The organism is Nocardiopsis sp. L17-MgMaSL7 (genome assembly GCF_003182025.1).
GTDB lineage: Bacteria > Actinomycetota > Actinomycetes > Streptosporangiales > Streptosporangiaceae > Nocardiopsis > Nocardiopsis prasina.
Genome location: NZ_QGTF01000002.1, coordinates 573921 through 615587, shown reverse-complemented (window position 1 = coordinate 615587; position 41667 = coordinate 573921). Strand labels below are relative to the sequence as shown.

At 71.3% G+C, this 41667-nt stretch carries 42 protein-coding genes and 1 pseudogene (1 of these 43 cut by a window edge); 24 read left to right on the top strand and 19 right to left on the bottom strand.

What is annotated here, in order from left to right; all coding sequences use genetic code 11:
• Positions 1-90 precede the first annotated feature (90 nt).
• Positions 91-1086 carry an ABC transporter substrate-binding protein gene (locus BDW27_RS05340; protein WP_110048429.1) on the bottom strand — a complete coding sequence of 332 codons (996 nt, stop codon included), beginning with the start codon at positions 1084-1086 and terminating at the stop codon, positions 91-93.
• A gap of 371 nt (positions 1087-1457) precedes the next feature.
• Here BDW27_RS05340 and BDW27_RS05335 point away from each other — a divergent pair, with 371 nt between their 5' ends.
• The gene (locus BDW27_RS05335) at positions 1458-2396 is read left to right on the top strand and encodes a TauD/TfdA family dioxygenase (protein WP_017547018.1); all 939 of its coding nucleotides are present in this window, start codon (positions 1458-1460) and stop codon (positions 2394-2396) included.
• Between the two features lie 72 nt (positions 2397-2468).
• Here the strand turns inward: BDW27_RS05335 and BDW27_RS27705 are convergent, their stop codons facing one another.
• The 4 genes and pseudogenes from BDW27_RS27705 to BDW27_RS05320 form a co-directional block, all read right to left on the bottom strand.
• On the bottom strand, positions 2469-2852 hold the full coding sequence (locus tag BDW27_RS27705; RefSeq protein ID WP_233515651.1) for a hypothetical protein: 384 nt from the start codon (positions 2850-2852) through the stop codon (positions 2469-2471).
• Positions 2853-2922: 70 nt separating this feature from the next.
• Positions 2923-3813 (bottom strand): annotated as a pseudogene (locus BDW27_RS27700) (MFS transporter); the annotation flags it as partial.
• A gap of 101 nt (positions 3814-3914) precedes the next feature.
• Positions 3915-4856 (bottom strand): NADP-dependent oxidoreductase, encoded by a 942-nt coding sequence (locus tag BDW27_RS05325; RefSeq protein WP_233515649.1) that lies wholly within the window; start codon positions 4854-4856, stop codon positions 3915-3917.
• Positions 4853-5485 carry a DsbA family protein gene (locus BDW27_RS05320; protein WP_110048428.1) on the bottom strand — a complete coding sequence of 211 codons (633 nt, stop codon included), beginning with the start codon at positions 5483-5485 and terminating at the stop codon, positions 4853-4855. The genes BDW27_RS05325 and BDW27_RS05320 overlap by 4 nt, the downstream gene beginning before the upstream one ends.
• Positions 5486-5576: 91 nt before the next feature.
• Between BDW27_RS05320 and soxR the strand changes: the two genes are divergently transcribed.
• From soxR to BDW27_RS05305, 3 genes are all read left to right on the top strand, one after another.
• Entirely contained in the window at positions 5577-6026 is a 450-nt protein-coding gene (gene soxR, locus BDW27_RS05315) for a redox-sensitive transcriptional activator SoxR (RefSeq protein WP_017547014.1), read from the top strand.
• A gap of 109 nt (positions 6027-6135) precedes the next feature.
• Positions 6136-6528 (top strand): RidA family protein, encoded by a 393-nt coding sequence (locus BDW27_RS05310; protein ID WP_110048427.1) that lies wholly within the window; start codon positions 6136-6138, stop codon positions 6526-6528.
• A gap of 113 nt (positions 6529-6641) precedes the next feature.
• On the top strand, positions 6642-7721 hold the full coding sequence (locus tag BDW27_RS05305; protein ID WP_110048426.1) for an RNA ligase (ATP): 1080 nt from the start codon (positions 6642-6644) through the stop codon (positions 7719-7721).
• Positions 7722-7776: 55 nt separating this feature from the next.
• On the opposite strand, the gene BDW27_RS05300 is transcribed toward BDW27_RS05305, so the two are convergent.
• The 4 genes from BDW27_RS05300 to BDW27_RS05285 all read right to left on the bottom strand — a co-directional run bounded on the left by BDW27_RS05300 (position 7777) and on the right by BDW27_RS05285 (position 11494).
• On the bottom strand, positions 7777-8403 hold the full coding sequence (locus BDW27_RS05300) for a TetR/AcrR family transcriptional regulator (protein ID WP_110048425.1): 627 nt from the start codon (positions 8401-8403) through the stop codon (positions 7777-7779).
• 27 nt (positions 8404-8430) lie between these two features.
• On the bottom strand, positions 8431-9939 hold the full coding sequence (locus BDW27_RS05295) for a sodium:solute symporter (protein ID WP_110048424.1): 1509 nt from the start codon (positions 9937-9939) through the stop codon (positions 8431-8433).
• A 44-nt stretch (positions 9940-9983) separates the two neighbouring features.
• A complete protein-coding gene (locus tag BDW27_RS05290; RefSeq protein ID WP_110048423.1) occupies positions 9984-11186 on the bottom strand; it encodes an anhydro-N-acetylmuramic acid kinase in 1203 nt (400 codons plus the stop codon).
• 137 nt (positions 11187-11323) lie between these two features.
• The gene (locus BDW27_RS05285) at positions 11324-11494 is read right to left on the bottom strand and encodes a hypothetical protein (RefSeq protein ID WP_110048422.1); all 171 of its coding nucleotides are present in this window, start codon (positions 11492-11494) and stop codon (positions 11324-11326) included.
• Between the two features lie 145 nt (positions 11495-11639).
• Here BDW27_RS05285 and argG point away from each other — a divergent pair, with 145 nt between their 5' ends.
• The 4 genes from argG (at position 11640) to katG (ending at position 16602) form a co-directional block, all read left to right on the top strand.
• Positions 11640-13088, top strand: a complete 1449-nt coding sequence (gene argG, locus BDW27_RS05280) for an argininosuccinate synthase (protein WP_049578610.1) — start codon at positions 11640-11642, stop codon at positions 13086-13088.
• 202 nt (positions 13089-13290) lie between these two features.
• The gene (locus BDW27_RS05275; protein ID WP_233515648.1) at positions 13291-13797 is read left to right on the top strand and encodes an HIT family protein; all 507 of its coding nucleotides are present in this window, start codon (positions 13291-13293) and stop codon (positions 13795-13797) included.
• A gap of 118 nt (positions 13798-13915) precedes the next feature.
• Positions 13916-14347: a Fur family transcriptional regulator gene (locus tag BDW27_RS05270; protein WP_049578606.1), complete on the top strand. Its 432-nt coding sequence runs from the start codon at positions 13916-13918 to the stop codon at positions 14345-14347.
• Between the two features lie 32 nt (positions 14348-14379).
• Positions 14380-16602 (top strand): catalase/peroxidase HPI, encoded by a 2223-nt coding sequence (katG, locus tag BDW27_RS05265; protein ID WP_110048420.1) that lies wholly within the window; start codon positions 14380-14382, stop codon positions 16600-16602.
• A gap of 93 nt (positions 16603-16695) precedes the next feature.
• Here the strand turns inward: katG and BDW27_RS05260 are convergent, their stop codons facing one another.
• The 3 genes from BDW27_RS05260 to BDW27_RS05250 form a co-directional block, all read right to left on the bottom strand.
• Positions 16696-16995: a hypothetical protein gene (locus BDW27_RS05260; protein ID WP_199560539.1), complete on the bottom strand. Its 300-nt coding sequence runs from the start codon at positions 16993-16995 to the stop codon at positions 16696-16698.
• Positions 16996-17111: 116 nt separating this feature from the next.
• A complete protein-coding gene (locus tag BDW27_RS05255; RefSeq protein ID WP_110048419.1) occupies positions 17112-17714 on the bottom strand; it encodes a DNA-binding response regulator in 603 nt (200 codons plus the stop codon).
• The gene (locus BDW27_RS05250; protein WP_110048418.1) at positions 17711-18835 is read right to left on the bottom strand and encodes a sensor histidine kinase; all 1125 of its coding nucleotides are present in this window, start codon (positions 18833-18835) and stop codon (positions 17711-17713) included. The genes BDW27_RS05255 and BDW27_RS05250 overlap by 4 nt, the downstream gene beginning before the upstream one ends.
• Positions 18836-18997: 162 nt before the next feature.
• On the opposite strand from BDW27_RS05250, the gene BDW27_RS05245 reads away from it, so the two are divergent.
• The 3 genes from BDW27_RS05245 to BDW27_RS05235 are packed head-to-tail and all read left to right on the top strand — an operon-like array spanning position 18998 to position 21478.
• Positions 18998-19891 (top strand): ABC transporter ATP-binding protein, encoded by an 894-nt coding sequence (locus BDW27_RS05245; protein ID WP_110048417.1) that lies wholly within the window; start codon positions 18998-19000, stop codon positions 19889-19891.
• Positions 19892-19940: 49 nt separating this feature from the next.
• Positions 19941-20660, top strand: a complete 720-nt coding sequence (locus tag BDW27_RS05240; RefSeq protein ID WP_110048416.1) for an ABC transporter permease — start codon at positions 19941-19943, stop codon at positions 20658-20660.
• Positions 20657-21478 (top strand): CPBP family intramembrane glutamic endopeptidase, encoded by an 822-nt coding sequence (locus BDW27_RS05235; RefSeq protein WP_110048415.1) that lies wholly within the window; start codon positions 20657-20659, stop codon positions 21476-21478. The genes BDW27_RS05240 and BDW27_RS05235 overlap by 4 nt, the downstream gene beginning before the upstream one ends.
• A 12-nt stretch (positions 21479-21490) precedes the next feature.
• Here BDW27_RS05235 and BDW27_RS05230 read toward each other — a convergent pair whose 3' ends face one another.
• Positions 21491-22384, bottom strand: coding sequence for an SDR family NAD(P)-dependent oxidoreductase (locus tag BDW27_RS05230; RefSeq protein ID WP_110048414.1), 894 nt, complete (start codon positions 22382-22384; stop codon positions 21491-21493).
• A gap of 72 nt (positions 22385-22456) precedes the next feature.
• On the opposite strand from BDW27_RS05230, the gene BDW27_RS05225 reads away from it, so the two are divergent.
• The 4 genes from BDW27_RS05225 (at position 22457) to BDW27_RS05210 (ending at position 25357) form a co-directional block, all read left to right on the top strand.
• Positions 22457-22855, top strand: a complete 399-nt coding sequence (locus BDW27_RS05225; protein WP_110048413.1) for a helix-turn-helix domain-containing protein — start codon at positions 22457-22459, stop codon at positions 22853-22855.
• 164 nt (positions 22856-23019) lie between these two features.
• Positions 23020-23454: a ChaB family protein gene (locus BDW27_RS05220; protein ID WP_017546996.1), complete on the top strand. Its 435-nt coding sequence runs from the start codon at positions 23020-23022 to the stop codon at positions 23452-23454.
• A 261-nt stretch (positions 23455-23715) separates the two neighbouring features.
• Positions 23716-24687 carry a TIGR03557 family F420-dependent LLM class oxidoreductase gene (locus BDW27_RS05215; RefSeq protein WP_110048451.1) on the top strand — a complete coding sequence of 324 codons (972 nt, stop codon included), beginning with the start codon at positions 23716-23718 and terminating at the stop codon, positions 24685-24687.
• Between the two features lie 88 nt (positions 24688-24775).
• Positions 24776-25357: an NADPH-dependent FMN reductase gene (locus tag BDW27_RS05210; RefSeq protein WP_017546994.1), complete on the top strand. Its 582-nt coding sequence runs from the start codon at positions 24776-24778 to the stop codon at positions 25355-25357.
• A 123-nt stretch (positions 25358-25480) separates the two neighbouring features.
• On the opposite strand, the gene BDW27_RS05205 is transcribed toward BDW27_RS05210, so the two are convergent.
• Positions 25481-26095, bottom strand: a complete 615-nt coding sequence (locus tag BDW27_RS05205) for a stage II sporulation protein M (protein ID WP_017546993.1) — start codon at positions 26093-26095, stop codon at positions 25481-25483.
• 190 nt (positions 26096-26285) lie between these two features.
• On the opposite strand from BDW27_RS05205, the gene BDW27_RS05200 reads away from it, so the two are divergent.
• A complete protein-coding gene (locus BDW27_RS05200; protein ID WP_110048412.1) occupies positions 26286-27005 on the top strand; it encodes a MerR family transcriptional regulator in 720 nt (239 codons plus the stop codon).
• Positions 27006-27341: 336 nt separating this feature from the next.
• Here BDW27_RS05200 and BDW27_RS05195 read toward each other — a convergent pair whose 3' ends face one another.
• The gene (locus BDW27_RS05195; RefSeq protein WP_026129682.1) at positions 27342-28229 is read right to left on the bottom strand and encodes a dihydrodipicolinate synthase family protein; all 888 of its coding nucleotides are present in this window, start codon (positions 28227-28229) and stop codon (positions 27342-27344) included.
• Positions 28230-28649: 420 nt separating this feature from the next.
• Between BDW27_RS05195 and BDW27_RS05190 the strand changes: the two genes are divergently transcribed.
• Genes BDW27_RS05190 through BDW27_RS05160 form a run of 7 tightly spaced genes read left to right on the top strand, consistent with a single transcriptional unit; the run spans position 28650 to position 37076 of the window.
• A complete protein-coding gene (locus BDW27_RS05190; protein ID WP_110048411.1) occupies positions 28650-29600 on the top strand; it encodes a MaoC/PaaZ C-terminal domain-containing protein in 951 nt (316 codons plus the stop codon).
• A gap of 47 nt (positions 29601-29647) precedes the next feature.
• Complete coding sequence (locus BDW27_RS05185) at positions 29648-31006, top strand: MFS transporter (protein ID WP_110048410.1); 1359 nt, start codon at positions 29648-29650, stop codon at positions 31004-31006.
• Positions 31003-31998, top strand: coding sequence for a MaoC/PaaZ C-terminal domain-containing protein (locus BDW27_RS05180; RefSeq protein ID WP_110048409.1), 996 nt, complete (start codon positions 31003-31005; stop codon positions 31996-31998). Before BDW27_RS05185 ends, BDW27_RS05180 begins: the two co-directional genes overlap by 4 nt.
• A gap of 17 nt (positions 31999-32015) precedes the next feature.
• Entirely contained in the window at positions 32016-33704 is a 1689-nt protein-coding gene (locus BDW27_RS05175; RefSeq protein WP_017546986.1) for a thiamine pyrophosphate-binding protein, read from the top strand.
• A 26-nt stretch (positions 33705-33730) separates the two neighbouring features.
• A complete protein-coding gene (locus BDW27_RS05170; protein ID WP_110048408.1) occupies positions 33731-34939 on the top strand; it encodes a CaiB/BaiF CoA-transferase family protein in 1209 nt (402 codons plus the stop codon).
• Positions 34939-35655 (top strand): GntR family transcriptional regulator, encoded by a 717-nt coding sequence (locus BDW27_RS05165; protein ID WP_017546984.1) that lies wholly within the window; start codon positions 34939-34941, stop codon positions 35653-35655. Before BDW27_RS05170 ends, BDW27_RS05165 begins: the two co-directional genes overlap by 1 nt.
• Positions 35652-37076, top strand: coding sequence for an FGGY-family carbohydrate kinase (locus tag BDW27_RS05160; protein ID WP_110048407.1), 1425 nt, complete (start codon positions 35652-35654; stop codon positions 37074-37076). Before BDW27_RS05165 ends, BDW27_RS05160 begins: the two co-directional genes overlap by 4 nt.
• 88 nt (positions 37077-37164) lie before the next feature.
• Here BDW27_RS05160 and BDW27_RS05155 read toward each other — a convergent pair whose 3' ends face one another.
• The 3 genes from BDW27_RS05155 to BDW27_RS05145 all read right to left on the bottom strand — a co-directional run bounded on the left by BDW27_RS05155 (position 37165) and on the right by BDW27_RS05145 (position 39679).
• The gene (locus BDW27_RS05155) at positions 37165-37350 is read right to left on the bottom strand and encodes a TetR family transcriptional regulator (RefSeq protein WP_110048406.1); all 186 of its coding nucleotides are present in this window, start codon (positions 37348-37350) and stop codon (positions 37165-37167) included.
• Positions 37351-37445: 95 nt separating this feature from the next.
• A complete protein-coding gene (locus tag BDW27_RS05150; protein ID WP_110048405.1) occupies positions 37446-38432 on the bottom strand; it encodes an LLM class flavin-dependent oxidoreductase in 987 nt (328 codons plus the stop codon).
• Positions 38429-39679 carry an MFS transporter gene (locus tag BDW27_RS05145; RefSeq protein WP_110048404.1) on the bottom strand — a complete coding sequence of 417 codons (1251 nt, stop codon included), beginning with the start codon at positions 39677-39679 and terminating at the stop codon, positions 38429-38431. The genes BDW27_RS05150 and BDW27_RS05145 overlap by 4 nt, the downstream gene beginning before the upstream one ends.
• A 159-nt stretch (positions 39680-39838) precedes the next feature.
• Here BDW27_RS05145 and BDW27_RS05140 point away from each other — a divergent pair, with 159 nt between their 5' ends.
• Positions 39839-41005 carry a TetR family transcriptional regulator gene (locus tag BDW27_RS05140; protein ID WP_233515646.1) on the top strand — a complete coding sequence of 389 codons (1167 nt, stop codon included), beginning with the start codon at positions 39839-39841 and terminating at the stop codon, positions 41003-41005.
• A 287-nt stretch (positions 41006-41292) separates the two neighbouring features.
• Here BDW27_RS05140 and BDW27_RS05135 read toward each other — a convergent pair whose 3' ends face one another.
• A protein-coding gene (locus BDW27_RS05135) for a YafY family protein (RefSeq protein WP_110048449.1) crosses the window boundary here: on the bottom strand, positions 41293-41667 show its final stretch. 612 nt of this gene lie beyond the right edge of the window; the window shows 375 of its 987 coding nt (coding positions 613-987); its start codon lies off the right edge, out of view — the gene reads right to left on this strand; it ends in the stop codon at positions 41293-41295.

Genomic DNA, 41667 nt, shown 5'->3' with positions numbered 1-41667 from the left:
GATCTGGCACAACTGGATGATCGGTGCCCCGGTCAAGCGGTCGTTGATCGCTTACGACCACTGACCAGGGCACATTTTCCCATCAACGATCTAGGAGACGGCCTCGCCGATGCGCGGTGCCAGGTGCTCCAGCGCGTAGGGAACGGACAGCACGGAGTTGTAGGTGACCGCGCCGCGCTCGTCCAGAGAGGTGGTGACGACGGCGTCCTCGCGCACCACGTCGAGCGACTCGAACACGCTGGCGCCCTCGGTGATGTCGAAGTCCGCGTCGTCGCTCATCACCAGCAGCAGGTCGCCGTCGAGCAGGTCGACCCGTTCGGTGGACAGCTCCACGAAGAAGTCGTCCCCGCTGTCCCGCTCGCTGATCGGCTCGGGGATGGTGAACCCGAGCGACATGAGGAACCGGCCGCGGGCGTCACCGGGCAGATAGACACCGTACTTGCCGTCGTAGGGCAGGACGGCGGTCCCGTCGAGGCCCTCGAACCCGGGGTACTCGGCGCGCGCCTGCTCGAAGAGCTCGTCAGTGGCGGCGTTGAGGGCGGCGCCCTCCTCGGGGCGCCCGAGGGCGGTGGCGATGATCTGCGTGGCCTCGTCCCGGGGCACGGTGTAGGCGGCCACGCCCTCCGGCCGGGCGACCACGGGTGCGATCTGGGACAGGGTCTCGTAGGTGGCCTCGTCGAACCCCGCGGAGACGCCGACGATGAGGTCGGGGGCGAGGTTGGCGATCTGCTCGACGTTGGGCTCGGAGTCGGAGTCGATCCGGGTCAGCTCCGCGTCGCCGACCAGTTCGTCGGTCCACGGGCCGAGACCGGACTCGTAGAACGAGTAGCCGGTGTTGCCGACGGGCACGAGGTCCAGGGCCAGGACCGCGTCGGCGTCCGTGACACCCAGGGTGACCACCCGGGCGGGTTCCTCCTCGATGGTGGTGCTGCCGAACTCGTGCTCCACGGTCACGGGGAACGCGCCCTCGGCGGACAGGGAAGCGGCCCCGTTCTCGGAGGGGTCGTCAGCGGTCCCGCACGCGGTGAGGGGAACGAGAAGGACCAGGGCACACGCGAGTGCACGCGGGGCGAGACCGGGGGACATGGGACTCCGTTCAGCAAGGGTGCGGCGGGGGCTACTTTATCCCTGCTGGTCACGTGTGTAGGGGGTCGGGGTGGTTGACAGGGCGGCCCCCGGTGCCTCACCCTCGCTCCTATGGGAACCCCCTTGCAGAGCCGCCCGACCGCCCGCCGGTCCGCGCGGGCCCGCCGCGGAACGCCGGGCCTGATCCTGCGCCGTGGCCGCCTGGGTTCCCCTCCCCGCCGTTGACCCTCCGGGCCGCTGGCCCGTGACGTCCGGTGCGTCGATCCCCCTCCCTCCGGGTAGGGGTTGACCAGCGCTTTCCGTGATCACCCACCATGCTCCACAGCCGACGATCCGCTTTGTCGTTATTTCCGACCAGAAAGGCAGGAAAAATGACCCTGACCGCCGACTCCACCGCCACCCGGACCCTCCGGGAGAGCTCCGCAGTGGACACCGCCCTCGTCGAGGGCCCCCGCACGCTGAGCCGCCTCCCCGAGGGCGCCGTCTCCCGCCCCTACGAACTGTTCGAGGTCCGGCCGCTCGGGGCGCTCATCGGAGCGGAGATCCACGGGATCGACCTCCGGGACGAGATCGGTGAGGAGCTGCGCGACGAGCTCAACCGCGCGCTCCTGGAGTTCAAGGTGATCTTCTTCCGCGACCAGCCCATCGACTCCGCCCGCCAACAGGAGATCGCCCGCCTGTGGGGGGAGCTGGAGACCAACCCGTTCATCGAGCAGGGCGACGACGCGCACATCGCCCGGTTCGCCAAGGGCGAGGCCCCGCCCAGCTACGAGAACGTCTGGCACACCGACGTCACCTGGCGCGAGGCGCCCGCCCTCGGCGCCATCCTGCGCCTGGTGGAGGTCCCGCCGGTCGGCGGCGACACCATGTGGGCGGACATGGCCGCCGCATACGACAACCTGCCCCAGGAGGTCAAGGAGCGCATCGAGGGGCGCACCGCGGTGCACGACGTGATCCCCGGCTTCGTCCGGTTCCTGGACGAGGACCGCCTGCTGGAGTGGCAGGACCGCTTCCCGCCCGTCGAGCACCCCGTGGTCCGCGTGCACCCCGAGACCGGGCGACGCACCCTCTTCGTCAACGTCTCCTTCACCACCCGGATCGTCGGAATGGAGAAGGCGGAGAGCGACGAGCTGCTGCGCTACCTCTTCCAGCAGGCGCACACTCCCGAGTTCCAGGTGCGCTTCCGGTGGGAGCGCGACTCGGTCGCCTTCTGGGACAACCGCGCCACCCAGCACTACGCGGTGAACGACTACCACCCGCACCCGCGCGTGGCCGAGCGCGTCGCGATCGTGGGCGACCGCCCCTTCTGATCCCGCACGGCCTCCTGACCCAGCACGGGCCCCGGATGACCCGGGGCCCGTCGCCGTCCCTCGGGCGGGAGCTCACCGGGAGCCCCCGACGCGGCCCCCGTCCCCATGGTGCGGCGCTCCGCCCTCCTCCCCGCTCGGCCCGTCCACGGTGCCGCGAACGGGGCGCAGGGTGAGGGTGACGCCGAGGGCGGCCAGCGCCACGGCCCCGACCAGCGCGTAGACGGGGAGGTACCCGCCGAGCGACGAGGCGGTCAGGACGGCCCCGGCGACGGCGATCAGAGCGGAGGCCACGACGGACTCCGCGATCTGGAGGGCCGACCCGTTGCGGCCCTGGAGCTTCACCGGGGAGAGGGTCATCACCGTCGAACTGACGCGCGGCATGGCGATCCCCATGCCGACCCCCATCACGACGCAGCAGGCGGCGGCCGCCGCGACGGGCAGCAGCCCGCCCACCACCAGGGCCCGCCCCCAGCGGGCCGCACACCACGAGCGCGGCCGCGAGGTACAGCGGTTCGGGGCGGTGCGGGTCCCCCGCGGACCGTCCCTGCCACCAGGCGCCGCCCGCCCAACCCAGCGCCCCCACCGCCACCACGAGACCGGAGACGGCGGGCGCGTAGCCGAGTTCGTACTGGAGGTAGGGCGGCAGATAGATGTCGGTGGCCGACACCGCCCCACCCATCAGGGCACGGAGCAGCACCAGCCGGGGGATCCCGGCCCGGGCGCGCAGGGTGCCCGGTGGCAGGAGCCGCACGGCCGCCGCCGCCAGAACGGCGGTACTGGCCACCGTCCCCGCCACCAGGGCGGACACGGCCTGCTGGCCCGACAGGTGCAGCCCCAGCAGTGCGGCCGCCGCGACCCCCGCCCAGACCAGGCGCGGGTCGAACGGCGAACCACCGCCGTGCCCCTTCCCGGCCCGGCGCGCCACCCCCACCAGCATCACCAGTGACACCGCTGACCCGACCAGGACCAGCGCGAACACCACCCGCCAGTGCACCGCCTGTACCAGGAGCCCGGAGACCAGCGGCCCCACGACCGACGGCAGCAACCACGCCAGGGTCAGCGATCCGAACATGCGCGGCCGCAGTTCCTCGCGCACGGACCGCGCGATGACCACGTACAGGACCACGGAGTCGATCCCGCCGCCGATCCCCTGGAGCAGTCGTCCGGCCACGAAGACCCCCATCGTGGGCGCGGCCACGCACAGCGCGAGCCCCAGGAGGAACGCCGCGCCGCCGAACACCAGCGGCTGCAGTGGTCCGCTCCGGTCCGCCCACGTACCTCCGAGGGTCATGCCCACGAGCCCGGTGATCATCGTCGCCGCGAAGGCCAGCGAGTACCACCGCTCGGCGCCCAGGTCACGGGCGACCACGGGCAGGGCGGTGGTGACGGCGAAGACCTCGAAGGCGACGAAGGTCATCAGCCCGAACACCCCGACCACCAGGAGCCGGGAACCGGGGGCCCAGAGCCGGTCGGGTGCGGCGGGGGCACGAGCCGAGGGCACCCGGCCTGGTCCGGAGGTCACGGGGTCCCGCCCCCGCTCCCGACGAGTAGAGCGACCTTGCCCCGACCGTGGCCGGTTTCCACGTCCAGGTGGGCGCGCCACGCCTCGTCCAGCGGCAGGGCCCGCCGGACCGTCACGGTCAGTTCCCCGCTCGCGCACAGGTCGAGCAGCTCGCGCAGCCGAGCCGCCGACCGGTCACTGGTGATCCACCGGCAGCCCAGTGCTCCGGCCAGACCGGCGTCGACGATCGTGCCGATTCGGCTCCGGTCCCCGACCAGTTCCACCGAGGTCAGCAGGTTGTCGTGCCCGGCCGCGTCGAGGGCCGCGTCCACCCCCCGGGGTGCGGCCGCGCGGACACGCCCGAGCTGTCCCGCACCGTACTCCACGGGCACCGCGCCCAGGGAGCGCACGTACTCGTGGTTGGCCGCGCTCGCCGTGCCCACCACCCGGGCTCCGCGAGCCACGGCCAACTGCACCGCCACCGTGCCCACTCCGCCCGCCGCGCCGTGCACCAGCAGGGTCTGGCCCCCGCGCACGTCCAGCCGCTCCAGGGCGGTGTGCGCGGTCTGCCCCGACGCGGACAGGGTCCCGGCGGTCAGCCACGACACCCCCGGCGGCACGTGCGCGACCTGATCGGCGGGCACGTTCACGTACTCGGCGTAGCAGCCGAGCACCCGGAACCCGGCCACCCCGTCACCCACGGAGAACCCCCGTGCGCCGGGGCCGACGGCGCTCACGGTCCCGGCGAACTCGTTGCCGAGGACCTGCGGGAAATCGATGCTCGCGCCCGGTGGGGTCCAGCCGCCCCGGATCGCGGCGTCCGTCAGCTGGACACCCGCGACCCTCACCCGGACCACCACCTCACCCGGGCCCGCCACGGGCCGTGGAACCTCCCGCACGGTCAGGTTCTCGGCGGGCCCGAAGGAGTCGATGGCGGCCGCCCGCATCGCGGCGCTCATCGCACGGCCTCCGCGCCGTTCAGGAGGTCCACCAGTTCGTCGATGCTCCGGGCCCCGCTCAGCAAGCGCTCCTCGTACAGGAAGGCCGGGACCGCGCCGACCCCCAGTGCCACGGCGGCCCCGTGGTCGTCCTCGACCTCGTCCGCGTACCGGTCGGAGCCCAGCAGGGAGTCCACCTCCGAACCGTCGAGCCCGAGCTCGGTCCCGATCCCGCGCAGCGTCGCGGGGTCCGCCAGGTCCTCGTGGCGTTCCAGGTGCCCGGAGAAGGCGCGGTCCCACGCGCGGTCCGGGGTGATCCCCCGAGCGACCGCGAGCTTGACCAGCCGGTGGGCGGGCCGGGAGTCGATGCTCAGAACCCCGTCCATGTCGATGGCCAGCCCGTCGGCGCGGCCCGCGTCGGCCACCCGGAGCCGGGTGGCCTCCCACTGCTCGGCGCTCACACCCCACGAGTTCAGCGCCGCCGCGCGCACCGTTCGGTCCCGGGACTGAGGCCCCTCCGGCTCCAGCAGGAAACTCCGGTGCACCACTGTCACCTCACGTTCCACCCGTTCCAGCGCGGCGGCCAGCCGTCGCCGCCCCATCCAGCACCAGGGGCACCTGATGTCGCCCCACACCGTGATCGCGGACATGTGCACGCTCCGATTTCCTCGCCCGAGTCGGTCGCGTAGAGTCCACTTCATCAAGTTCACTTGATGTCAACCCGCCTGGTGGAGGAGCCCGATGCCGAAGCTGGACCCCAAGGTCACCTGGTTGAAGCCCGGGCAGGTGGCCAGCAGGGCGGGGGTGGCGGTGTCCGCCCTGCACTACTACGAGAGCCTCGGCCTGATCAGCAGTCGCCGGACCGCGGGCAACCGGCGCGAGTACCGCAGGGACACCCTCCGGACCATCGCGTTCATCCGCACGGCCCAGCGCCTCGGCCTGTCCCTGGAACGGATCAAGGAGGCCATCGACCAGCTTCCGGAGGACGGTCTGCCGACCAAGCGCGACTGGGCGCGGATCTCACGTCAGTGGCACGACGACCTGACCCGGCGGATCGAGGAGCTGACCGCCCTGCGGGACCGGTTCTCCAACTGCATCGGATGCGGATGCCTGTCCCTGGTGGCCTGTCCCTACTCCAACCCGGAGGACGTCCTGGGACTGGAGGGCCCTGGGCCCCGGCGCTTCCCCTGACCACCTCCAGCGACCCGTCCTGGGGTCGGGCTCGGAGCGGCGGTTGACCTCAACTCCGGTTGGGGTCCTAGCGTTGCGCCCGTCACCAACCTGACGGAAGGGCCCCGCCATGCGACGCACCACGATCAATCCCTGGACCTACCCGGAGGGCATGGACCAGGGGGTCCTCATCGAGGGACACCAGCGCCTGCTCTTCGTCAGCGGACAGTGCTCCGTCTCCGCCACGGGGGAGTCGTTGCACCCCGGCGACATGTCCGCCCAGACGGCGACGGCCCTCGACAACGTCGCGACGGTGCTGCGCGGGGCGGGGATGAGCCTGGCCGACGTGGTCCGTATGAACACCTACGTCACCGACATCGACGCCTTCTTCGCCGAGGCGGGAGAGATGATGGCGGAGCGCCTCGGTGTCTTCGACGTCCGACCGCCCGGGGTCTGCGCCGAGGTCACCCGCCTGGGTCGCCCCGAACTCCTCGTGGAGCTGGAGGCCTTCGCCGCCAGCTGACCGGTCGAACGCGGAAGGCCCCCGTGAAAAGGCGTTGTGGCTTCCGAGGGCCTCGGACACACTGACTCGGACATCGGGCACTCACGCCCGCACCCCCCACTACAGGGAGCGACATGTCCACCCTCCGGGTCACCGCCGAGCGGCTCACGATCCTCCCGCACCCCGACGCCGACGCACTGGAGCTGGCTCGGGTGGGGCTGTTCCACGCGGTCGTCCCCAAGGGTGCCTACCGCACCGGCGACTGGGCGGTCTACGTCCCGGAGAACGCGCTCCTGCCCGAGGAACTCGTCGCCGAGCTGGGGCTGACCGGCAGGCTCGCGGGGGCCGGGAGGAACCGGGTGCGGCCGATCCGGCTGCGGGGCGAGATCTCCCAGGGCATCGTCTGCCGTCCCTCCCTGCTCGCCGACCGCGACCTGCCCGCCGAGCACGAGGCGGGGACCGACTTCGCGGCCGAGCTGGGCGTCACCAAGTGGGTGCCGGAGGTCCCGCTGCACATGAGCGGCGACATGGAGCCCGCTCCCGACCTGCTGCGGTGGATCGAGGTCGAGAACATCAAGCGCCACCCGGACGTGTTCGAACCGGGCGAGCCCGTCGTCGCCACAGAGAAGATCCACGGATCTGCCTGCCTCTACACCCTGGTCGCCGAATCCGGGGAGGAGTTCGTCTCCTCCAAGGGCCAGGGGGCGAAGAGCCTGGCGCTGGTGCGCTCGGAGGCCAACCTCTACTGGAGGGCCGTGATCACGCACGAGGTGGGCAAGGCCGCCCGCGCCCTCGCGGAGCGCTTGGGAGCCACCCGGGTGGGCGTGTTCGGAGAGGTGTTCGGCGCGGGTGTGCAGGACCTCGCCTACGGCGAGACCGGTCGCGGTGAGCGACCCGGCTACGCGGTGTTCGACGTCCGGCTGGACGTGGACGGCGTCCGTCGGTGGATCGACGCCGCCGACCTGCCCGCCCTGCTCGCCGAGGTGGACCTGCCCTCGGCGCCGGTGCTGTACGAGGGCCCCTACGACGAGTCCGCGCTGTTCGCCGCCGCCGACGGCGCGGAGACCTGGAGCGGGTCCGACCTCCACCTGCGTGAGGGCCTGGTCGTGCGGCCCTCGAGGGACCGCTACTCGCGGGTCCTGGGCGGCCGGGCGATCGCCAAGTTCGTCTCCGACGCCTACCTCACCCGTGGGGGCGGCACCGAGTTCGAGTAGCCGTGACCGGGTCAGGCGTCTTCGGGGCCCCGGTCTCCGGAGCGGGGCCCCGGGTTCACCGGTCGTCCCCGCTTATGGCGTGGTGGACGAAGTCGAGCAGGGTCACCAGCTGACTCGTGAGGTCCACGCCCTCGTCCATGACCCACGAGCTGATCAGCCCGTCGGTACTGCGCAGGATGATGTTGGCGGTGCTCCGGGGGTCGAACTCCCGGAACTCGCCCTCGCGCTGTCCCCGCCGGAGGATCCCCGCCAGCTCCTCGACCTCCTCTTCGAGGGGGCCGCTGAAGGGGCTGGTGCCGTCCGGTGAGCGGTGGTTCACGATGATGTCGCTCATGGCGAGGAACCCGGTCCGGTGCGCGGCGTAGTACTCGACCTGGCTGCTGATCCACGCGCTGACCTGGCCGGACGCGGTGGTCTGCGCTCCAACCCCGGCGGTGAGGCGCTCCGTGGCCGCCTCGATGAACCGCTCCGCGACCAGGACCATGAGTTCGTCCTTGCCCTCGAAGTGGTACGAGATCACGCTCTTGCTGATCCCCGCCTGCTCGGCGATCCGCGCCAGGGAGGTGTGGGCGTAACCGAACCGCGCGACGGTCTCGGTGGCCGCCTCCACGACCTGTTCGCGTCGCGCCCGCTCGATGAACGACGCACGCTTCCGCCCGACCGGACCGTTCTCCGTCTGCATGGTCCTATTCTAGGCCGGTCGGCCTGGTCACCGGGGTGTGTCCACGGCTTCTCCGGGGGTGTCCGGCGCGCCGGCGTCCGCCGAGGGGGAGTCGTCCGGGTGGCGGCGCGACAGCAGGTAGCCGAGCCCCAGCACGATGCCCGTACCGATCGCCGTGTACCAGGTGAACCCGATCAGCCCGGGTTGGAAGAGGAACAGCCAGGACATGGTCGCCACCGCCACGGAGAAGGCGAGGATCGCGTCCCTCTGGCGGGCCCGGCGCACCCACAGCCCCAGGAAGAACGCGCCCAGCAGCCCGCCGTAGGTCAGGCTGGCCACGGAGAGCCCCAGTTCGACGACCGGGTTGTCGGTACCGGTGAAGAACGCCGCGACCCCGACGAACACCAGCCCCCAGCCCAGGGTGAACAGCCGGCTCAGCCGCAGCGCCTGGGCGTCGGGCAGCGTGCGTCGGGAGAACTGCTGGTAGAGGTCGGCCATGGTCGAGGAGGACAGCGCCGACAGCGACGAGGAGAGCGTGCTCATCGCCGCCGCCATGATTCCGGCCAGCAGCAGTCCCGCCAACCCGGGTGGCAGTCCCTCGACGATGAACACCGGGAAGAGCTCGTCGGAGGAGTTGAGTCCGAGCCCCGCCACCGACGCGGCCTCGAAGTACGAGTACAGCGCCAGCCCCACGGTGAGAAACAGTGCGAACTGGACGAAGACCACCACCCCGCTGACGATCACCGCCTTCTGCGCGTCCCGCAGGCTTCGGCAGCCGAGCAGCCGCTGCACGATGATCTGGTCGGCGCCGTGCGAGGCCGTGGACAGCAGGGCCCCGCCCACCAGGGCCGTGATCGTGGCGTAGGGCGCCGAGACCGGGTTCGAGGTGAAGTCCAGGAACTGGGTCTTCCCGGCGTCGGCCGCCACCGCGAGGAAGTTCACGTCCAGGCTGGTGGCGATGACGACGAGGGAGACCACGCCGCCCACCACGTACACACCCATCTGGAGCACGTCGACCCAGACCACGGCCCTGATCCCGCCGACGAGGGTGTAGAGGATCGTCACCACGCCCAGGACCGCCACGATCACGAAGTACGAGGTGTCCAGCCCGAGGGAGTCCAGGATGATCTTCATGGGGATGGCCGCCGCGAACAGCCGCACCCCGTCGGCGAGCAGCCGGGTGAACAGGAACGTGACCGCGGCGGTGCCCTGCATGCCCCTCCCGAACCGGAGCCCCAGATAGGCGTAGGCGGTGGTCATCTCGCCCCGGTAGTAGCGGGGGAGCAGGAGGAAGGCGACGACCACCCGCCCGATCAGGTATCCGACCGCCACCTGGAGGAACGTGACGTTGCCGAGGTAGGCCACCCCGGGGACGCTGATCACGGTCAGGGCGCTGGTCTCGGTGGCCACCACCGACAGGCACACCGCCCACCAGGGCAGCTGCCGGTTGCCGATGAAGTAGTCCCTGACGTCGCGCTGGCGCCCGGACAGTCGCAGTCCCAGCCAGGCCGAGGCCAGCAGGTACACCGCGATGACGACGAGGTCGATGGTCTGCACTGCGTCCTCCGGGGGGTCTCCAGCGGGGCTTCGGCCACGGGGGCTCAGCCGCCCGACGCCTCCACGTACAGGCGGCGCGGGGCGGTGGCCGCGGGTTCGGGCAGGCGCAACGGCCGGGTGCCCGGGGTGATCCGCCCGGCCACCGGGGCCCGGAGGGCGCCGGTGCAGTCCGGGACCGATCCGGCCAGTCCGTGCCAGCTCAGGAACCCGATCAGCGCGAACAGGTACGCCTCCTTGGCGTCGCCGTCCAGGCCGACCCGCTCTGAGGAGTCCAGCCGCGCGGGGGACAGGCGCGCGGCCAGCCGCTCCATCAGCACGGGGTTGCGGGTGCCGCCGCCGGAGGCGAGCACCTCGGTCACTCCGAACGGTTCCAGGGCGTCGGCGACCGTGACCGCGGTGAGCTCCACCAGGGTGGCGAGCAGATCGCCGTCGGAGAGGCGGCCCCCGTCCGAGGCGCGGCCGACGTGCCCGAGCGCCGCCTCCAGGTAGCCGGGACCGAACAGCTCCAGCCCGGTGGTCTTGGGCGCGGGCAACCGGTAGTAGGGCTCGGCCAGCAGGCGTTCCAGCAGTTCGGGGTCGGGGCGGCCGGTCCGGGCCAGGGCGCCGTCCGCGTCGAGGTCGGCCCGCCCGTCCGTGACCAGGCGCATGGCGGCGTCGACCAGCGCGTTGGCGGGCCCGGTGTCGAACGCCCGGGGCGGCAGTCCGTCACGGACCACCGTCACGTTGGCGATGCCGCCGAGGTTGAGCGCGGCGGTCGGCTCCGCGCGGCCGCCGAGCAGCAGCAGGTCCAGGGTGCTCGCCAGCGGTGCGCCCTGGCCTCCGGCGGCCACGTCCGCCACCCGCAGGTCCGACACCACGGGCAGCCCGGTGGCCTCGGCGATCCAGGCGGGCTGGCCGAGCTGGAGGGTGCCGAGCACGGAGTTGCCGTCCGCCCAGTGGAAGAGGGTCTGGCCGTGCGAGGCGACCAGGTCGGCGCGGCCGCCCGCGAACTCCTCGATCCCGTTCCGTACCGCCGCCGCGAACTCCTGGCCGATCCGGGTGTCCAGCTGGCAGACGGCCTCCATCGTGGTGGCTGCGGGCGGCAGCGCGCCCCGGACCGCCTCACGGAGGGAGTCGGAGTAGGGGGTGGTGCCGAACCCCAGGGGGGCCAGCCGGACCAGGCGGCCGTCGTCCTCCAGTTCGAGGCGGGCGGCGGCGACGTCGATCCCGTCCGCCGAGGTCCCGGAGGACACACCGATGACGATCATGCGGCTCCTGAGGCAGGGGGCAGGGGTGGGCGGGGAGCCCGTCCGAGGAAGGTACCCCGCGCGCCCCGTCCCGTCACCCGGTCGGGGCCCTCCGTTTCACCCGGACGGAGAACGGCGTCCGGCCCGGCCCCGGTGGCTCACCGGCGCCGGCGGGGGGAGCCGCCTCCGAACCCGGCGAGGTGGAGGGCGAGGAGGAGCAGTCCGGTCAGGGCGAGGGTGTCGGTCGTCACGATCCCCTCGATGTTCAGCCCGAGGATCTCGAAGAGGACGGCGATGCCGAACAGCACCGCGGCGACGGTGGCGAACACCGTGCCTCCAGGGGGTTGGCGGGCACTGACCGGGTGGGGGTGGTACCCGTGAACCGGCGCGTGAACCGGCGAGAACCCGCCCTGATCGCGGGCGTGGTCAGAGCACCAGTTTGCATGTTCATACATTTAGGCGCATACTTTTTGCATGTCCAAGGTGCTCACTTCCCTGCCTGTCGGTGAACGTGTCGGAATCGCCTTCTCCGGAGGCCTCGACACGTCCGTAGCGGTCGCGTGGATGCGCGAGAAGGGCGCTGTCCCCTGCGCCTACACCGCCGACATCGGCCAGTACGACGAACCCGACATCGCCTCGGTGCCGGGTCGTGCCACTGACTACGGCGCGGAGATCGGGCGCCTGGTCGACTGCCGCGAGGCCCTCGTGGAGGAGGGGCTCGCCGCCCTCGCCTGCGGTGCCTTCCACATCCGCTCCGCCGGTCGCGTCTACTTCAACACCACCCCCATCGGCCGCGCCGTCACCGGCACCCTCCTGGTCCGCGCCATGCTCGAGGACGGCGTCCAGATCTGGGGCGACGGCTCGACCTACAAGGGCAACGACATCGAGCGGTTCTACCGCTACGGTCTGCTCGCCAACCCCTCCCTGCGGATCTACAAGCCGTGGCTCGACGCCGACTTCGTCACCGAGCTCGGCGGCCGCAAGGAGATGTCCGAGTGGTTGCAGGAGCGGGACCTGCCCTACCGCGACAGCACCGAGAAGGCCTACTCCACCGACGCCAACATCTGGGGCGCCACCCACGAGGCCAAGGCCCTGGAGCACCTCGACACCGGCATCGAGATCGTCGACCCCATCATGGGTGTCCGGTTCTGGGACCCCGAGGTCGAGGTCCCCACCGAGGACGTGACGATCGGCTTCGAGAAGGGCCGCCCCGTCACCATCAACGGCCGGACCTTCGCCAACTCCGTCGAGCTGGTCCTGGAGGCCAACGCCATCGGCGGCCGCCACGGCATGGGGATGTCCGACCAGATCGAGAACCGGGTGATCGAGGCCAAGAGCCGGGGCATCTACGAGGCCCCGGGCATGGCGCTGCTGTTCGCCGCCTACGAGCGGCTGGTCAACGCCATCCACAACGAGGACACCCTCGCCACCTACCACAACGAGGGCCGTCGCCTCGGCCGCCTCATGTACGAGGGCCGCTGGCTGGAGCCCCAGGCCCTCATGCAGCGTGAGGCCCTCCAGCGCTGGGTGGGCACCGCCGTCACCGGCGAGGTCACCCTGCGCCTGCGTCGCGGTGACGACTACTCGATCATGGACACCACCGGCGCGGCGTTCAGCTACCACCCGGACAAGCTGTCCATGGAGCGCACCGAGGACTCCGCGTTCGGTCCCAGCGACCGCATCGGCCAGCTGACCATGCGCAACCTGGACATCGCCGACTCCCGCGCCAAGCTGGAGGAGTACGCGGCCCTGGGCATGGTCGGCGACAGCTCGCACCCGACCTCGATCGGTGCCGCGCAGGCGGCCTCCACCGGTCTGATCGGCGCGATGCCCGAGGGCGGCGCCGAGACCATCGCCTCCCGTGGCCAGGGCTCCGAGGACGACCTGCTCGACTACGCGGCCATGGAGGCCGGTACCGACTAGGCGTCCTTCCGGATCGTTCCGCGCTCGCGCGTCGCCCTCCAAGCGACGTCGAGACCGCACCGCCGCGCCCCGTCCGGACCTCCGGGCGGGGCGCGCCTGTGCTCGGGGCCAGCCCGCAGTGGCACCGGACCAGCGGATCTGGCGGGGGAGCACGTCGTCGCTTAGCCTGTGCCCCCCAGTCCCCAGCGGAAGGAGGGTTCGCGTGGAGCGTCGTCCCATGGACATCGAGGCCTACACCGAGCGCACCCGGAACGGCCCGTGCTTCGTCTGCTCCATCGTGTCCGGCGCACCGGGCTTCGAACACGAGGTGCTCTTCGAGGACGACGACCACATCGCCTTCTTCGGCCGCCACCCCACGCTGCCCGGCCACACCCTGGTGGCCCCGAAGGCGCACGTGGAACACGTCGTGCGGGACCTCGACGAGGCCGCCTACACCCGCACCATGCTGGTGGTGCGGGAGGTGACGCTCGCCGTCGAGGACGTGTTCGAGTCCGAGCGCACCTACCTGCTCTCCCTCGGCAGCCAGCAGGGCAACCGCCACCTCCACTGGCACATCGCCGCCCTGCCGCCCGGCGTCCCGTACGAGGAACAGCAGTACCACGCCCTCATGACGGAGAACGGCGTCCTGGTCATCGATCCCGTCGAGTACGCGGCGAGGGCCGAGCGGGTCCGCACCGCCCTCCGGGCCCGGGGCCGACTGAGCTCCTGACCGTCCCGAGCTGGCCCCTCTCCGCCGGAGAGGGGCCCTTTCGTCGTGTCACCCGCCAGCTACAGCGGATCAACTCCATCATTTGACTAATTCCAGAAAAGACGGCAGACTCCGGACCATGCCCACCTCTCCGGATTTCGAGCGAATGCTGCGCGAGTCCGCTCTGAGGGTGACGAGCCCGCGGTTAGCTGTCCTCTCCGTCGTGCACGAGCACCCACACGCGGACACGGAGTCGATCATCGACCACGTGCGTGCGGAACTCGGCGCGGTGTCCGTCCAGGCCGTCTACGACGTGCTCAAGGCACTGACCGGCGCTGGCCTGGTGAGACGTATCCAGCCACAGGGCTCCGTGGCCCGCTACGAGACGCGGGTGGGGGACAACCACCACCACGTCGTGTGCAGGTCCTGCGGCGCCATCGCGGACGTGGACTGTGCGGTCGGCCACGCGCCGTGCCTGACCGCGTCCGCTGACCACGGCTTCTCGATCGACGAGGCCGAGGTCGTCTACTGGGGCCAGTGCGCCGAGTGCTACGGCGCGCGGAGCTCCTGATCCACATTTCACCTCTTCCCGTAAGGAAGTCGATGTCTGAAAACAACGAGGTCGTTGCCCCCACCCCGCCGCAGACCGGTGGATGCCCCGTCGCGCACGGTGACGGGCTCACGCACCCCACCCAGGGTGACGGCAACCGTGAGTGGTGGCCCAACCAGCTCAACCTGAGGATCCTCGCCAAGAACACCCCGGTGTCGAACCCGCTCGGTGAGGGCTTCGACTACGCGAAGGCCTTCGAGGCCCTCGACCTGGACGCCGTGAAGGCCGACATCGCGGCCCTGCTCACGGACTCGCAGGACTGGTGGCCCGCCGACTTCGGTCACTACGGCCCGCTCATGATCCGCATGGCCTGGCACAGCGCCGGCACCTACCGTTCGCACGACGGCCGCGGCGGCGGCAGCGCCGGTCAGCAGCGCTTCGCCCCCCTCAACAGCTGGCCCGACAACGGCAACCTGGACAAGGCCCGCCGTCTGCTCTGGCCCGTGAAGAAGAAGTACGGCCAGAACATCTCCTGGGCCGACCTCTTCATCCTCACCGGCAACGTCGCGCTGGAGTCCATGGGCTTCAAGACCTTCGGCTTCGCCGGTGGCCGCGAGGACGTGTGGGAGCCGGAGGCCGACGTCTACTGGGGCCCCGAGACCACCTGGCTCGACGACCAGCGCTACTCCGGCGACCGCGACCTGGAGAAGCCCCTCGCCGCCGTGCAGATGGGCCTCATCTACGTCAACCCCGAGGGTCCCAACGGCAACCCGGACCCGCTGGCCGCCGCCCGCGACATCCGTGAGACCTTCGGCCGCATGGGCATGAACGACGAGGAGACCGTCGCCCTCATCGCCGGTGGCCACACCTTCGGCAAGACGCACGGCGCCGCCCCGGACAGCAACCTGGAGGCCGAGCCCGAGCGCGCCGGCCTGGAGATGCAGGGTCTGGGCTGGAAGAACAACCACGGCACCGGCAAGGGCGCCGACTCCATCACCTCGGGCCTGGAGGTCACCTGGACCACCACCCCCGCGCAGTGGAGCGAGGGCTTCTTCAAGAACCTCTTCGAGTTCGAGTACGAGCTCACCCAGAGCCCGGCCGGCGCCAACCAGTGGATCGCCAAGGACGCCGAGGAGATCATCCCCGACGCTCACATCCCCGGCAAGAAGCACAAGCCGACCATGCTCACCACCGACCTGTCGCTGCGCGTCGACCCGGTCTACGAGCAGATCTCGCGTCGCTTCTACGAGGACCACGAGGCCTTCAAGGACGCCTTCGCCCGCGCCTGGTTCAAGCTGACCCACCGCGACATGGGCCCCAAGGCCCGCTACCTCGGCTCCGAGGTCCCCTCCGAGGACCTCGTCTGGCAGGACCCGCTGCCCGCCCAGGAGGGCGAGGTCATCGGTGACGCGGAGATCGCCGCCCTGAAGGCGAGGATCGCGGAGTCCGGCCTGTCCGTCGCCGACCTGGTGTCCACCGCGTGGGCCTCCGCCTCGACCTACCGCGACAGCGACAAGCGCGGCGGCGCCAACGGTGCCCGCATCCGCCTCGAGCCGCAGATCGACTGGGAGGTCAACAACCCGGCCGAGCTGCGCCGGGTGCTCGCCGAGCTCCAGGGCATCGTCGACGAGTTCAACGCCTCCTCCACCAAGAAGGTGTCCGTCGCCGACGTGATCGTCCTCGCCGGTGGTGTGGGTGTCGAGCAGGCCGCCAAGGCCGCTGGTCAGGACGTCACCGTCCCGTTCACCCCGGGCCGCGTGGACGCCACCGACGAGCACACCGACGCGGAGTCCTTCTCCTACCTGGAGCCGGTCGCCGACGGTTTCCGCAACTACTACGGCAAGGGCAACCGCCTTCCCGCCGAGTACCTGCTGCTGGACCGCGCCAACCTGATCGGCCTCAGCGCGCCGGAGACCACCGTCCTGGTGGGTGGCCTGCGCGTGCTCGGCAGCAACTTCGACAACTCGGACCTGGGGGTCTTCACGGACCACCCGGGCGCGCTGACGAACGACTTCTTCGTCAACCTGCTCGACCTCAACACCAACTGGTTCGCGACCGGTGACGACTCCGCCACCTCGGAGACCTTCGTCGCCAAGGACGCCTCCGGTGCGGTGAAGTGGACCGGCAGCCGCGTGGACCTGGTGTTCGGCTCCAACTCCGAGCTGCGCGCCGTGGCCGAGGTGTACGCCTCGGACGACGCCAAGGAGAAGTTCGTCCAGGACTTCGTCGCCGCGTGGAACAAGGTCATGAACGCCGACCGGTTCGACCTGGTCTAGTTCGCCCCCTGGCGCGTCCCGAGGGGTGGTCCCGGGCTCCCGGAGCCTCCGCGGACCCACCCCTCGGACACCGCCTCGCTACCGGCCCGACCCTCACCGGTCGGGCCGGTTTCGTGTGTGCGGCCCCCTCACGGGCCACCTCACGCACTCCACGCGCTCCGGCCCGGTGAGCCGCTCCCGTAACCGCTCGGCGGCCTCGCCGCTCAGGTTGACCAGGTACGCCACTCGCGCGAGGTCCAGCATCGCCGCGTCGGAGGGGCTGTCCCCGTAGGCGGCCGAGATCTCTCCCCCCCGCACCCCGGCCTCGGCGACCATCCGCGCCTTGCTCGAACCGTGGCAGTGGCGCTCCGCGACCAGGCCGCCCCAACGCCGCCGCAGCGTGGAGGAGACCACGCGGACACGTCCTCGGGACGCAAGGGGGTGCATGGGGCCGTTTCGGGGGGTTCGGGGTTCGCCCGGGAGCCTACCGGACGGCCCTCACAGGGGCCGACGCCCCGAGGCCTCCTGGGTCAGAGCCAGTCGTGCTCCCGCGCGTACCGCGCCGCCTCGTGCCGGGTCCGCGTCTGCGTCTTGCCCATCGCGTTCGAGAGGTAGTTGCGCACCGTGCCCTCCGCCAGGTGCAGCCGGGCGGCGATGTCGGCGGCCGAGTAACCGTCGCTGGTGGCCCGCAGCACGTCGATCTCCCGTTCGGTGAGCGGGCAGTCGTCGATCACGGCGAGCGCGGACACGTCCGGGTCCACCCACCGTTTGCCCTCGTGCAGGGCGCCGATCACCGACGTGATGTGGGCGGGTTCGGCCGACTTGCTCACGAACCCCTGAACACCCAGCTTGAGCGCCCGGCGCAGCACGCCCGGGCGGGCGTGCCGGGTCAGCATCAGGATCACCTGCTCCGGCAGCTCCCGGCGGATACGCGCCACGGCCCCGAGCCCGTCCACCCCGGGCATCTCCAGGTCGATGACGAGTACGTCGGGGCGGTGCTCCAGGGTCGCCGCCACCGCCGACTCCCCGTCATGGGCCTCGGCGAGCACGGTGATCTCGCCCTCCAGGGGCAGGAGCGCGCCCAACGCCTTGCGCAGCAGGGCCTCGTCGTCGGCGAGTACCACGTTGATCATCGGTCGTCCCTCCGCCCGGAGAACGCGGCGGCGGTCGTGAACCGCCCGTCCCGCTGCTCCACTGTCAGTGTGCCCCCGTCGCGCTCCACCCGGTCGCGCAGGGCCGCCAGCCCTCCGAGCTCGGGAGTCGCCTCCCCGTGCACCCCGTCGTTCACGATGCTGATGCCGGACCCGGTGAGCGTGATCCGTACCTGCCGCGCCTCCGCGTGCCGCAGGATGTTGGTGGTCGTCTCCCGCAGGACCTGGCCGAGCATCTCCGCCGCCCTGGTCCCCGGTTCGCCCTCGCCCCGGCGCTCCACGCGCGCCTCGATCCCGGCCGCCTCGAAGAGGTTCTTGGCGTTCTCCAGCTCGGCGGACAGGTTGAGCCGCCGCTGCGCGTGGGCCAGCTCCTTGGTCTCGGCGATGGTCTCGCCCACCAGGGAGTAGACCTCGTCCAGCTCCCGAACCACCTGGTCGGTGTCGGCGTGCACCAGCTTCCGGGCCAGCGCGACCTTCAGCTTCACCACGTGCAGGGTGTGCCCCTGGATGTCGTGCAGGTCACCGGCGAAGCGCACGCGCTCCCGGGCCACGGCCAGCTCGGCGTCGCGTTCGCGCGCCCTCTCCAGTTCCGTGACCAGCCTCGCCACCAGGTGGTTGAGGAACGCGAAGACCACCCCCACCAGGGCGATACTGGCCGAACCCACGGCGTACTCAAACAGGAGGGCGCCCGTGCCTCCGGGGGCCGCCACCACCTTCAGCGCGATGACGCCGACCACCAGGGCCAGCAGTCCCAGGGCGACCGGGCGCCGGTACCGGCTCGGCAACCGGAACACGACGACCGTGCCCACCACCGAGATACCGAAGGCCGCGGACGCGCTGTCCAGCCACAGGACCCCGACCACCAGCACGACGGCACTGACAGCCAGGCAGGGTGGTGCCACGATCCTGAAGGCCTGCCCGGACCAACTCCGTACGGCTAGCAGGGCCGCCGCGAGCCCCAGGCACAGCACCAGCACCTGGCCGAGGCTCTGGGCGTTGGTCGAGATCAGCAGAGCTCCGACCGCCGAGATCGACCCGAACACGATGCTCAGGTTGACCACGCGCAACTGCCCCTGCGTGGCCTCGGTGGGTTCTGACTCCATGCGGACCCTTCCGGGGAACGACTGCGTGGACCGTCCCAGTATTCTTCCGGCTCCGACACCCCACCAGTGACACCACGTCATGTCCTGAGCCCACGAATGTCACGGCCAGGACGTGACGCGGCCACACTGCCGGGAAACCGGGCGCGCGGCTGGAATGGAGGCATGACCCCAACAGACGCGACACCAGTCATCGACGTCGAGCACCTGAACGTCCGGTACGGCGACTTCCACGCCGTCCGTGACCTGTCCTTCCAGGTGGGACGGGGCGAGTTCTACGCCCTCCTCGGCACGAACGGCGCGGGCAAGACCTCCACCCTGGAGACGGTCGAGGGCCACCGCGCCGCCACCTCGGGCACCGTTCGGGTGTTCGGCCAGGACCCGCGCGACCGCCGGGCGGTACGCCCCCGCACCGGCATCATGCTCCAGGAGAGCGGGTTCTCCCCGGACCTGACCGTGCGGGAGTCGGTCCGGCTCATCGGAAGCCTCTCCGGACGCACCGACCGGGTGGAGCGGCTGCTGGGCGTCGTCGGCCTCACGGACAAGGCCGGAACGCGGGTGTCCCAGCTCTCCGGCGGCGAGAAGCGGCGCCTGGACTTCGCCACCGCCGTCTACGGCACCCCGGAACTGGTCTTCCTGGACGAGCCCACCACCGGGCTGGACATCCAGTCCCGGGACGACCTGTGGGACGCCGTGGACCGGCTCCGCGAGGACGGGTCGACCATCGTCCTGACCACGCACTACCTGGAGGAGGCGCAGCAGCGCGCCGACCGGATCGGGCTCATGCACCAGGGGGTGTTCCACCGGGAGGGGACCGTCTCCGAACTCACCCGCGCCCTGCCCGCCACGGTGCGCTTCACCCTGGCGCCCTCCGCTCCGGAGCCGCCGCTGCCCGCCACGCGCCAGAGCGACGGCGCGCTCCTCGTCGAGACCACCAGCCTCCAGAAGGACCTGCACGTCCTCCTGGACTGGGCACGGGACCACGCGGTGGACCTGGGCGACATCCAGGCCGGGCCCACCCGGCTCGACGACGTCTTCCGCGCCATCGCCGCCGAGTAGGCCGCCCGCATCCGGACCCCGCACGACCTTCCACGCAAAGGAACACACCATGCTCGCCATCGCTCGGAGTGAGCTGATCCAGATCCTCCGGAACCGGCTCGTCCTGGTCACCATGCTCGTGGTGCCCCTCGCTGGCAGCGGCTTCTACATGTACCTGCACGACGCCGCGCCCGACCTGCTGGATCTGGGGGCCGTCGCCTCGGTGCTCATGTTCCTCGTGGTGGTGATGGCCCTCTACACGACCGCCGTGACCACGCTCGCCTCGCGCCGCCAGAACCTCTTCCTCAAGCGGCTGCGCTCGACGGCCGCGGACGACGTCCGCATCCTCACCGGGCTGCTGCTGCCGGTCACCGCCGTGACCCTCGTGCAGGTCGCCGTGGTCCTCACCGTGCTGTCCGTGGTCGCCGCAGCGCCCGCCCAGCCGCTCCTGCTGGTGTCGGCGGTCCTGACCACGGTGGTCATGATGCTCGGCCTCGCCCTGGCCACGGCCGGGGTCACCACCTCACCCGAGCACGCGCAGGTGACCACGCTGCCCGTCATGATCGGTGTGCTCGCCATCTCCGGCTGGGTGGGGTTCACCGGCACCGAGGAACTCACCCTGGTCAAGCGCCTGCTCCCCGGCGGTTCCGCCGCCGAACTGGTGGTCAACGCCTGGAACGGCGGCGTCGCCGTCTCCGAGGCCCTGCTCCTCCTGGCGCCCACCCTGGCGTGGGTCGTCGTGGCCGTCGCCCTCGCCACCCGGGTCTTCCGCTGGGAACCGCGTCGTTGACGGATCAGCACGGGCCGGACGGCCAGGGCGGCACCGGCTCCGCCCCCGTCCGGCCGACGACCCCACCCACCCGAACCCACTTCCACACCGAGGAGTCCACGATGTCCACGGAGCACAGCGTCCGCCTCCAGGACACCACCCCGACCCGCCCGGGTTGGCCCGAGATCGTGCTCGGCCTGCTCGGTGTGATGATCAGCGTCGTCGCCCTCGTGCTCCTCGGCCCGGTCGGGCCACTCGACCTGGACCCGATGGTCTACGGACTCCTCGTCTCCGCGTGGTCCGGAGTCGGCGGCCTCCTGGGATTCGGAGTGGCCTACGCGGTGCGCCTTCGCTCCCTCGCGGCCTTCGGCGTCCGGCGCACCACGTGGCGCTGGATGCTCATCGGCGCCGGGTGGGGTGTGATCGCGCTCGTGCTGAAGGGGTTCGTGATCATGGCCATCACCAGCCTGACCGGGTACGAGAGCAACCCCCAGGGGGTGTACTACGACACGGCGGGCAGCGGCGTGATCGGCCTCGTCCTCACCATCCTCTTCCTGGCCGTGCTCACCCCGATCGGTGAGGAGTTCCTGTTCCGCGGGGTCGTCACGAACGCCCTGCTGCGCTACGGCCCGTGGATCGGTGTCCTCGGAAGCTCGGCGATCTTCGCCGTCTTCCATGGCGTCAACCTCATCCTGCCCGCCGCCTTCGTGGTGGGCGTGATCGCCGCCGAGGTCATGCGCCGCAGCGGTTCGGTCTGGCCCGCCGTGGCCGTCCACTCGGTCAACAACCTGGCCCTGCCCCTGCTGGTACTGTTCGCCGGCGCCAGCCTCCCGTCCTGAGCCGCCCGGCCGTCAGCGCCCGTGTCCCCCGCCTCCCGAGGTGATTGCTCGGAGGAGCTCCCGCGTGACCTCGGCCAGACGCTCGGCGTCCCCGGGGGCCAGGGTAGGAAGGTCCAGCGGCAGGGACCGGCCACGGTCGATGGCCGTGAGCGGCGCCTTCGGTGGGTTGTCCACGAACCCGTGGACGGGGGCGACGGACTCCTCCACGGGGCGGGCCGCGACCCGGGCCAGCGCCCGGATCAGCAGCCGTGCCGGTGCGGGGAGCGGACCGAGGTCGCCGCTCCGGGTGAACCCCGGATGGTAGAGCACGTAGGGGACCGTCTCGCCGGGCCGGGCGGCGTGCGCCACCCCGAGGAGGTCGTTGGCGCGGCCCGCCTGGAGCTGCGCCCGTACCGTGCCGTAGCGGTGTTCGAGCCGGAGGTCGTCCCAGTGGATCCGGCCCGCTCTGGCCCCCACACCGGCGACGTTCACGATGACCGGGCGGGCGCTGCGCCGGAGCAGGGGGCCGAGCCCCTCGCCAAGCAGGAAGCGGCTGAGGTAGTAGAGGGCGAAGGTGCGCTCTAGCCCGTCTTCGGTGAGTACACGTCGGGGGCTGTGCCGGTTCGCGAACAGCACGAGCGAGTCGACGGCGTCGTGGGCTGCGACGACCCGAGCGATCGCCGACCGTGTGCCGCCGACGCTGGCCAGGTCGACCCGGACGAACTCGATCCCTCCGACCGCGCCCGACCGCGTCGCTTCCTCGAGGAGGCGCCTGCCCTTCTCGGGGTTGCTGCCGAGCGCCACCACCTTGTCACCGGACCGCACCCGGGCGAGCGCGAACGCGCGGCCCATCCCGTCCGTTCCGCCGCTGACCACGATCACGCGCTGACGGTCCGTGTCGCGGGGCCTCGGGGCTTTCGTGCTCATGGCTCTCCCAGTTACTTTTGGTACGCACCTCATCATCGGTAACCGCGCGCCCACTGGGAAGAAGGCAGTTTGATGTCAGGTACGCACACGGATGTGCCCTTCATCGTCGGTACGGCGCTGCCCGTCCCGGTCCCGGCAGAGGAGCACGAGCGATGCCCGGTGACGGACGTGCTTCGACGGGTCGGTGACAAGTGGACGGTGCTGGTGGTGGTCCTGCTGGGTCAATGCCCGTACCGGTTCAACGAACTCCATCGCGCCATCGAGAACATCAGCCAGCGGATGCTGACCCGCACCCTGCGCGGTCTGACGGAGGACGGCCTGGTGCACCGTGAGGTGTTCCCCACCGTCCCGCCGAGCGTGGAGTACAGCCTCACCCCGCTGGGTCGGACGCTGCTGGAACCCCTGTCCGCCCTGGCCTCCTGGGCAGTGGAACACCGGGATGAGATCGCCGCCGCCCGCCACCCCACCTGATCTTCACCCGGGCGGACGCCCGGTCCCGTCTCCCGCCCACCCACCCATCCCGGCCGCGCATCCCGTCGGACCGCCGGAGTTTCGCGCCCGCCCCCGCCGGTTACGGGAACAGTGAACGGTTCACCAGCCCGAAGGACACCTGACCTCGGCGGGAGATGAGAACGATGCCCGGTGTGGACGAACTGCCCGACACCCTGCGCAGGTCGCCGAAGAAGGCGCAGCGCACCTGGATCGAGGCGCACGACAGCGCGGTCGACGAGTACGGGGAGGGCGAGCGGGCCCACCGGGTCGCCTTCGCCGCCGTCAAGCGCAAGTTCGAGAAGGTCGGCGACCACTGGGAGGCCAAGGAGGGGAACGGGAGCGGACCCTCGGACGAGCAGGCGAAGAACCCGAGGGCCGGGCGGCGTCCCGGCGCCGACCGTCCCACCGCGGGGGGAGTGGACGCCGAGGCCACCAAGGACCACCTCTACAAGCGGGCCCGGCAGCTGGACGTCCGTGGCCGCTCCAGCATGACCAAGGACGAGCTGGTGGAGGCCCTGCGCAAGGAGAGCGACCGGCGCACCTCACGGAGCGGATCCTCACGGCGCCGCTCCCGCTGACCGGAAGGCGTACCCGGTCGCCGAGCCCCCGATGGTCGGCGACCGGGTCCGGTGGTCGTCGGTCGTCCATGCTGGCCCTCCCATCCTTGAATCCTCGCTGGCGCCCTGCCCGACGGGCGGCAGCCGCACACGTACTCGGCGCCGCGAGTCCGCCCTCGGTACGGCACGTCTTTCCGGGAGATGGAGTTTCCGTAGAGGTCGCACGGGTCAGGGCCACAGGTGGAACCGGACACGATCAGGAAACCGGTCGAGGAGGTACGCATGCGGATCGGCTACAAACTCTTCGCCGAGGGCTACGGGCCCCGCGAGATCGTGGAACAGGCGGTACGCGCCGAGCGGGCCGGGTTCGACTTCGTCGAGATCAGCGACCACTTCCATCCGTGGCTGTTCAGCCACGGGCACTCCGGGTTCGTGTGGTCCATGCTGGCCGCGATCGCCGAACGGACCGGACGGATCGAGATCGCCACCGGTGTGACCTGCCCATTCCTGCGGGTCCACCCGGCCATCGTCGCGCAGGCGGCGGCCACCACGGCGATCCTCTCCGAGGGCCGGTTCACGCTCGGTGTGGGCGCGGGGGAGCGCCTCAACGAGCACGTGGTGGGCCGGGGGTGGCCCGACGTGGCGGTACGCCACGAGATGCTGGTGGAGGCCGTGGAGATCATGCGGCTGCTCTGGTCCGGCGGCTACCACTCCTACCGGGGTGAGCACCTGGTCCTGGAGGACGCGCGTGTCTTCGACCTCCCCGAACTCCCGCCCCGGGTGGTCGTGGCCGCCGGAGGGTCCAGGGCCGCGGGCCTCGCGGCCGAACACGGCGACGGCCTCTTCGCCACCGAACCCGACTCCGCGCTCACCGACACCTACCGGGAACGGGGCGGCAACGGTCCCTGTTACGGCGAGGTGCCCCTGGCCTGGGCCGCCGACGACCGCACCGCGTTGGAGTCCGCCCGGGAGCTCTTCAGGTTCGGACTCACCGGCTGGAAGGTCCAAGCCGAGCTGCCGAACCCGGTCAACTTCGAGGCCGCGACCGCCCTGGTCAGGACCGAGGACATGGCGGAGGGCTTCGGGTACGGCCCGGACCCCGAACGCCACATCGACATGGCGCGGCAGTTCGTGGACGCGGGATTCGACCACCTGGCGCTGATCAACGCCGGCCCCGATCCGGAGGGCTTCTTCAGGTTCTTCGAGACCGAACTCGCCGAACCGATCCGGAACCTGTCGCGGCCGAAGGGGTGACACACTCGTGGCCCGGACCCCTGCCGGGGGCCGGGCACCGCCGCGCCAACACGGGCACGGCGAGGCGGGCATCTCGGAGGGCGGGCACATGCCGGACCACGTCGTGCTGGGCGTCTGCGGAAGTCTGCGGCGGGGGTCGTTCAACGCGGCCCTGCTGGACCTGGCCCAGAGAGTGGGCACACGGATCACCGTGGTCGGCGGCGACCTCGCCGGGCGTCTGCCGTTGTTCAACCCGGACGTGGAGAACGACGAGGACGCCTGGCCGGAGGCGGTCCGGGAGTTCCGCGAGCTGGCGGAGCGCGCCGGGGGCGTGGTGATCGCGACCCCGGAGTACGCGCACGGTCCGGCCGGGGTCACCAAGAACGCCATCGACTGGCTGGTGGGCTCCGGAGGGCTGGTCGGAAAGCCCACCCTCCTGGTGAGTGCTTCCCCGGGCCAGGCGGGCGGCATGCGCGCCCACGCGCCCCTGATGCCCACCCTCACGCTGCTGGGCGCGGTCCTCGTGGACTGCGTGGTGGTCTCGCGGGCGGGATCGCGGACGAACGCCCGGGGCGAGTACTCCGACCCGGCCGTCGTGGAGCGGATGCGCCTGGCCGTGGCCGAACTGGAGGAGGCCCTGGGGTACGCCGCGGCGAGGCGGGCCATCGGCCCCCTGAGCACCGGGGCGTGACCCGCCGTCGCGGCCGACCGTTGGGGCCTGGCCTCACGTGCGTCGCGGGGGCTTCTTCGGCAGGCCGATGAGCACGTCCAGGCCCAGGTGTTCCCTGAGGAGGTACCGGAGGCGTTACACCCCTCAGGTGACCAGGAACGGGACGATGTGGATGAGCGAGAAGGCCTCGTAGACCGCGCCGACGACGAACAGCGCCATGGCGGGCAGGCTCAGCCAACCGACCTGCCGCAGTCCGTGGAGGTACCCCTCCCGGCGGTTGCGGGCGCCGACCGTGCGGGGACGCACCCAGCCCCGGCCCAGCAGGTACGCGCCGAGTGTGAGGAGCACGTAGGCCTGGAGTTCGATGAGGATGGTCACGGAGTGCGGGATCAGGACCTTCGCCACCGTCGCGTCCATCGGGGCGAGGATGACACCGATGGTGAACGCCTTGTAGGCGAACAGGACGATCCCGGCGAAGGGCACGACCATCGACGGCAGCAGGATCATTGCCAGCGCCACCGTCAGCACGTTGACCGCGAGGATGGTCAGGGCGAACAGCCAGGCGTTCTGGAGCAGAGAGGTCACCAGGTCCACCGTCCCGTCCTCCTCCTGGGAGGTGACCATGGCGGCGTTGAGCTCGGGGAAGAGCAGGGCGGCGCCCATCCCCAGGAGGAACAGGCCGTACACCAGGGCGTTCAGCACGAGGTAGGTGCCGAGGTGCGCGCGGATGATCTGGAAGGGTGTGCGCAGGTGTCGCACGTGGGCTCCTTGGAGGGTCCGTGAGCGGGCGGTCCGAAGTGGACGGGGCGCGGCCCCGCCCGTTCGGCCGCGCACCGGAGCCCATTCCAGGGCCTGCCCTTGGGGCAGGGTCAAGCCCTTGACCCTGCCCCAAGGGCAGGGTGTGGAATGCACTCAGGCACCGGTCACACGCGGATCAGGGAGGCAACTCGTGTCGTGGAGCACCCAGCAGGTCGCCGAGCTCGCCGGGACGACGGTGAAGGCCGTGCGCTACTACCACCAGATCGGGCTGCTGGACGTGCCGGAACGGTCGGCGAACGGATACAAGCGGTACGAGGTCGCGCACCTGGTCCGGCTCCTCCGGATCAGGCGCCTGAGCGACCTGGGGGTGCCGCTGTCGGAGATCGGGTCGATGGACGGTGCCGACGACGACCCGGACGGGGCGATCCGCGCGCTGGACCGGGAACTGGAGGCGACCGTCGACCGGCTCAACCGGGTACGGGAGGAACTGGCGGTCCTCCTGCGCCACCGCGCCCCGGCGCACGTCCCGCCCGAGTTCGCCCCCCTCTCCGGAGATCTCTCCGAGAGGCAGCGGTCCCTGCTCATGGTGTACTCCTCCGTGCTCAGCGAGGACACCATGGACAGGTTCCGCGAGATGATCAGCGAACCCGAGGAGACGGACGTGGAGTTCGAGGCCCTACCTCCGGACGCGGACGCCGCCACCGTCGAGGCCCTCGCCGTGCGGTTGCTGCCGGTGGTCAACCGGGGCCGGGAACGGGACCCGTGGTCGGCTGACCCGGCCTCGGACGCACCGGGCGGTGCCCGACGCGCGAAGCACACCATGGCGGAGGCCCTCGTGCAGTTGTACAACCCCGCGCAGCTTCGGGTCCTGAAGCGCCTGAACGAGCTGCTCCAGGAGAGCGATCACTGACCCTCGCCGGTCATCTCAGGGTGCCGCGAAAGGGGACTGCGGTGACGGTGTCCGTTCTCTCCGGCGGGTTTCACCGGGACGTGTGTGCTCGCTGGGGGCGCCCGTCCTGAACGCCTGGGTGAGTTCGGTGAGGCCCATGGACGGGGCGACGCCGGGCGGACAGGGGCCGCGGCTGATCAGCCCGAACGACGGCTGTGGCGCGCGCTGTGTCAGCGCGATCACGCGCGTCCACGTCCTCGAAGCGGCCACCTGACCCGATTCCGGCTCCCGGTCGCCGGGGTGCCGGGGGCGCCAGCGCGACGCCGTCCTCGCGGAGGGCCACCGCGCCGCCGCCCGTCAGAGTGCCTGGGCCCGGGCGATGTGGTCGGTGAGCAGCGGTCGCAGGGACTCGGGCAGGCTCCTGGCCGGTGCGCGGACACCGGACTCGGCGATGAGGCCGCGCTGGCGCAGGCACTCCTTGCGGATGGCCAGGGCGATCCCCACCTGCTGTTCGAAGGTGATCAGCGGCAGGTACTCCAGCAGTGCGGCACGGCTGCGCCCCGGGTCGGACGGGTCCCAGGCGTTCACGCACTCCACCAGGGCCTCCGGGTAGGAGAAACCGGTCATCGCGCCCGCGGCGCCGCAGGCGAGCTCGTCGAGCAGGTTGATTCCGCCCAGGCCGCCGAACACGGGCACGTCGCAGCGCGCGGTCAGCTCGGCGACGGCGGCGGGGGTCGGCGGAGCCTCCGCCTTGACCGCGCTGACGTAGGACTTTCGGGCGACGAGGTCGCCCAGGACGGCCGCGGAGATGCGCACACCGCTCACCACCGGGTAGTCCTGCACCACCAGGTCGGCGCCCGTGGCCTCGTGGACGGCGTCCAGGTGGGCTTCGAGCACCCGGGAGTCGGCGCTGTTGACCTGGACCATGGCCCCCGCGAGCCGGTCGCCGACCAGCTCGACGGCGGTCTTCGCCTCCTCGATGGTCGGCGCCGTTCCCAGGCTCGTGCAGCCGACGACCAACGGCAGGTCGGTGGCGGCCAGGACCGTCTCCAGGACCAGGCGGCGCTCCTCGCGGTCCAGCTGCGCGGCCTCCCCGAAGACGCCCAGCACGGTGAACCCGGTGACCCCGGCGCTCTCCGCGTGCTTCACAAGCTGTTCGATCCCCGCAGTGTCGACCTCCAGGGCCGCACCGGTGAAGGGTGTGGCGAGCACGCCCCACACACCCGGTCTCATCAGGTCGCTCATGGTCAACTCCCGTTCGTCCGCGTCGGCGTCCCAGATTGGCACAGGCGGCCCGCCGGATTCCGGGCGGGGTCGGATCAGGCGCGCACCGGAGGCTCTTCGGGCCGACCGTCGGCGCCCCGATCCTCGCGTCCCCGGCTCTTCTCCCCGGGGGCCGAGCCCGCCGAGCCCTTCTACGGCGCCCTTCTCCGGACCCGTTCTGCGGGCTCCCTCTTCGGGCCTCTCCCCGGGGGCGGCCACGGACACCGACTCACACGTTCACACCGCGTAGCAGCGCCCGGACCAGCGCGGTCGTCGTTTCGGGTCGGTGAAACAACGGCCTCTTGTGACCCTTGACACTCCATAAACAACAGACGTAACATCCATCTAGTTGTCTAGACACATTGCGTTCATCACTTCCTGCTTCACTCCCACGGAGGAGCTATGGCATCCCTGAAGGAAGCGCGTTACGAACTGGTGGAGATCCCCGAGCGCTTCGGTCCGGTCACCCTCGACATCGATGAGCAGAAGGTCCTGGGCTACGCCTACTCCCAGAACGACTTCGGTGACTGGTACTTCCGCACCTCGCCGTTCGGCGGGCCGGTCGGCCACCCCCTGGTGCTCGCCAACGACCTGCTGTTCCTCTTCTACGAGGGCTACGACGGCAACACCGCGCAGGGCCTGCACACCCACGAGACGCTGCGGTTCCGCTCACCCGCCCGCGTCGGCGAGACGGTGACCGTCGACGGCGGCTACACCGAGAAGTACGAGTCCCGGGGCCAGGGGTACGTCACCCTCGAGGCCACGGCGCGCGGTGCCGACGGGCGCGTGCTCGTCGAGCACGTGGGCAAGGAGATCATGCGCACGGTCGCGGGCGACATCGTCGGCAAGGGCCGCTCCGAGGAGTCCTCCCGCAAGCGCTCCGTACGGGGGGTCGTCGACGAGAGCGTGCCCGCCCTCACCGTCGCCGTCCACGACGCTCCCGTCCGGGCCGCGATCCCCTCCCGCACCACCAGCTTCAGCCAGGACCAGATGTCGGTCTTCTCCTGGGCCGGCAAGGGCTACGCCAACGTGCACACCAGCCGGGCCAAGGCCGCCCGGACCGGCCTGGACCGCACCATCGTGCAGGCACAGCAGCAGACCGGCCACATCGTCGCCAACCTCGTGGACCTCTTCGGCGCCGCGTGGTTCACCAGCGGCGACCTGGATCTGCGCTTCGTCTCTCCCGCCTACGTCGGTGACGTGCTCACCACCACCGGAGCGGTCCTCGGCGAGTCGGACGGTCGACTCGAAGTCGAGGTGTGGGTCGAGAACGGCCAGGGGGTCAGAACCGCCGTGGGCTGGGCCTCCGCCGAGATCAGCGACGCGCCCGAACGCCCCACTCCACTGATCTGAAGAACCCGGCACGCTCCGGTATCCCCCCGACGTTCTGAGGAAGCACCATGACCAACACCGCGCCGTCAGCGCCCCAAACACCACAGGAACGGGCCAAGCTCGCCAAGCGGGCCGCCATCGCCAGCCTCGTCGGCACGGCGGTCGAGTGGTACGACTACTTCATCTTCGGCACCGCCTCCGCCCTGGTCTTCGGACCCCTCTTCTTTCCGAACCCGGACGACCCGATCCTGGGCACCCTGTCCGCGTTCGCCGTCTTCGGTGTCGGCTTCGTCGCCCGACCGCTCGGCGCCGTCGTCTTCGGCCACTTCGGGGACAAGTTCGGCCGCAAGGTCGCGCTGATCACCACGCTCATGCTCATGGGCGTGTCCACCTTCCTCATCGGCCTCCTGCCGACAGCCGACCAGATCGGCCTGTGGGCGGCGGCCATGCTGGTCGCCCTCCGACTCGCGCAGGGCTTCGCCGTCGGCGGCGAGTGGGGCGGGGCCTCACTGGTGGCTGTCGAGTACGCCCCGGAGAACAAACGCGGCGCCTACGGCAGCTTCCCGCAGATCGGCAACGCGGTCGGGCTCGTGTGCTCCACCGGGATCTTCGCGATCGTCTCGCTCCTGCCGGACGACCAGCTCTTCGCCTGGGGCTGGCGGATCCCCTTCCTGCTCAGCGCCGTGCTGATCGTCGTGGGCCTGTTCATCCGCTTCAAGCTGACCGAGACCCCCACCTTCCAGGCCGCGCAGGCCGAACTGGAGAACAAGCAGGAGTCCGAGAAGGTCAAGGACAAGATGCCGCTGGCCGAGATCTTCCGGCGGTTCAAGAAGCCCCTCCTGCTCGCGATGGGCATGCGCTTCGGCGAGGCCGTCTTCGGCTACATCGTGCTCACCATCGGCCTGACCTTCGTCGAGAACTACACCGACATCCCGCGCACGCACGTGCTGATCGCCTCGTCGATCGCCGCGGCGTTCGCCATCTACACCTACTACTTCTTCGGCAGGATCAGCGACACCGTCGGACGGCGCACCGTCTTCATGGGCGGCTCCCTGTTCGGCGCCGCGATCGTCTTCCCGTTCTTCTGGGCCCTGGACTCCGACAACCTCCTGCTGATGTACGTGGTGTACGCCCTCGCCTACGCCATCGGAGTCGGCGCGGTGTACGGGGTGGAGCCCGCCTTCTTCTCCGAGCTGTTCGGCACCAAGGTCCGCTACACGGGCGTCTCCCTGGCCGCGCAGATCCCCTCGATCCTGGTCGGCTTCTGGCCCTTCCTCGCCACGGCCCTGTTCGCCGCCACCGACGGCGACCCCTGGCCCATCGCCGCACTCACCGTGGCGTCCCTGGGCATCGGACTGGTCTGCGCCTACCTGGCACCCGAGACCAACCGGTCGGACATCAACGAGGTGGGGGAGGAGACCCGATGAACCCCGGATCCGCGTGGCGCGACCTCACCGACCCGCGATCGGCCCGGCCCGGGAACGACCCCGAGGCCGGTCTGAAGGAGCCGCTCTTCGAGAACCTGGAGATCCCCGAGCGGCTCGGCCCGGTGACGGTGCGCGTCGACGACCACAAGATCAAGCGGTTCGCCTTCACCCAGGACGACCACCACCCGTGGCACCTGGAGTCGAGCCCCTTCGAGGGGCGCCGCGTCGGCCACGCCGCGCTGCTGGGCAACGACCTCGTGCAGCTGTTCACCACGGTGTACGCCGCCAGCAGGGTCGTGGGTCTGCACACCGAGGAACAGCTGTGGTTCGACTCCCCGGCCTACCTCGACGAGGACGTCACCCTCGAGGGGACCTACACGGAGGCCTACGAACGGCGCGGCCAGGGCTACGTCGTGATGGAGGCCACCGCCACCGGCCAGGACGGGCGCAGCGTGCTGCGCCACCGCGGCGTCGAGATCCTGCGCACCAGACCCGGAGACGTCGCGGGCCGGGGCTCGTCGGCACCGGGCGCGGGTCCGCGCCGCGTCACCGGCGAGGTCCCGGCCGGGGCAGCCCCCTTCGACCCGGACGCGCCACGGCCGGGCCAGGTGCTCGCGCCCCTGGTCAAGAGCCTCACCACCGAGCAGGCCGCCGTGTTCTCCCGTGTCGGGGAGTACGTGCGCAACATCCACAACGACCTCGACCTCGCTCGCGAGGCGGGCCTGAGGGTGCCGATCGTGCAGGGGCAACAGCAGTTCGGCGTTCTCGCCGAACTGCTGACCCGGGCCGTCGGCGCCCCCCTCCTCACGGGTGGCTGGATGCGCGTCAAGTTCCTCAACACCGTGGACGTGCACGAGCCCTTCGAGGCGGCGGGCGTGGTCACCGCGGTCGACCACGACAGGACCGAGTTCGAGATCTGGGTGCGCCGAGCCGACGGGAAGCTCAGCGCCGCGGGGTGGGCCAGTGCCCCCCACCAGACATCCACCCGATGAGAACGAAAGAGAAACCCATGACGGAGATGACCGGCGGAGCGTTCGTCGTCAAGATGCTGGAGTCGCTCGGAGTCACCCACGTCTTCGGCGTGGTGGGCGGGCAGACCCTCGCCATCACCGACGCGATCCTCGACACGGACTCCATCGAGTTCGTCCACACCCGCCACGAGAACGCGGCAGCGGTCATGGCCGACGCGTACGGCCGACTCACCGGTCGGCCCGCGGTGGCGATCTCCACCACCGGACCGGGTGCCACGAACCTGCTCACCGGGGTCGGCGGAGCCTTCCGCGACTCCAGCCCCGCGATCATCGTCACCTGCAACAACAACGGCGAGAACATCCACAAGGACGACGCGCAGAACGCCGACCACGTCGACATCTTCCGCAACTACGTCAAGTACGGACGCCTGGTCGCGCACCCCACCTCCATCAAGCAAGCCATGGAGGAGGCCTACATCAACGCCATGACCGGCAACCCGGGCCCGGTGCACCTGGACTTCGCCCGCGACACCATCGAGCAGCCGATGCCCGACCCGCCCGCGCTGCCCGCCGTGCACCCGGCCCGGTCCTGGGTCGGTGCGCGCCCCGTGGCGGCCCGTTCGCAGGTCGAGGCGGTGGCCGCCCGGGTCCTCGCCGCCGAACGGCCGGTCATCTGGCTCGGCAACGGCGGCAACCGGGGCCAGGCCAGCGACGACGTCCTCGCCCTGGCAGAGGCCCTGAACATCCCCGTCATCACCACGTTCAACGGCATGGGCGCCGTCCCGACCACCCACCCCCTCGTCTTCGGGGCGCTGAGCCGGATGGGGACCAACCTGACCACCCGGGTGATCGGGGACGCCGACCTCGTGCTGGCGCTGGGCAACAGCCTCAACGCCGTCTCCACCACGCGGTGGCGCCGCGCACTCCCCGAGGTCGTGCAGGTCGACATCGACCCCGCCATGATCGGCCGCTACTACGCCGAGGTGACCACCGGTGTGGTGGGTGATCTCGCCGCCTTCGCGCGCGACCTCACCGAGGTCACCTCGGACCGGTCCGAGCGGGCGCGCGCCTCCCGCGAGGGGTGGGTCGCGGAGTTGCGGAAGGCCGAGCAGGAGTGGTGGGAGCTCAGCTCCGCGGTGGAGCCGCAGAACCCGGGCACCGTTTCCCCCGCCGTGGCCGTGCGGCGGCTGCGGGACGTCACTCCCGAGGACGCCGTGCTCATCCCGGACGCGGGCAACCCCGGGGTGTGGTCCTTCCTGTGGGAGATGCCCGTCCCCTACCGCTACATCAAGCCGGTCGGCTTCGGGAACATGGGGTTCGCCCTCCCCGCCGCCATCGCCTCGGTCGCTGAGGCCCCCGAGCGTCCGGTCCTGGCGCTGATCGGTGACGGTTCCCTCGGCATGAGCCTCGGTGAGCTGGAGACCCTGGCCCGCGTGGGCGGCCCCGTGGTCGTCGTGGTACTCAACGACTCCAGCTACGGCAACATCCGCCAGGAGCAGGTCCTCCACTTCAACGGCCGTACCGTCGGCGTGGACTTCCAGGACGTCGACTTCGCCCAGGTCGCCCGCGGCATGGGTCTGAAGGGGGTGCGCGTGACCGACCAGGAGTCGCTGGTGGAGGCCGTGCGCGAGGGCTTCTCCTCGGGGGTGCCGCTGGTGGTCGACCTCGTGCTGGACCGCGAGGCGAACGCCTGGACCTACGAGGCCTTCACCCCGTACACCGGCTGAGGCAGTTGAGGCAGAGGAGAGACGACATGGAACAGCAAGGCAGCGGGAAGGCCCCGGGGCCGCTCGACGGAGTGAAGGTCCTGGACCTGTCACGCTTCATCGCGGGTCCGCTGTGCGCCCAGATCCTCGGGGACTTCGGAGCCGAGGTGGTCAAGGTCGAGCGCCCCGGCGGCGAGGACTCCCGGCACCACGGTCCGTACTGGCAGGGCGAGAGCATCTACATGTTCCTATACCACCGGAACAAGCAGGCCGCGACCCTCGACACCCGCCACCCCCGCGCCAGGCGGATCCTGGAGGACCTGGTGCGCTGGGCGGACGTCGTCGTCGAGAACTACCGGCCCGGCACCCTGGAGAAGATGGGGCTGGGGTACGAGCGCATGAAGGAACTCAACGAGTCCGTCATCCTCGTGTCGATCTCCGGCTTCGGGCAGACCGGGCCGGACTCGCGCCGGGCCCTGTTCGACGCCATCTCGCAGGCCTCCTCCGGTCTGATGAGCATGACCGGTGAGCCGGGCGGGCGGCCCACGCTCAGCGGCACGTACATCGCCGACTACACGACCGGTTACCAGGGGGCGATCGGCGCGCTCGCCGCCCTGGCGCACCGCGAACGCACCGGCGAAGGGCAGCTGGTCGACGTCGCCAGCTACGACACGATGTTCTCCGCGCTGGGCACCCGCCTGATCGCGGAGCTCATGCTCGGGCTGGAGATGCCCCGTTCCGGTTCACGGGACCTGCTGACCGCTCCGGTCAACGTGTACGAGGCGGCGGACGGCCCGATCTACATCCAGGCCGGTACGGCATCGCTGTTCCCGAAGCTGTGCGCGGTGATGGACCGCGACGACCTGGCCGCCGACCCCCGGTACGCCACAGTGGAGGGCAGGATGGCCGACCAGGAGGCCCTGGAGGAGACGATCCAGGAGTGGGCGGGCGGGCTCACCCGGGAGGAGATCGCCGGGCGCCTCGACGACGCCGGTGTTCCCTACGCCAACGTCGCCAGCGTCCGCGAGGCCGCCGCCTCACCGCAACTGGCCGCGCGTGGCATGATTGTCGAGGCCGAGCACCCGTCCCTGGGAACCATCCGCATGCCGAACAACCCCATTCACATGGAGAAGTCACCCCCCTCGGTGCGCAAGGCACCCCCGCGGGTCGGAGAGGACAACGAGTACGTGTACGGGACCATCCTGAGGCTGGGTGACGGGGAGATCCGACAGCTCCGCGAAGAGGGCGTCATCTGATGACGAGAAGCGCCCGTTACCAGGTGATCTACGACGACCTCTTCGCCCAGATCACCTCAGGGGCCCTGGAGTCCGGTGCGAAGCTGGAGAGCGAGCCCGAACTCGCCCGCCGCTACCAGGTGAGCCGCATGACCGTGCGGCAGGCCCTGGACCTGCTTCTCGCCGACGAACTGGTGACCCGCAAGCGCGGGAGCGGGACGTTCGTACGCGAGAACCCCCGACGCGGGCGGCGCCTCAACCGGCTGCGCTCGTTCGCCGAGGAACTCGCGGGCGCCGACGAGGCCGTCTCCAGCCAGATCCTCGCGGCCACCGAGGAGAAGGCTCCGGAGGAGGTCGCCGAGGGGCTCGGACTTGAGGTCGACGGCGCGGTGAACCGGATCAGGCGCCTCCGTCTGGTGGACGGGGTCGCCGCCGCGGTCCAGGACGCCTGGGTTCCCTACGCCGTCGCTCCCGGCCTGGCGCGGGAGCCGTTGGTGGACGGTTCCCTCTACCGGACCCTGACGGAGCGGTACGGCCTGAAGCTGCGCTGGGCGAACCAGACCATGACGGCCGCGCTGCTGGACAAGGCCGAGGCGGAGCTGTTGTCGGCGAAGGAGGGAGGGGCGGTGCTGCACTCGCTGCGCGTCACCTACTCCGACGCCGAGCGCGCCATAGAGTTCACGAACAGCTGGACGCTCCCGGAGTTCCCGCTGCTGCTCAGGATCGACGCGGAATGAGCGGCCGCGAACCCGCCGTCGTCGCCGTCGACGTCGGCACCTCCGCCGTGCGGTCCGGCCTGTTCGGGCTGTCCGGTCGGCTCCTGCGCTCCGTGCGGGTCGCGCGTACCTCGGGCGCGGGCGACCTCTTCGACGCCGACGAGCTCCTCGCCGACGTCGCCACCTCCCTGCGCGAACTGGCCGTGGAGCCACGCCCCCGCGCGTTGTGCGTGTCCGCGCACATCGGCACGGTCGCGGTGGACGCCCGCCTGGAGCCGGTGCTGCCCGGGGGCGGCTGGTCCGACACCCGTGGACTGGACCTGCTGCACCGCGCGCCGGAGGAGTCCCGGACGGCACTGCTCACCGCGGCGCGACGCCCCGCCCTCACAGGCGGGGCGGTCGCCCTCGCCCTGGCCCTGGCGGAGTCCGGGGCAGGTGAACGCGTCCGCTCGCTGCTGAGCCCCAAGGACTTCCTCGTGGCCCGCCTGACCGGCCACACGGCCTGGGACACCGTGGACGCCGCCTACACACTGGCCTCCGACGTGGGCGACCGGACCTGGCAACGGGAGGTACTGCGCTCCCTCGGGATCCCGGAGAACTGGTTCGCGCCCCAGGTCGAACCGACCGCCGTGGTCGGCGAACTGCGCCGTGACGGCGCGCACCGTACCGGGCTGCCGGAGGGCACCCCGGTCGTGTGCGGCGGGCCCGACGGTTCGGTCGGCATCGGTCTGCTCCTGGGCGACGACCCCTCGGGGATCGCGGACGTGGCGGGCACGACCGATGTGATGGCCCGCCTGGTCCACGACCCGGCCCGGGCTCCGCACGGGGCCGTGGTCAACCCCGCCGTGGTGCCCGGCAGGTGGACGGCGGGAGGGGCGACCGGGATGACCGGGGGAGCGGTGGCCCGGTGGCGATCGCTCGTGGGGGCCGCCGACGAGGAGAGCCTGCGCGCGGTCCCACCCGGTAGTCGTGACCTGTTCGTCTTCCCCGGGCTCTCCGGTGAGCGCTTCCCGCGCTGGCGCCCCGCCACGCGGGGGTCGATCACCGGCCAGAGCCTGGAGCACGGTCCCGCAGAGATCCTGCGCGCGGCACAGGAGGGCGCCAGCTTCACCGTGCGGGAGGGTGCCGACGTCCTGGACCCCGACCGCGAACTGCCGCTGCTGTTCGCGGGCGGATCGGCCAGGTCGGCCCAGGTGGCGCAGTTGCGTGCGGACGTCCTCGGGCGGGTCGTGCACGTGGCCAGCGACCCCGACGTCACCCTGCTCGGCTCCGCCGCGCTGGCACTGGTCGGGATCGGCGAGGTCCGTGACCTGGACGGCGCACGTGAGCGGCTGGGCCTGACGTTCGGCGAGGTGACGCCCGACGCGCGGCGTGCCCTTCGCTACGACGAGGTGTTCGCACGGTGGACCGCCGCGCGGGAGTCCTGCTCCGGCGCCGTGTAGGGCCTGTTCGGCGGGTGGCGGCGGATTCGTCGCCACCCGCGCGGGTTCCCTGCGTGAGCGCGGCCTCGGCACGGACCCGTTCCCGTCATCACGCGACTCCGACGATGACCGGGGTGTGGACGCCAGGGGACCCACCCCTCACCAGTGCGCGGTGAACCCCCTCCAGCCGGTGGTTCGGGGCGGCCACGACCAGTTCCTCCTTGCCACCGGGGAAGTGGTGGTAGATCGCGGGCGCGGTGACGTCGAGTTCGCGCACGGCCTGGTGGAGCGACAATCCCCGTTATCCGACCAGGGCCGGGTGACGGGCGCTCACCGTGAGGATGCTCTGCCGGGCCGACATCGCCGCATCCGTCCCCGCCGGGTCCCCGCTCATCGCCGCCGGTGCTCCAGGACCCGACCCAGTCGGTCCAGCTCCGCACGGGGGTCGGGGCCGGCGGGGGCGAGCACGACCGTGTGGGCGCCCGCGTCGTGCCGGGCGGCGATACCGGCGCGGACCCCCTCGGGGGTTCCGGCCAGGGACAGCTCCTCCACCCAGGCCCGGGGCAGGGTCGCGGCGAACTCCTCGGGCCCGGAACACGCGGCGCGGTGCGCGGTCAGCGCCTCGGCGAAGGGCAGGGGAGCGATGTGCGGGGCCCAGTCCCTGTCGCCCACCGACGCGAGCGCGGGACGCACCCGCTCCAGAGCGGCCTCGGGGTCCGTGTCCACGGCGGCGGCGTCGTAGGTGATGACCATCGGTGCGCGGCCGGACACCTCGGAGCGGACCTGGGCCAGGGCCGCGCGGATGTAGGCGGGGTTGGCGGGCTCCGCGAGGAGGACGCCGTCGGCGACCCTTCCGGCGACCGCCAGTGACCTGGGCCCGCGCACCCCCAACACCAGCGGGGGCACCTGGGCGGGTGGCTGGTCCAGGAGCACGTCCTGGGCGTGGACGTAGCGGCCCGGGGCCGGGCCGGGGTGCCCCAGCAGCAGGGTGCGCAGGGCGGTGGCGTACTCCTGGATCAGGGTGAGCGGGCTGGCGGGACGTGCATCCACCTGCTCCATCCAGTCGCGCATGCCGTGACCGATGCCGACGGTGAGCCGTCCGGGGAAGAGCTGCGCCAGGGTGGCGATCTCCATGGCGGCGAAGGCCGCGTTGCGCGCTCCGGCGGGCAGGATGCCGATCCCCACCCTGATCCGTGAGGTCGAGGCGAGCACCGCACCGGCCTGGGCGACGCCGCCGCGAAACCCCAGGTCCTCCACGACCCACAGTTCGTCGAAGCCCAGCGTCTCGGCGCGGCGGGCGAAGTCGAGGACCTGGTCCGAGGCCAGGTCGCGCGGGAGCATGGCGCCGACGCGGCGCGGGGCGGGTGCGGTGTTCACGATGCCTCCTGGGTGGTCGGTCTCGAAAACCTGCTCGTCCGGCCGGACAGGACTCCGGCCAGGGCGATGGCGGCGAGTCCCGCGACCGGGACCAGCGTCAGGCCCAGCCGGACGCTGGTCGCCTCGGCCACCAGGCCCACCAGAGGTGGGGACAGCAGGAAGCCCAGACGCATCAGCCAGGAGACCACCGTCAGCCCTGTCCCCGGGCGCAGACCCGGAATCTGGTCGGCCGCGTGCATGGCCGCGGGGATCAGGGTGGCCATGCCCAGGCCCGCGACGGCCAGACCGACGAGGGTGCCCGGCACGGTGGGAAAGGCCAGGGCCAGGCCCATGCCAACGGCGGTGAGGGCCCCGCCGACGCGTGCCACCGCGCGCTGGCCGAACAGGTCCACGCACCGGTCGCCGATCATCCGTCCCACGAACTGGGCGCCGACCATGGCGATGAACCCTGTCGCTGCCACGGCGGCCGGGGCGCCCAGCGATCCCGACAGGTAGACCGCGGCCCATGTGCTGCCCGCGTCCTCGACGACGCTGCCGGAGATGGCCAGTAGGACCAGAGCCACCAGGACCCAGACCACCCACAGGCGCCTGCGAGCCGCGTCGACGGCCTGGTCGGCGATCTCGGTCGGCGTGGCGGCCGCACCGTTCTCCTCGGCTCCGTTGTCGGGTCCGGGCAGGCACCAGCGCAGCGCCCACAGCGCCACGGCCGAGAAGAGCACCGCGCTCAGTCCCAGATGCACCTGGCGCGGGATCTCCCAGGCGATGGCTGTGGCCGCCATCGTTCCCCCGGTGACCGCGCCGATGGACCAGACGGCGTGGAAGTTGTTGAGGATGGAGCGCCCGTAGCGGCGCTGCACCCGCAGCCCGTGGGCGTTCTGGCCCACGTCGGTGAGGGAGTCCATCGCCCCGGCCGCCAACAGGGCGGCGGCGAACACCCACAGGCTCGGAGCGAAGGCGGCCGCCCAGGTGCCCGCTCCCGTGGCCACGGTGCCCAGCACCGCCACCCGGGCCGACCCGAACAGGCGGATGAGCACGGCCGCGCCCAGCCCGGCGGCGATCGCCCCGGCGGGGAAGGCCGCGACGGCGAGTCCGTAGGCGGCCTCGCCCAGTTCCAGGTCGGCCTTGATCTGCGGATAGCGGGGGATGAGGTTGGCGAACAGGGCGCCGTTGGTGAAGAACAACGCCCCCACGGCCACCCGCGCCCGACGGTCCCGCACTGTGGGGCCGGTGGTCTCGTGAACGATCATGAGTACGATCGTACACATCCCAGGGGGTGTGAGGAAGGCGCTCGTACCCGCCGACTTCCCCTTCCCGGCAGCGGCTCGGAGGGCCGGGGTACGGTCTTCCCAGGACCGCTCCGCCGACCGCCCGGCATGAGCAGGCCCCTCGACCCGAAAGGTGCCCGAGTGTCCCGTCGCCACGACCCCGACCGCCGGGACCGCATCATCGACGCCTGCCTGGACGTCATCGCCGCGGTCGGGGTGGCCGGGGCCTCCCACCGTCGGATCGCCCAGGCCGCCGACGTGCCGCTGGGGTCGATGACCTACCACTTCGCCGGTATGGACGAGCTGCTGCGCGAGGCCCTGAGCCGCTTCGCCCACAGCGTGAGCAACCGGTTCGAGGAGCGGTTGCGCACCGCGCGCGACCGGCCCCGGGCCGTGGACGCGGTGGTGGCGATCATCGCCGACGACACCTTCTCCTCGCCACGCGAACTGGTGCTCACTCACGAGCTGTACACCCTGGCCGCACGCGACCCCTCCTTCCGCGACATCACCGTGGAGTGGATGGGCCGCAGCCGCGCCGCCCTGGAGAACCACTTCGACCCGCTCACCGCGAGCCTGATGGACGCCCTGGTCGAAGGGCTGACCATCCACAGCGCCCTGGACGCCGCGCCCAGGGACCTCGCCGAGATCCGCGAGGCCGTCACCCGCATGACCGCCGGCGCACTCCATCCCGTCGGCGAACCGCCTTCCGAAGCCGACACGGGCGGCTACGTCAAGGGGCGGCGCCGCCGCGCGGAGATCGTGCGGACCGCCCTGACGGTCTTCGGCACCGTGGGCTACCACCGGGCCACCATGGCGGGCCTGGCCGCGGCCTGCGGTGTCTCCCGCGCCGGGCTGCTGCACCACTTCCCCACCAAGGAAGCCCTGCTGGAGGCGGTGCTGACCGAACGCGACCGGATCAACGGCGAGCTGTTCTTCGACGGGCACGACCCCGCCGACGACGGGGCCGACTACTTCCACCGCCTGACACGCGTGGTGGAACACAACCAGGCCCAGCCCGGCATCGTCTCCCTGTTCGCGGTGCTGTCCACCGAGGCCTGCGATCCCGCCCACCCGGCGCACGCCTACTTCCGCCGCCGCTACGCCGACCTGCGCCACGACGTGTCGCGGGCCCTGGCCGACCTGGAACGGCGTGGCCTGCTGCGCCCCGGTGTCACCACCGAGGGCCTGGAGTTCGAGCTGGTCGCGCTCATGGACGGCCTCCAGGTCCAGTGGCTGCTCGCCCCCGGAGAGGTCGACATGGCCGCACGGCTGCGTTCACGACTGCGGGAGATCGCCGACCTGCCCTGAGGGCGCGACGCACTCCAAACCCGACACGCGTGTCGGGATTGCGGTGCCACCGACCACCCGAACGGAGGAGGTTCGTATCCGGGATGCTCGCGCCGACGTGCCCGTGCCGGGGGTGAGAACCCCGAGGTCGTTCTCGGAATCTCACCGAGTAGCGGACACACTCTGACCGGTGCCGAGCGGTACCCCCTGCTCCTCCAGATCGTCACCGCCGCCCCGGAACTGCGGGAACGGCGAATCGCCACCCTGGTCCAACGGCTGCGGTCCCACGTGCCAGAGGAGTGACACGGCTAAGCGGGTTCGCTCGGACCCCGCTCAGCGGCGTCAGCGAAACGGCGTGCAAGCTCGCCGAAGGCGTCGGCCAGCTCGCGGGGTGAGACCTCGGAGACGGCGGCGTCGAACCGGCCGATCGAGGCGGCGAGGGCCACCCAGGACCAGGAGCCGACGATCAGTCGGCACCGGCCCGGTCCGAGTTCCTCGACGATTCCATCGTGAACGAACGGAGTCACCTTCCGCACGGGCAGTTCCAGGACCACCTCGCCGGTGCAGGGCCAGGCGTTCCCGGTGTCGGAGCCCTTCAACCTGCCCGCGAGGAAGTCACCGGCGTCTCCACCGGGCACCTCGCGCGGAGTGAAACGCGGGCCGGTGGGGATGCCGGGTGTCAC

Excerpts from the sequence above, each read along its gene's own strand:
- BDW27_RS05340 (WP_110048429.1), bottom strand. The coding sequence starts at position 1,086 with ATGTCCCCCGGTCTCGCCCCGCGTGCACTCGCGTGTGCCCTGGTCCTT.
- BDW27_RS05335 (WP_017547018.1), top strand. The coding sequence starts at position 1,458 with ATGACCCTGACCGCCGACTCCACCGCCACCCGGACCCTCCGGGAGAGC.
- BDW27_RS05325 (WP_233515649.1), bottom strand. The coding sequence starts at position 4,856 with ATGAGCGCCGCGATGCGGGCGGCCGCCATCGACTCCTTCGGGCCCGCC.
- BDW27_RS05320 (WP_110048428.1), bottom strand. The coding sequence starts at position 5,485 with ATGTCCGCGATCACGGTGTGGGGCGACATCAGGTGCCCCTGGTGCTGG.
- soxR (WP_017547014.1), top strand. The coding sequence starts at position 5,577 with ATGCCGAAGCTGGACCCCAAGGTCACCTGGTTGAAGCCCGGGCAGGTG.
- BDW27_RS05310 (WP_110048427.1), top strand. The coding sequence starts at position 6,136 with ATGCGACGCACCACGATCAATCCCTGGACCTACCCGGAGGGCATGGAC.
- BDW27_RS05305 (WP_110048426.1), top strand. The coding sequence starts at position 6,642 with ATGTCCACCCTCCGGGTCACCGCCGAGCGGCTCACGATCCTCCCGCAC.
- BDW27_RS05300 (WP_110048425.1), bottom strand. The coding sequence starts at position 8,403 with ATGCAGACGGAGAACGGTCCGGTCGGGCGGAAGCGTGCGTCGTTCATC.
- BDW27_RS05290 (WP_110048423.1), bottom strand. The coding sequence starts at position 11,186 with ATGATCGTCATCGGTGTGTCCTCCGGGACCTCGGCGGACGGGATCGAC.
- argG (WP_049578610.1), top strand. The coding sequence starts at position 11,640 with ATGTCCAAGGTGCTCACTTCCCTGCCTGTCGGTGAACGTGTCGGAATC.
- BDW27_RS05270 (WP_049578606.1), top strand. The coding sequence starts at position 13,916 with ATGCCCACCTCTCCGGATTTCGAGCGAATGCTGCGCGAGTCCGCTCTG.
- katG (WP_110048420.1), top strand. The coding sequence starts at position 14,380 with ATGTCTGAAAACAACGAGGTCGTTGCCCCCACCCCGCCGCAGACCGGT.
- BDW27_RS05255 (WP_110048419.1), bottom strand. The coding sequence starts at position 17,714 with ATGATCAACGTGGTACTCGCCGACGACGAGGCCCTGCTGCGCAAGGCG.
- BDW27_RS05250 (WP_110048418.1), bottom strand. The coding sequence starts at position 18,835 with ATGGAGTCAGAACCCACCGAGGCCACGCAGGGGCAGTTGCGCGTGGTC.
- BDW27_RS05245 (WP_110048417.1), top strand. The coding sequence starts at position 18,998 with ATGACCCCAACAGACGCGACACCAGTCATCGACGTCGAGCACCTGAAC.
- BDW27_RS05240 (WP_110048416.1), top strand. The coding sequence starts at position 19,941 with ATGCTCGCCATCGCTCGGAGTGAGCTGATCCAGATCCTCCGGAACCGG.
- BDW27_RS05230 (WP_110048414.1), bottom strand. The coding sequence starts at position 22,384 with ATGAGCACGAAAGCCCCGAGGCCCCGCGACACGGACCGTCAGCGCGTG.
- BDW27_RS05225 (WP_110048413.1), top strand. The coding sequence starts at position 22,457 with ATGTCAGGTACGCACACGGATGTGCCCTTCATCGTCGGTACGGCGCTG.
- BDW27_RS05220 (WP_017546996.1), top strand. The coding sequence starts at position 23,020 with ATGCCCGGTGTGGACGAACTGCCCGACACCCTGCGCAGGTCGCCGAAG.
- BDW27_RS05215 (WP_110048451.1), top strand. The coding sequence starts at position 23,716 with ATGCGGATCGGCTACAAACTCTTCGCCGAGGGCTACGGGCCCCGCGAG.
- BDW27_RS05210 (WP_017546994.1), top strand. The coding sequence starts at position 24,776 with ATGCCGGACCACGTCGTGCTGGGCGTCTGCGGAAGTCTGCGGCGGGGG.
- BDW27_RS05195 (WP_026129682.1), bottom strand. The coding sequence starts at position 28,229 with ATGAGCGACCTGATGAGACCGGGTGTGTGGGGCGTGCTCGCCACACCC.
- BDW27_RS05190 (WP_110048411.1), top strand. The coding sequence starts at position 28,650 with ATGGCATCCCTGAAGGAAGCGCGTTACGAACTGGTGGAGATCCCCGAG.
- BDW27_RS05185 (WP_110048410.1), top strand. The coding sequence starts at position 29,648 with ATGACCAACACCGCGCCGTCAGCGCCCCAAACACCACAGGAACGGGCC.
- BDW27_RS05180 (WP_110048409.1), top strand. The coding sequence starts at position 31,003 with ATGAACCCCGGATCCGCGTGGCGCGACCTCACCGACCCGCGATCGGCC.
- BDW27_RS05175 (WP_017546986.1), top strand. The coding sequence starts at position 32,016 with ATGACGGAGATGACCGGCGGAGCGTTCGTCGTCAAGATGCTGGAGTCG.
- BDW27_RS05170 (WP_110048408.1), top strand. The coding sequence starts at position 33,731 with ATGGAACAGCAAGGCAGCGGGAAGGCCCCGGGGCCGCTCGACGGAGTG.
- BDW27_RS05165 (WP_017546984.1), top strand. The coding sequence starts at position 34,939 with ATGACGAGAAGCGCCCGTTACCAGGTGATCTACGACGACCTCTTCGCC.
- BDW27_RS05160 (WP_110048407.1), top strand. The coding sequence starts at position 35,652 with ATGAGCGGCCGCGAACCCGCCGTCGTCGCCGTCGACGTCGGCACCTCC.
- BDW27_RS05145 (WP_110048404.1), bottom strand. The coding sequence starts at position 39,679 with ATGATCGTTCACGAGACCACCGGCCCCACAGTGCGGGACCGTCGGGCG.